Genomic DNA, 56,814 nt, shown 5'->3' with positions numbered 1-56,814 from the left:
CAGCAACACGCCGTCGTTCGCATCCGGCCACTGACGCGCGTGGTTGCGCCATGCATAAATCGCGTCTTCGAAATTACCCACGATCGCAAAGCCCAGCGACGTGAGCCGCGCCGGCACCCAGTCGATCACGAAAAAAGCGCGCTGCGCGAAACTCGAAAACGCCACGGTGCGATCGTCGACCGGCCGCGCCCATGCACGCGCCAGATACTCGGCGATCCGATACAGCACCGCGCCTGCCGGCCCGACCGGAATCAGGAACCAGAAGAACACGCCAAACACATGCCGATGCGAGGCGACCACGGCGTGAATCAGCGTATGACGCACGATCTCGCTGACGGGCATGTCGACGGTGTCGAGCCCGGTCCATTCGTGCAGGATTTCACGCGCGCGCGGCACGTCGTCGTTGTTCAATGCGAGGTGGATATCGGTGAAGTAATGGCTGAACTGCCGGAAGCCGAGCGTGAAGTACAGCACCGCGACGTTCCACAGGAACGCCAGCGCAAAGTGAATGTGATAAAGCACGTAGTAGACGAGCGCGACAGCCAGCGTCCACGGCACCACCACCACCAGCCACGCGAGCAGGCCATGCTTGGGCTTGCCGGCATCGAATCCGTGCGCCGCCGACTCCGCATGGTATTGAAGCAACGCGGACACCGGATTGTTCGGCGATAGCGCGCGCACCTGTTCAATGATCAAAGCCAGCAATACGGAGAAAAAAGTCATGCGATGCGCCGTGCTTTTCGAGTTTTTACGATTGTTTTATAACGATAGCACAGGGTCGGATGCGACTGAGCGCAGACGTTGACAAACACCCAACAACTGCACAAACGGCGCAACTCACGCCGCAAGAAAGCGATAGAAGTTGCGCAGCATCGCCGCCGTCGCGCCCCAGATGAAATAATGGTCGCCCAATTCACGCTCGCGATCTTCAGTTTCCGCCGACGCGGCCCGCGGATAGGGCATGGCGAAGAAGCGGCGCTCTCCGCCTTCGTAACGAAACACGCGCTCCTCGTGATGCGCGGGGTCCATCAGAAAAGCGAGTGGCACTTCGAACACTTCGGCTACTTCGAATTCATCCGGTTTCAACGTGAAGGGTAGATGCACGAGACCGATCACTGGCGTCACGCGAAATCCGGTGCCCGTCAGATAGTCGGGCAACGCGCCGAGAATTTCAACGCGCGACGGATCGAGACCGACTTCTTCCTGCGCCTCGCGCAATGCCGTGGCGGTCGCATCCGCATCGAAAGGTTCGTGACGGCCGCCTGGAAAGCTCACCTGGCCGGCGTGATCGTTCAGATGGTCGGCACGCTGGGTCAGCAGCACGGTGAGACCGTTGTCGCGTACAACCAGTGGCACCAGCACGGCGGCGACGCGCGGATCGACGTGCTTATCGCGCCAGGGTGCTTCGATAATCGGTTCTGGCGTCCAGTCAAGACGCTGCTTGAAACGTCCACGCAGACCATCGGGCGTCAGGCGCCCGGCAAGCACCGGTGGCAGATCGGCGCCCGTCGCTTCGACAGGCAGAGTTTCAGGCTCAAAGGCGGGGCGGATCAACGGGTCTCTCGGAATGAGCGGATAGGGGACATGCCGCTATTTTGACCTGGCAAACAAAAAAGCACCCGCGAGGGGTGCTTTTTCTTACAGCTTTTACGCTTCCGGAGCAGCGCGGTCTTTCTTCGCGACCAGCTTTTCCTTGATTCGAGCCGACTTGCCCGAACGGTCGCGCAGGTAGTACAGCTTCGCACGACGCACATCGCCACGACGCTTCACGACGATGCTTGCCAGCAGCGGCGAGTACGTCTGGAACGTACGCTCGACGCCTTCGCCCGACGAAATCTTACGGACGATGAACGACGAATTCAGACCACGGTTACGCTTGGCGATCACGACGCCTTCGTAAGCCTGAACACGCTTACGCGTACCTTCAACCACGTTCACGCTGACGATCACCGTATCGCCGGGGGCGAATTCGGGGATGGTCTTCTCGCCGAGGGCACGGCCGATTTCTTCCTGCTCGAGTATTGCAATCAGATTCATCACTGACTCCTAAGTCCATCTTGTCGGCGTTCGTACCTGCCGCGCGCTGGTTTTACCTGTTGCGCTTGGCTACGGCCCCGATAGAGGATGGGTTCACATCTGGCACCGTACACGCATGTGCGGCGCCGCCTATGTCCGCTCGAAAGACCAAGGCTTTACGCCTTCGACACTTCCTTCGCGAGACTCGTAAGCCATGCCTCGTCGGCACGGCTCAACATCTTGTTCTTTCTGGCCTTCACGATCAGATCGGGCCGCTTGTTCAACGTATTGCGCAAAGCCTCACGCCGGCGCCACGCTTCGATTTCCGCATGATGGCCGCCGAGCAGCACATCGGGTACACGCACGCCGTTGTATTCTTCCGGGCGCGTGTAATGCGGACAATCCAGCAGCACGTCGACGAAACTGTCCTGCACCGCCGATTGCGAATCGTTCAGCACGCCGGGCAACTGACGCACTACGGCATCCATCAACGCCATGGCCGGCAATTCGCCGCCGGACAGCACGAAGTCGCCGAGACTGACTTCTTCGTCTACCACACGGTCAAGCAAACGCTGATCGATCGCTTCATAGCGTCCGCACAACAGGATCAGACCGGGTTCGGCCGCGAACTGCATGACACGATCGTGATTCAGTGTGGCACCTTGCGGCGACATCATCACGACGCGCGACGCGCCGATGCCCTGCTCCGCCTGCGCCGCTTTCGCCGCGCCAATCGCGTCTTCGAGGGGCTTGGCCAGCATGACCATGCCGGGGCCGCCGCCGTAAGGGCGATCGTCGATTGTGCGGTAGTTGTCCGTGGTGAAATCGCGGGGATTCCACGTACGCAACCCGTAGCGCTCCTGCTTCGCCGCACGGCTGGTGATACCCCAGTCGGTCAGCGCACGAAACATGTCAGGAAAGAGCGTCACGACATCGAACTGCATCGCTCTCTCCAGTCAGCGAGTTATTTAGTAATCGGCTTCCCAGTCGACGATGATCTGCTTCGCCGCCTGATCCACCGTTTTGACAAAGACGCCGACGAACGGGATCAAGCGCTCGCCGGTGACCGGCTTACCGCTTTTGTCGGTATCCGGGTATTCGATGCGCAACACCGAGTGCGCACCGTTGTCGATCATGTCTGCAACCTTGCCGAGGTTGACCCCGGCAACGTTCACCACATCCAGGCCGAGCAGGTCGACCCAGTAGAATTCGTCGGCTTCGAGGGCCGGAAATTCGCTGCGGCTGATATAAACGCGCGTGCCGCGCAGCGCCAATGCCACATCGCGGTCAGTTACGCCGCCCAGATGGGCCACGACACTGTCGCTATGCGTTTTTGCCTGCAATGACGGCGCCGACTTGCGCTCATGGCCTTTCATCAGCCACCAGCGCTTTGCGCTTAGCAATGCGTCGCCGCCATGCCCGGCATCCGCATGAGCGGCTACCTTGACCCAGCCTTTGAGGCCGTAAGCGTCGACGATTGCACCGACCTCGACCGCGTCGGCCGGCCAGCTTTCCACCGTTTCAGCTCGCATTTCTGCTGCGCCGGAAGCGGCGTCTGCAACTTTGGCTTTCGCCTTGCCTTCGGCTGCCTCGACCGGTTTGCGGACGAATGCACCGAACGGCGCCTGACCAGACGTCTTCGCGCGCGTGGCTGCTACTTTTGCCTTTGCGCGACCTGAACCGCCGGAATCACGCTCAGACATAAGAACACCTCGAAGAGAACCTCGCTGCCAACTTCGACGTCTGCTTCAGCAAAACTCGCGCATCGGACTGCCCACGCAAGCTGCGCGAGCCGCCGGCCGAACCGACGACGATACGCATGCTAGCTACCATTAAGCAGCCGGCTGCGCCTTTTGCGCTTCTTTCACGAGACGCTCGACGGTCGGCGACAGTTGTGCGCCAACGCCTTGCCAGTACGTCAGGCGGTCTTGAGCGATACGCAGCGACTCACCCTTCGTAGCGACCGGGTTGTAGAAGCCAACGCGCTCGATGAAGCGGCCGTCACGACGGTTACGCGAATCGGTTGCGACGATGTTGTAGAACGGGCGCTTCTTGGAGCCGCCACGAGCCAAGCGGATGATGACCATATTAGAATCCTTGAAAACCGGGGTGCGGAACGACTGAAACACGCGATTATAGCGGGAAACCGACGCCATAACAAACACTTACCGCGATAAACTGAGCGGCGGGGTTGCGCCGGCCAGACAGGCGGGAGCCTCGGACCACACTGACATGCCCGAATTACCTGACGGAGCGCCCGTGAAACTCCTGCTGCCGCTTGCGTTTTGCTCCGCTTCACTCGCCGGTTTCTCGCTGCTTGCCGGCTTTTCGAACACCGTCCGTGTTCGGGCCCTGCGAGCCGGCGCAACGTTGTTGCTCGCCGCTACGACCCTGCCGGCGCTAGCCGCACTGCCTATCGAACGCATCAAACTGCCGCCGGGCTTCCATATCGAGGTCCTTTCGGACACGGTACCCAGCGCGCGGGGCATGGCGCTCTCGCCGAAAGGCATTCTTTATATAGGCAGCCTTGATGGCCACGTCTACGCACTCGAATTGCAGAATGGGCGCGTGACGGCCCGCCACGTAATCGCCTCCGGGTTCGAAACGCCGGCGGGCGTGGCGTGGCGGGATGGCGCGCTATATGTGTCCGCGGTGTCGAAAATTCTACGCTTCGACGCGATCGACGCCCATCTGAATGACCCGCCCAAACCGGCCGTTGTCACCGACACACTGCCGACGGAAACGCACCACGGCTGGAAATTCATCGCTTTCGGGCCGGACGGCAAGCTGTACGTGCCGCAAGGCGCGCCCTGCAACGTCTGCCTGAAAGACCGCGACCGCTTTGGGCTGATCGGCCGCATGGACCCGGACGGCAGCCATTACGAGGTCGTGGCGCGCGGCGTTCGCAACACGGTTGGCTTCGCCTGGCACCCGGTGACACATGAGTTGTGGTTCACCGACAACGGCCGCGACATGATGGGCGACGACGTGCCGGACGACAAGCTCAACCGCGCGCCGCGCGGCGGGATGGACTTCGGTTTTCCGTACTGCCATGGCGGCGACACGCCCGACCCCGAATTCGGCAAAGACCATCCGTGCAGCGCCTTCACGCCACCGGTTGTCAAACTCGGTGCCCACGTCGCCTCACTCGGCATGCGTTTTTACAGCGGCGCAATGTTTCCGGCCGCCTACCGGGACAATATTTTCATCGCCGAACACGGTTCGTGGAATCGCAGCAAAAAGGTGGGTTACCGCGTCGTGCGGGTGATTACCAACCCCGACGGCAGCAACGCGCATCAGGAAGTCTTTGCCGAAGGCTGGCTCCAACCGGGCGAAGTCGTATGGGGCCGCCCAGCCGACGTCCAGCCGATGCCTGACGGTTCTCTCCTGATCAGCGACGACTACGCCGGCGCGGTCTACCGTGTAACCTACTCAGCGCCGCAGCCGTAGCCTTAGCCTTAGCCGTAAGCGCGCCGCGGGCGTAGAATGCGCGTCGATCCGCGCCCACCGGCGCCCTGCTCCTTTCGACCGCCCGCCACTCTGCTATCGCCTACATGTCCACCCTTGCTTCGACCTCCTCGCACTTCAGATCCAAGACGATTACCGCCGCGCTGGCCTTCTTCTTCGGGAGCCTCGGCGCCCACCGCTTCTATCTGTATGGCATGCGCGACATTTACGGATGGGCTCATCTGCTCGGCACGCTGATCGGAATTCCGGGCGCCATGCTGGTGGTGGCAAGCGAGCGCGCCTCGATGCTCGGTTGGGTACTCGCTTTTTTCGGCGCCGTTTCGCTGCTCTCCGCCTTTCTGGCTGCGATCGTCTACGGCCTGCGCCCGGATGAAAAATGGGACGCGCAGTTCAACCCGCAAACCCAGCGCAAAAGCCGCTCGGGCTGGACCGTCATTTTCATCGTGATCTTTTCGCTGCTGATCGGTGCGTTCCTGCTGATGACGGGCCTTGCGATCTCGTTCCAGACTTACTTCGAAGGTCAGGTCCAGGCCGCCAAAGCGCTGTCGCAATGAGCTCCCGCGCGCCGCGCTAAAAAAGCCTCAACTGCGGATTGTCGCTTGGCGGCGGTTCAGCACGCACCGCCTCGACACGGCGAAAGTGCGACATATCGAGAATGCCGCGATCGCGCCGGTTTAACCCGAGCCGGCGCGTGGCCTTCTGGAAGCGTTGCTTCAGCAGGTCCGCCCACAATCCCTCTCCCTTCATTCGAGTCGAGAAGTTCGAGTCGTAGTCTTTCCCGCCCCGCATATCGCGCACGCGACTCATCACCCGGTCGGCACGATCGGGAAAATGCGCCGAGAGCCAATCCTTGAATAGCGGCGCGACTTCCCACGGCAGGCGCAGCACAATGTAGCTCGCATTGCATGCACCGGCCTCGGCGCACGCTTCCAGCACACGCTCCATGTCCGGCTCGGTCACAAATGGAATCACCGGCGCGATGCTCACGCCAACCGGAATACCCGCCTCGCTCAAGGTACGGATCGTGCGCAATCGACGCGACGGCGTAGCCGCGCGCGGCTCAAGCGTGCGTGCGATGTCCGCGTCCAGCGTGGTGATCGTGACGGCCGCCATGAACTGCCCGCGTGCCGCCATCGGCGCGAGCAGATCGATATCGCGCTCGATCAGCGACGATTTGGTGATCGCCGCGAATGGATGGCCCCGCTCGCTGAGCACTTCGACCACCCGCCGCGTGAGCCGCAAATCGCGCTCGACGGGCTGCCAGGCGTCGGTATTGACGCCCAGCGCGATCGGCTCGGGCACATAGGACTTCTTCGACAACTCGCGTTCGAGCAACTCCGGCGCGTTGATCTTCGCGTAGATACGGCTTTCGAAGTCGAGACCGGGCGACAGCCCTAGATAACTATGTGTAGGCCGCGCGAAGCAGTAGATACAGCCATGTTCGCAGCCCCGATACGGGTTCAGCGACACGCTGAACGGAATATCCGGCGACGCATTGCGCGTAAGAATGGTCTTGGCCCGCTCCTCGAAAACCTGCGTGCGCAAGACCTTGGGTTCGCCATCTTCCTCCTGTGACGAAAGCCAGCCGTCGTCCACCACTTCGCGGTGGTCGACTTCGTAACGGCCTTGCAAGTTCGTCACCGCGCCGCGCCCCTTGCGGGGCGCTGGCGGAGCGATCGGAAATTCGTTAGCGGAGTGGGTGTCGGAATCGGTCACGGCTGGAGCACGTAAAAACAAAGGCGGCGCAAAATACCTGTATAAATATACAGTGTTTACGCCGTTTGTCGAGTCCAGCTACGCCCCTCCAGCGTGAACTAATCGCCAACCGCGATCGTCAGCGTTTCCTTGATCTCTTCCATTACCACGTAGCTTTTCGACTGCACCGCGCCGGGCAGTTGCAAGAGGATGTCACCCAGCAGTTTGCGGTAGTCGGCCATTTCGCCGATGCGCGCCTTGATCAGATAGTCGAAGTCGCCGGAGACGAGGTGGCACTCCAGCACCTCGGGGATCTTCTGCACCTCGCGGCGGAACTGGTCGAACATGTTGCCGCTTTTGTGGTCGAGCGTGATCTCGACGAACACCAGCAGCGCCGCGCCCAGCTCAGCCGGGTTCACCCGTGCGTGATAGCCGGTGATGACGCCGTCGCGCTCCATCCGTTTGACGCGCTCGATGCAAGGCGTCACAGACAGTCCGACCTGTTCGGCAAGGTCTTTCATCGCCATCCGGCCGTCTTGCTGCAGGAGCCGCAGGATCTTGTGATCGAGTTTGTCGAGAGCCCGGACCGGTTGGCGCTGTGTACGCATAGTGTTTTTGCTGAAAATCTTGAAAATACGATAACAAAACCTGCCTGACTGTTAATAGTATAGCGGTTATCACTGGGCGAACCGCGTTACACCTCGTTAATCGAATGAATTCCAACGAATCGACGAGCGCGCCGCCCTCAGACCTTTCTCTGGAGCAGCTATGCGAGTCGTCGTTTTGGGCAGTGGCGTCGTTGGGGTGACGAGCGCTTATTATCTGGCGCGCGCCGGTCACGAAGTCACGGTGATCGATCGCGAGGCCGGCCCGGCGCTCGAAACCAGCTTTGCCAATGCCGGCCAGATCTCGCCGGGCTACGCGTCGCCGTGGGCGGCGCCGGGCGTGCCGCTGAAGGCCGTCAAGTGGATGTTCCAGAAGCATGCGCCGCTGGCGATCCGCCTCGACGGCACGCAATTCCAGTTGCAATGGATGTGGCAGATGCTGCAGAACTGCACGTCGTCGCGTTATGCGGTGAACAAGGGCCGCATGGTCCGTCTCGCCGAGTACAGCCGCGATTGTCTGCAAGCGCTGCGCGCCGAAACCGGCATCCAGTACGAAGGCCGCACCGGCGGCACGCTGCAGGTGTTCCGCACGCAACAGCAGTTCGACGGCGCCGCGAAAGACATCGCCGTGTTGCAGGAAGCGAACGTGCCGTATGAACTGCTGTCGCCGGCCGAACTCGCGCAAGCCGAACCGGCGCTCGCCGCGGTCTCGCACAAGCTGACGGGCGGTCTGCGCCTTCCGGGCGACGAAACCGGCGACTGCCAGATGTTCACCACGCGCCTCGCCGCGCTGGCCGAACAACTGGGCGTCAAATTCCGCTACAACACGCCGATCGACGCACTCGCCATGGCGGGCGACCGCATTGCCGGCGTGCAATGCGGTGCTGAAATGGTGCGCGCGGATTCGTTCGTCGTGGCACTCGGTTCGTACTCGACGAAATTCCTGTCCGGCCTCGTCAAGATTCCGGTCTACCCGCTCAAGGGTTATTCGATCACCGCGCCGATCGTCAATGAAGCGTCCGCGCCGATTTCCACCGTGCTCGATGAAACCTACAAGATCGCGATCACGCGCTTCGACGACCGGATTCGCGTCGGCGGCATGGCGGAGATCGTCGGCTTCGACAAGTCGCTGCGCCAGGCGCGCCGCGAAACGCTGGAACTGTGCGTGAACGATCTGTTCCCGGGCGGCGGCGATACGTCGAAGGCTACGTTCTGGACCGGCCTGCGTCCGATGACGCCTGACGGCACGCCGATCGTCGGCCGCACTCCCGTGCCGAACCTGTTCCTGAACACGGGGCACGGCACGCTGGGCTGGACGATGTCGTGCGGCTCAGGTCAATTGCTGGCCGACGTGATGTCGGGCAAGCAGCCGGTGATCAAGGCGGACGATCTGTCGGTGCATCGCTATCTCGGCGAGACCGGCGGTGCGCATCGCCCGGCTTATGCGTAAGGATTGACGATTTACCGCTTCGCGAGCGGTTACGCCGGTTGGTCGTGATAGACGGACCGGCGTGACAAAAACAAACGGCGCCTCACAGGGCGCCGTTTGTTTTTTCGCACGAGCTTTCGCTACATGGATCGAGAGCAGAAATGCAACATCAGAACTGATCTTCCGACAACGCCAGCACCCCCTCCCCACCCTTCGCGCTGACAATCGACGCTTCCAACGCCGACGCCAGCGGCAGAACATGCTCGGCATAGAACTGCGCGGTCGCGATCTTCGCGCCGTAGAACGACGGATCCTCGGCGCGCTTTTCAGCCGCCACGAGCAACGCACGCGCCATCTGCCAGCCGCCCAGGACAACGCCCGCCAGCTTCAGATACGGAACGCTGCCGGCGAACACCGCGTTCGGATCGCTCTTCGTGTTGGCGACAACAAAATCGACCACGGCGCTCAGCGAGCGATGACCCTGCGCCAGATACTTCTTCATCGAGTCGAACGCGGCACCTTGTTGCGCGCCGAGCGCCTCGATCGTTTCCGCCACATCGGCCAGTAGCGACTTCGCGACCTTGCCGCCGTCGCGCACAGTCTTGCGGCCGATCAGATCGTTGGCCTGAATCGCGGTTGTGCCTTCGTAGATCGGCAGAATGCGCGCGTCGCGGTAATACTGCGCAGCGCCGGTTTCCTCGATGAAACCCATGCCGCCGTGCACCTGCACGCCGAGGCTCGTCACGTCGATCGACAGTTCCGTGCTCCAGCCCTTCACGATCGGCACAAGGTATTCGTAGATCTCCTGATGTTCAGCGCGCGAGGCTGCGTCAGGATGACGATGCGCGATGTCGCTGTGCGCCGCGGCGACATACGCCAACGCGCGCGATGCTTCCGTGAGACCACGCATCGTTGCGAGCATGCGGCGCACGTCCGGGTGCTGAATGATCGCCACCGATTGTTTCGCGGAGCCATCCACCGGACGGCTTTGCACGCGATCCTTCGCATACGCGACGGCCTTCTGATACGCGCGATCGGACATGGCAACGCCCTGCATGCCCACCGCGAAACGCGCCGCGTTCATCATGATGAACATGTATTCGAGGCCGCGATTTTCTTCGCCGATCAGATGACCGATCGCGCCGCCGTGGTCGCCGAATTGCAGCACCGCGGTCGGGCTCGCCTTGATGCCGAGCTTGTGCTCGATCGAGACACAATGCACGTCGTTGCGCTCACCGAGCGAGCCGTCTTCATTGACGAGAAACTTCGGCACGATGAAGAGCGAGATGCCCTTCACGCCTTCCGGTGCATTCGGCGTGCGCGCCAGCACGAGATGGGCGATGTTCTTCGCCATGTCGTGCTCGCCCCACGTAATGAAAATCTTGGTGCCGAACAGCTTGAACGAACCGTCGCCTTGCGGTTCCGCGCGTGTGCGCACCAGCGCGAGATCGGAACCGGCTTGCGGCTCGGTCAGGTTCATCGTACCGGTCCACTCGCCGGAGATCAGCTTCGGCACGTAGGCCTGCTTCTGCGCTTCAGTGCCGGCCGTCAGGAGCGCTTCGATTGCGCCGTCCGTCAGCAGCGGGCACAGTGCGAACGACAGGTTGGACGCGTTGAGCATTTCAACGCAGGGCGTCGCGATCAGTTTGGGCAGGCCCTGGCCTTCGTAGTCGACCGGATGTTGCACGCCTTGCCAGCCGCCTTCGGAGAACTGACGGAACGCGTCCTTGAAACCGGGCGTTGCGGTCACCACGCCATCTTTCCAGCTGCTCGGATTGCGATCGCCTTCGACGTTCAGCGGCGCCAGTACTTCTCCGCACAGTTTCGCTGACTCTTCGAGCACGGCCTGCGCCGTATCGAGGTTCGCGTCTTCGAAGCCTGGCAGCGTCGCGATGTCTTCGAGACCGGCCAGCTCTTTCATCACGAACAGCATGTCCTTGATGGGCGCCGAATAGCTCATTTTAGTTCTCCTCCTGACTTTCGATAAAAAAAGGGCGCCGGACTTGATAGGTCCCGCGCCCTCTCGCGTGCTGCCAGACGCCTTTTTACGGCGTTGCGGCGCTTAGCCGAGCTCGCTGACGAGCTCCGGCACGAGCGTGAACAGATCGCCCACCAGACCGTAATCGGCGACGCTGAAAATCGGCGCTTCCGGATCCTTGTTGATCGCGACGATGACCTTCGAGTCTTTCATGCCGGCCAGATGCTGGATCGCACCCGAGATGCCGACGGCCACGTACAGTTGGGGCGCCACGATCTTGCCGGTCTGGCCGACCTGATAGTCGTTCGGCACGAAGCCCGCATCGACTGCCGCGCGCGACGCGCCCAGCGCCGCGTTCAGCTTGTCAGCCAGCGGCTCGAGCACCTTGGTGTAGTTCTCGCCGTTGCCGAGACCCCGGCCACCCGAGACGATGATCTTCGCCGAGGTCAGCTCCGGACGGTCCAGCTTCGTCACTTCGCGGCTCACGAATTGCGAAAGGCCCGTGTCGGCTGCCGCTTCGATCTTCTCGACCGTTGCGCTGCCGCCTTCGGCTGCAACCGGGTCGAAGCCCGTCGTGCGAACCGTGATGACCTTGATCGGGTCAGCCGATTGCACCGTAGCGATCGCGTTACCGGCGTAGATCGGGCGCTCGAACGTGTCGACCGAGTCCACTGCGGTGATGTCGCTGATCTGTGCGACGTCGAGCTTCGCGGCGATACGCGGCGCGATGTTTTTGCCGTAGGCAGTCGCCGGCGCCAGGATGTGCGTGTAGTCCTTCGCAATGTTCAGCACCGTCGCTTCGACGTTTTCTGCGAGACCCGCTGCGAGTTGCGGCGCGTCGGCCAGCAGCACTTTGCTAACACCTGCAATCTTCGCTGCCGCATCCGCTGCGGCTTGCGCGTTGTGACCCGCCACCAGCACGTGAACGTCGCCACCAATCTTCTGCGCGGCTGCAACCGTGTTCAGCGTCGCGGCCTTGATCGACGCACCGTCGTGTTCTGCTATTACCAGATTCGTCATTTCGTCCGTCTCCTTACAGCACCTTGGCTTCGGTCTTCAGCTTCTCGACCAGCGTCTTCACATCCGGCACCATCACACCGGCGGAGCGCTTCGGCGGCTCGACAACCTTCAGCGTCTTCAGGCGCGGCGTGACGTCGACACCCAGGTCTTCCGGCTTGACGACTTCCAGCGGCTTCTTCTTCGCCTTCATGATGTTCGGCAGCGTCACATAGCGCGGCTCGTTCAGGCGCAGGTCGGTCGTGATCACGGCCGGCAGCGTCAGCGACAGCGTTTCAGCACCGCCGTCCACTTCGCGCGATACCGTTGCCTTGCCATCAGCCACGACAACCTTCGAGGCAAACGTGGCTTGCGGCAGGTTCGCCAGCGCAGCCAGCATCTGGCCAGTCTGGTTCGAATCGTCGTCGATCGCCTGCTTGCCGAGGATCACCAGTTGCGGCTGTTCCTTGTCGACCAGCGCCTTCAGCAGCTTGGCCACCGCCAGCGGCTGCAGCTCTTCGTTCGACTCGATCAGGATGGCGCGGTCCGCGCCGATCGCCAGCGCCGTGCGCAGCGTTTCTTGCGACTGCGTCACGCCGCACGACACGGCGATCACTTCCGTCGCCACGCCCGCTTCACGCAGACGAACGGCTTCTTCAACCGCAATTTCGTCGAACGGATTCATCGACATCTTCACGTTCGCGATGTCGACGCCCGTGCCGTCCGACTTGACCCGGACTTTCACGTTGTAATCGACCACTCTCTTGACTGGCACCAGGATTTTCATGCACACGCTCCAAAGTTACGAATACGTCAACCCAACGAACATTATAGCGACTGCCCTTTCGCAGCAGCCGTGTCGCGGGTGCTCTAGCAGGAGGATATCGCTCCTCAGCGGCGTGACGGCAATATCGAACGGTCGTTCTATTTTAATCTCGAAAAAACCCGGGCGACAACCCCGGGTTAAGACGGACGACTCTAATTTTGCGCTGCCGTCGTGTCTTGCCATGCCAACAGTCGGGAAAAACGGCCAAAAACCCGGCCGTCCGATCACCAGGCGGTAATCACCGCCCCGCCGAACTTGCTCTCGACGAACTGCTTCACCTCCGGCGAATGATACGCCGCGACCAGCTTCGCAACCCAAGGCTTGTTTTTGTCAGCTTCGCGGATTGCGATGATGTTCACGTACGGCCCCTTCGGGTCTTCGATTGCAATGGCGTCCTGTCTGGGCTTCAGGCCCGCTTCCATCGCAAAGTTCGTATTGATCGCGGCGGCGTCCACATCGCCCAGCGAACGGGGGATTTGCGCGGCGTCGAGTTCGACGATCTTCAACTTCTTCGGGTTGTCGACGATGTCGAGCGGCGTTGCCTTGAGACCTGCGTCCGCGCGCAGCTTCAACAGACCCTGCTTTTGCAGCAACAGCAATGCCCGGCCGCCATTGGTCGGATCGTTCGGCACCGCGATCTTCGCGCCCGGCTGCAATTCTGCCAGCGTCTTCACTTTCTTCGAGTAGATGCCCATCGGGTACGTAACCGTATCGGCGATGCGGATCAGCTTGTAGCCGCGGTCCTTCACCTGGGCCTGCAAGTACGGGTCGTGCTGATAGCTGTTTGCGTCGAGGTCGCCGCCGGCGAGCGCCGCGTTCGGCTGCACGTAGTCGGAGAATTCGACGATCTTGATGTTCAGACCGTTCTTTGCCGCAACCGTCTTCACGACTTCCATGATCTGCGCGTGCGGGCCGCCCGTCACACCGACCTTGATGATGTCATCAGCGTGAGCCGCCGTGGCGGCGGCGAACAGCGAGGCGGCGCCGAGCGTGGCGGCCAGTTTGAGAATGAAACGACGTTGCATGTTGGACCTTTTTGCGACTTTGTTTATCGCTGTTTACTTATGGCTCAAACGACGCACGAGCCAATCCCCGAACGACTGCACCAGCTGCACGAAGACGATCAGAATCACGACGACCGTCACCATCACCTCGGGCAGGAAACGCTGATACCCGTACCGAATGCCCAGATCGCCGAGCCCGCCGCCGCCGATCGCACCGGCCATCGCCGAATAGCCGACCAGCGACACGAAGGTAATGGTCAACCCGGCGACCACGCCCGGCAGCGACTCCGGCAACAGCACCTTGAAGACGATTTGACTGGTGGTTGCGCCCATCGCTTGTGCCGCCTCGATCAGACCGCGATCGACTTCGCGCAGCGCGGTTTCGACCAGACGCGCGATAAACGGCGCCGCGGCGATCGTCAGCGGCACCACGGCCGCAGCCGTGCCGATCGACGAACCCACCACGAGGCGCGTGAACGGAATCACCGCGACCAGCAAAATGATGAATGGCGTCGAGCGCACCGCGTTGACGATCACCCCCATCACGCGATTCACGGCGATGTTCTGCAGCACGCCCTGGCGGTCCGTCAGATACAGCAGCACGCCGAGCGGCAGCCCGACTGCTGCGCCGACCAGTCCGGAGATGCCCACCATCACGAGCGTTTCCCAGAACGACTGGACGAACATATCGAACATTTCACTCAACATACGACAGCTCCTCCACCACCACACCCTGTTCGCGCAGATACGTCAGCGCCTCTGCCACCTTCGCCGGTTCGCCGCCCGCGAGCACCGCGAGCGAGCCGAATGCCTGCCCCTGAATCTCGTCGATCTGGCCGTGCAGGATGTTGAAGTCGAGTTCATAGCGGCGAATCGTTTCCGACAGGATTGGCTGATCGACACCCGAGCCGGTGAACGCGAGGCGCAGCAAATGGCCGCGGCCGGTCTTCAGGCGTTCAGCCACGCGCGCCTTCATCGCGGGCGGCAGTTCCTGCGCGATCACGTCGCCGATCAGCGCGCGCGTGACTTCATGATGCGGTTGCAGAAATACGTCGATGACCTTGCCCTCTTCGACCACACGGCCCGCGTCCAGCACCGCGACGCGGTCGCAGACCTGCTTGATCACGTCCATCTGGTGCGTGATCAGCACGATCGTCAGGTTCAGTTCGCGATTGATGCGCTTGAGCAGTTCGAGGATCGCGCGCGTGGTTTCGGGATCGAGCGCCGAGGTCGCCTCGTCGGAGAGCAGCACCTTCGGCTTGCTCGCCAACGCACGCGCGATGCCGACGCGCTGCTTCTGGCCGCCGCTGATTTGCGCCGGATAACGATCCTTCTGCGCCGACAGACCGACCAGTTCGAGCAGCGGCAGCACGTTCGCTTCAATTTCATCGCGCTTCATGCCGGCGAGTTCGAGCGGCAACGCCACGTTCTCATACACCGTGCGCGAGGACAGCAGGTTGAAGTGCTGGAAGATCATGCCGATTTCGCGACGCGCCTCGCGCAATTGCGCGGCGGGCAGCGTCGTCAGATCGCGGCCATTGACGACGATATTGCCTTCACTCGGACGCGTCAGCAGGTTGAGGGTGCGCACGAGCGTACTCTTGCCCGCGCCGCTGCGGCCGATGATGCCGAACACCTCGCCCGCAGGAATCGACAGATTGACGTTGTGCAGCGCCTCGACCCAGCCCCGGGGCCCGGCGAACCGCTGAGAGATATTGCGTATTTCGATCATGGAAAAACAAAACGGCGGAGTTTGCCAACGAGCGTCGTGCGCTCCCGACAAGCGGCCGCCGTTGCTTTTATTAGGATTTGAGCCCGCAATTCTACCGCAGCGTCGTCATTCCCTTTAATAATCAATTACGATCTTTTCATAACCACAGGGCATTAGAGGCGCGCCCGGTGCCCGATGCTCACGCATGCGCGCCCGCTGCGACTATGATCGGGCGATTCAGAATCAGGACACGTAGAGGACAAACCGCAGCTATGGAAACCACTCGACCCGGCAATGTGCGTCCCGCAGCGAACGCCTCTGTGAACGCCCCTGCAGGCGCCCCGAAAGGCGGCGCCGCGGTGCGCTCGACAGTCACGACGAGCGACGGCGTCGAACTGCCGCTGTATCGCTGGCCCACCACGACACCGTTGCGCGGCACCGTCGCACTGGTGCATGGGCTCGCGGAGCACGCGGGGCGTTATGCCGCGCTGGCGGATCGGCTGAATTCGGCCGGTCTTGAATTCGTCGCCATCGATTTGCGCGGACACGGGCATGCGCCGGGCAAACGCGTGTGGGTGGAGCGCTTCGACGACTATCTGCTCGACGCTCAGGCCCTGCTCGATGAAGCAGCCACAAGCTGCGCGCCGCTGTTCCTGATGGGCCACAGCATGGGTGGCGCGGTCGCGGCGCTGTACGCGATCGAACGGCTGGAGGCAAGCGGGCGCCGGCTGAGCGGCCTGATTCTGTCGAGTCCCGCGCTCGCGCCAGGCCGCGATGTGCCGCGCTGGATGCTCAAGGTGAGCCAGGTGATCAGCCGCATCTGGCCGACTTTCCCGGCAATGAAAATCGACGCGGCTTTGCTCTCGCGGCTTCAACCCGTGGTGAACGCCAATCGCAACGATCCGCTGGTTCATCACGGCGCGATTCCGGCGCGTACAGGCGCGGAGTTGTTACTGGCGATGGCGCGCATCGAACGCGGCCGTGCGGGGCTGCGCGTGCCGCTGCTGGTGTATCACGGCACCGCCGACAAACTCACCGAACCCGAGGGCAGCCGCGATTTCGGCGCGCACGCGGGTTCGCCGGACAAGACGCTCACAATGCACGAGGAAAGCTATCACGAGACGATGAACGATCTCGACCGGGATCGCGTGATCGGCGCGCTGATCGACTGGATCGAGAAGCGGCTGCCCAAAGCCTGAGTACCGGACGCCGGACGGCATGCAGGCAAAGCTCAGGCTTTGGCACTGCCGGGCGCTGAACCGGCCCACGCCGCGAGCAGTCGAGCCCGGCTAGCGCTTCCAGTCGGGCGGGCGTTTGTCGATAAACGCCTGCACGCCCTCGAGCGCGGAGTCGTCCATCATGTTGCAGGCCATGGTCTGGCCGGCTAGCTGATACGCCGCTTCGATGCCCATTTCGAGCTGGCGATAAAAAAGACCTTTGCCGGCGCTCACCGCTTCGACGGGTTTCGCGCAGATGCTTTTCGCGAGCCGCGCCACCTCCGCGTCGAGCGCGTCCATCGGCGCAATGCGATTCACGAGGCCCTGCTGCTTCGCCTGGATAGCGTCGATGAAATCGCCCGTGAGCAGCATTTCGAGCGCCGCCTTACGTGACAGATTGCGCGACAGCGGCACCGAAGGTGTTGCGCAGAAAAGACCCAGGTTGACACCCGAGACGGCAAAGCGCGCGGTATCGGCAGCAACTGCCAGATCGCACATCGCGACCAGTTGACAGCCAGCTGCCGTGGCGATGCCGTGCACGCGCGCAATCACAGGTTGCGGCAGACGCTGGATCGTCAACATCAGTTTCGTGCAGCGCGCGAACAAATCCTGGTAGTACGCGAGCGACGGCGCCGCGCGCATTTCCTTCAGATCGTGCCCCGCGCAGAAAGCGCGGCCGGCGCCGGCGATCACCACCACCCGCGCATTGGACTCCGCCAGCGCGGTTAGCGTCGACTGCAACGCTTCGAGCAACGCTTCGGAGAGCGCGTTGAAGGCATCGGGCCGGTTCATCGTCAATCGGACGACGCCCGGCACGCCGTAAGCGTCGTGTTCGATTTCGACCAGCGAAGCACTGCGCACCTCGGCATTCATGGCTCGCTCCTCGTTGAATTCATGCGGTTCGCGGCGTTCACGCGACGCTTGTAGCGTTTCGGCTCAGATCCCTGCCAGCGAACGCACGTGCGCGACCACGCTGCGCCCGAGCGCCGACAGGTTGTACCCGCCTTCGAGACAACTGACGATCCGCCCACGCGCATAGCGCTTCGCGACCTCGCGCACCTGGTCGGTGATCCAGGCGTAGTCGTCTTCGACGAGACCCATGTTGCCGAGATCGTCCTCGCGATGCGCGTCGAAGCCGGCCGAGATGAAGATCATCTCCGGCTTGAAATCATGCAGGCGCGGCAGCCACAGCATATCCACCGCTTCGCGCACCGCCATGCCTTTCGAGCGCGCCGGCATCGGCACGTTGCACATGTTGGGCGCCTGATTGTCGGCGCCGGTAAACGGATAGAACGGATGCTGGAAGATGCTGCACATCAGCACACGCGAATCGCCCGAAAAGGCCGCTTCAGTACCGTTACCGTGATGGACGTCGAAGTCGACGATCGCCACGCGCTGCATGCCGTGTACTTCTAGCGCATGCCGCGCGGCGATCGCAACGTTGTTGAAAAAGCAGAAGCCCATCGCGCGTGCCGGCTCCGCATGGTGGCCTGGCGGGCGCACGCTGCAAAACGCGTTGTCGTAGCGGCCTTCGATCACGGCGTCGGTCGCGGCCACCGCGGCGCCCGCCGCGCGCAACGCGGCTTGCAAGGTGTGCGGGTTCATCGACGTGTCAGGATCGATTTCGGCGAGACCCTCGGCAGGCGAACGGCTGCGGATGTAATCGACGTGGGCTTGCGTATGCACGCGCAACAGCGCGGCTTCATCGGCGAGCGGCGGCGATTCGCGCTCGATCAGCGAGTCGATGCGGCTCGCGATCAATTGATCTTCGATTGCCTGCAGGCGCGCCGGGCATTCGGGATGCCATTGCCCCATATCGTGCAGCAAACAATCGGCGTGGGAGTAAAAGCCTGTTGCCATGATTCTCGTCTGCGGCGCGACGCTTTCAAAGCGCGCGCGGCGTGTCTCCGTCCATGGGCGCGCACACCAGGCGCGCCAACATTTGCCAAGTTACCACACGATGCGACTATGACGCTCTGGGCAAGGATTTGCGGAAGCCGTCGGGTATACTGCCCCGATCCGTTTTCCCCCGTCTCTTTCGCACTGCGCCCCTAGCTCACTATGACCGTCAAGCTTGCTCTGTCTGCACGAAACCGGCTACGCACGAAGGCTGTAGCCACCGCACTGTCTGTCGCATCGTGCATGTTCATGGCAACCAGTCCGGCAACGGCGCAAAGCACCGCGACGAAGCCGCCGCTGCTGCTCGCGCAAAGCCAACCGCAACCGGCGGTGCCGCAAGGGCAAACCTTCGAAGAAGAGATCATTCCGCAGCGCTACGCGAACAATCCGAACGTGGACGCGTTCATCAACGACATGTCCGCACGCTACGATTTCGACGAAGCCGCACTGCACGCGCTCTTCGCACGTGTGAGCTATTCGGCCACGGCGGTCAAGCTCGTCACGCCGTCACCCTCGCCGACGATCAAGAACTGGCGCGTGTATCAGTCGCGCTTTCTCGACCAGGTGCGTATCAACGCCGGCGTGCGTTTCTGGCGCGCCAACCAGGCCACGCTGCAGCGCGCCTATGAAGAGTTCGGCGTGCCGCCGGAAGTGATTGTCGGCATCATTGGCGTGGAGACGATCTACGGGCGCTTCATGGGCAACTTCCGTGTGCTCGACGCGCTGACCACGCTCACCTTCGACTATCCGAATACCGCCAATCGCGCGGATCGCCAGGCGACCTTCCGCAAGAATCTTGAAGACTACCTGGTGTGGACGCGCGATTCGCAAATCGACCCGACCACCGTGCTCGGCTCCTATACCGGCGCGATCGGAATTCCGCAGTTCCTGCCGAGCAGCATCGTGCAATACGCAGTGAGCTACGACGGCAATAAGCAGATCGATCTGCGCACGAGCCAGGCGGATGCGATCGGCAGCGTGGCGAATTATCTGCGCCAGAACGGCTGGGAAAACGGCCGGCCGGTGGTGTGGAAGATCGGCACGGACGCCGGCAGCCTGGGCGTGGCGCAAGCGGCGGCCGACGGCAAGCCGGAGCCGCATTGGCCGCTGGACCAATTGCTGCGTGCCGGACTGCTGCTGAACGAACCGGGCGTCGATATCGGGTCGGAAGCCGGCACGCCGGTGACGGTAGTGGATCTGCCGTCGCCGGGGCGCGGTACCGAGTACATGCTGGGCTTGAAGAACTTCTATGTGCTGACGCGCTATAACCGCAGTTTCTTCTACGCACTCGCGGTTTATCAACTGGGCCAGCGGGTCAAGGCACAGATGGAAGCGAGCGACGCGGCAAACGCCAGTGGCAATGCCGCGGCACCTGGCGCGGCTTCGCAATAAGCCGGGCGGCGGGTGGCAGACACTCGCCGCGTCATGAACGGGTATTGAGCAACACAAAAAAAGCGCCGGTTAAACCGGCGCTTTTTTATTGCCCAACTCAGATTGAGGCCGCTTGGAGCGGCGAAGCGCAATCACGCCGGGAACACACCCGTCGACAGATACCGGTCACCCCGATCGCAGACGATAAACACGATCGTCGCATTCTCGACCTGGCGCGCGACCCGCAGCGCCACCTCACAGGCCCCGCCCGACGAGATGCCGGCGAAGATCCCTTCGACCGATGCCATGCGCCGCGCCATTGCTTCGGCGGCGGCCTGGCCCACATTCTCGACACGGTCCACGCGGCTACGATCGAATATCTTCGGCAGATAGGCTTCCGGCCACTTGCGGATGCCCGGAATGCGCGACCCTTCTTCCGGCTGCGCGCCAATAATCTCGATCGCCTGATTCTGTTCCTTCAGATAGGTGGACACGCCCATGATCGTGCCGGTCGTGCCCATCGACGAAACGAAGTGTGTGATGCGCCCTTCGGTGTCGCGCCAGATTTCCGGGCCCGTGCCTTCGATATGCGAGGCAGGATTGTCCGGGTTCGCGAACTGGTCGAGGATGATGCCCTTGCCTTCGCGCTGCATCTGTTCAGCGAGATCGCGCGCGTATTCCATGCCGCCCGTCACCGGCGTCAGCACGATCTGCGCGCCGTACGCGGCCATGCTCTGACGGCGCTCCACCGACAGATCTTCCGGCATGATCAGCACCATCTTGTAGCCGCGGATCGCCGCCGCCATCGCCAACGCAATGCCGGTGTTGCCGCTGGTCGATTCGATTAGCGTGTCGCCCGGCTTGATGCGCCCGCGCGCTTCCGCTTTCTTGATCATCGACAGCGCCGGGCGGTCCTTCACGGAACCCGCAGGATTGTTGCCTTCGAGCTTCGCAAGGATCACATTATTGCGGCTGCGGATCTCGTCGTCAGGGAGCCGGACGAGTTGCACGAGCGGCGTATTGCCAATCGTGTCTTCAATCGTTTTGTAAGCCATATCGGTTCTGGAGCAGTCGATGCGCGGAGTCTCAATCTATCGATTCTAAACCACCGTGCGCACCGCTGCCGTACGGCCCTTCTGGGCGCATGGATGCACACGCTGACTGGCATGCGAGCGCAACGCAAAAAGCCCGCGGCTGAGAACCGCGGGAGCCAGTCATCTGCATGACAGCTGAAGGAGTGTTCTTACCCACTCCGACCATGAAGGGGAACGACGCTAACAGACCCGCCGCGGGACCAGGCGCGCAGAGGTGACCCGCCTCGCGCGCACGGCCCGCGTCAGGTTATTTCTTCACCGCTACAGTGGCGTTGCTCTTTTGAGTCGTGGCCGCATTGCCTGAGTTGGCCACATTCGCGCCATTGCCCGCAGCGGCCGCGCCTTTGGTCTGTGCAGACGCCGCAGCCTGCGTGTTAGCAGCCGCGCCAGCCGGACCGACAGCGAGACCCTCCGCCTGCAGGCGCTCGACGGTATGCCCGCCCATGCCTTTGACGCGCTTGCCGAGATCGGACGGGTCCTTGAACGGACCATGCGCTGAACGCTCTTCGAGAATGGCTTTCGCTTTGGCAGGACCGATGCCCTTGATGCCGCGCAGCGCATCCTCGTTAGCCGTGTTGACGTCGACCGCGGCATACGCGTGGCCAAAAGCGGCCAGCATGGCCGCGGTAACCAGAATTTTTCGAAACATATGGAATCTCCCTCGTACAACCGGTTGGCGACCATCACCAACCGGGAGATTCCAGTTTAAAGAGGTATCCGAAAGATTTACACCTGGCCGAATAGCCAACGTACGTATCGATCGACACCTTCCTGCACGCTCATAAATGGCGCGTCATAGCCGGTCGCGCGCAGCTTCGTCAGGTCGGCTTGCGTGAAGCATTGATACTTGCCACGCAATGCATCGGGGAACGGAATGTATTCGATCAACCCGCGTTGCACCTGATCCGCGAGCGACAACGGCGGCTCGTTGTTCAACGCACGCAGCGTGTTGACCACCGTGCTCGCGATGTCGTTGAACGGCTGCGCCCGGCCACTACCCAGATTGAAGATGCCCGACTTGTCCGGATTATCGAAGAAGAACAGGTTCACTTTGACCACGTCTTCGACGGAGACGAAATCGCGCGTCTGCTCGCCGGCGGCGTACCCGTTGTACTCGCCGAACAGCTTGACCTTGCCTTCCGCGCGGAACTGGTTGAAGTTGTGAAACGCCACCGAGGCCATGCGCGCCTTGTGGGTCTCGCGCGGCCCATACACGTTGAAATAACGGAAGCCGGCGATCTGGCTCTTCGCGGCAGGCAGCACCCGGCGAATCACCTGGTCGAACAGGAACTTCGAATAGCCGTACACATTCAGCGGCTGCTCGACTTCGCGCTCTTCGACGAAGCGGCTCGAGCCACCATACGTTGCCGCCGAGGACGCATACAGAAACTGGATGTTCTGCGCCAGACAGACATCGAGCACTTCGCGGCTATAGCGGAAGTTGTTGTCCATCATGTAGCGACCGTCAGTTTCCATCGTGTCCGAGCAGGCCCCTTCGTGGAAAATCGCGCGCACCCGGCCGAAGTCGCCCCGCTTGAAGCGCTCGACGAATTCGGTCTTGTCGAGATAGTCGTCGATCTCGCAGTCGACGAGATTCTTGAACTTGTCCGCGCGCGTGAGATTATCGACCGCGATGATGCGTTGTTCACCGCGCTCATTGAGCGCCTTCACGAGATTGCTGCCGATAAAGCCGGCCGCGCCGGTGACGATGAGAGTCATGATGATTCTGCCGTAATGAGCTTTGCATGGGATTAGAGTCAGCGCTAAAGCGCTAACTCCGATCGACATGCTCAGTTGACGCCCCGCGGATTCCTGTTTTACACCGCTGAGACTGCAGCGCGTAAAGCAAGGAAGCCGGCAGGCCGCATCAATGAAAAAGTTCGTCGTAGTTGACGGTGGCGGTGCCGAGTTTGCCGACCACGATGCCAGCCGCGCGATTCGCGAGCCCAACGGCCTCGACCAGCGTCAAACCCGCGCCGAGCATGGCGGCGAGCGTGGCGATCACGGTGTCGCCCGCGCCCGACACATCATACACTTCGCGTGCAACGGCCGAGGCGTGCAGGATGCCGTCGTCGGAGAAGAGCGTCATACCCTCTTCCGAGCGCGTCAGCAGCAATGCCTTGAACTCGAGATCGGCGCGCAGTTTCGTTACGCGCGCGATCAGATCTTCTTCGGACTTCCACTGTCCGACCACCTCGCGCAACTCGGCGCGATTCGGCGTGATCAAGGTGGCACCGCGATAGCGCTCCCAGTCGTCCCCCTTCGGATCGACCAGCACCGGTTTGCCCGCCGCATGCGCCTTGGCGATCATCTGCGTGACGTGCGTGAGACCGCCCTTCGCGTAATCGGACATCAGGATCACGTCGTGCGACGGCAGCAGGTCGTCGAAGCGCGCGAGGCCCGCGAGCAGCACTTCATGCGCCGGCGAGTTTTCGAAGTCGACGCGCAGCAACTGTTGCTGACGCGACAACACGCGCAGCTTGATGGTGGTGAGCAGATCCGGATCGCGTTCCAGATGCGGCACCACACCGCTTTCGCTGAGTAATTGCACAATGCGCTCGCCGGGCTCGTCGTGGCCGACCACGCACAGCAAACCCGCTTGCGCGCCGAGCGCCACTGCATTGCGCGCGACGTTCGCCGCACCGCCGAGGCGGTCTTCCTGGCGCTGCACGTGCACGACCGGCACCGGCGCTTCCGGCGAAATACGGTTCACGTCGCCGAACCAGTAGCGATCGAGCATCACGTCGCCGACCACCAGCACGCGCGCCGCGCCGAGGCGTTCGCGCGGCACCACGGTCAGTGCCGTCGTGGGTACGGACTGAGCAGTCTCAGGCATTGCTGGAGACATCGGCCGGAAATTCAGAGGGCTGGGCATAAGGGCGTCCGATCGAGTGATAGTCGATGCCGAGTTCGGTCATCGCGTCCGGCTCGTACAGATTGCGGCCATCGAAAATCAGCGGCGACTTCAGCACTGATTTCAGATGCACGAAATCCGGACTCTTGAATTCCTTCCATTCGGTGACGACCACCAGCGCGTCAGCACCGGTGAGCGTTTCGTCCTGGGTGCTCGTGAACGTGAGACGCGCTTGCTGCTCCGGCGCATCGTGCAGATCGATCGCGAACACGCGGCGCGCTTCGGCCACCGCCACCGGATCGTATGCGCGCACGTGGGCACCACGCGCCAGCAACTCGGCGATCACGCGGCGGCTCGGCGCTTCGCGCATGTCGTCGGTATTCGGCTTGAATGCGAGGCCCCACACGGCGAACGTGCGGCCGCTCAGGTCTTCACCGAGCTTGCCCGTGATCTTCTTCACCAGCACGTCTTTCTGCTTGTAGTTCACTTCCTCGACCGCTTCGAGAATGCGCAGATTGTGGCCGCTTTCGCTGGCGGCGCGGATCAGCGCCTGCACGTCCTTCGGGAAGCACGAGCCGCCGTAGCCGGCACCGGCATACAGGAAGTGATAGCCGATGCGCGGGTCGGAACCGATGCCGCGACGCACCGCTTCGATATCCGCGCCAACCCGGTCCGCCAGATTCGACATCTCGTTCATGAACGAGATGCGCGTGGCGAGCATCGCATTGGCTGCGTATTTCGTGAATTCAGCCGAGCGCACATCCATATACAGCGTGCGTTCGTGATTGCGGTTGAACGGCGCGTACAGACGCTTCATCAGTTCGCGCGCGCGCAGGCCCGCTTCGTCTTCATCGCTGCCGAGCACAATGCGATCGGGGCGCATGAAGTCGTCGACGGCCGCGCCTTCCTTCAGAAACTCAGGGTTCGACACCACCGAGAAACGATGCTGTTCGCTATGGGCGAGCCCGCGCTTGGCCAGTTCCTCTTCGACCACCGCGCGCACGCGTTGCGCCGTGCCGACCGGCACCGTCGATTTGTCGACGATCACCTTGAAACCGTTCATCGTGCGGCCGATGTTGCGCGCCGCTTCGAGCACGTATTGCAGGTCGGCCGAGCCGTCTTCGTCGGGCGGTGTGCCGACGGCGATGAACTGCACCTCGCCGTGCGCCACGCTCGCTTCGATATCCGTCGAAAACGTGATGCGGCGCGCCGCGCGCGTGCGGGCGATGATCTCCAGCAAACCCGGCTCGTGGATTGGCACGCCGCCATTGTTGAGGATTTCGATCTTGCGCGGATCGACGTCGAGACAGAAGACGTCATGGCCGATTTCGGCGAGGCACGCGCCGGTGACGAGGCCAACATAGCCCGTGCCGATAATGGTAATTTTCATACGCTTTCCGGTAGAGGGTTCCGGTGAGGGTTTCTCGTAGTGAACAAGGCCGTCATGATCCCGCCCGGCTTAATCCGCCTGACGGGCCGCCGTCGTTGCGGCGCGGCTATACGGTTGCATTCGCGATTGCAACCGCGATTGCATCCGCGATTGCATCCGCATCAATTCGACGCCGTGATCGGTTCGACGCGACGCGGCGCATAGGTTTCCCAACCGCTGCAACCCGGGCACTGCCAGTAAAACAACCGCGCCCTGAAACCACAATTCTGGCACGTATACCGTGGCAGATTTTTGGTGCGCTGACGAATCAGCGTACGCATCAGTTCGAGCTCGCTGCGCCGCGGCTCTTCCGCGACGGCCTCCTGGGCTTCCAGAAGACGCGTCATGCCTGCGAGATTCGGCGACTTCTGCATCTGCGAGCGCGCCAGCGCATGCGCGGCGTCGGGCCCGCGTACCGCCGCAATGTGCTGGTAGGTCACGTCGAGCAGATCATTCGACGGATAGCTGTCTACCCACGTGATCAGCAGATCGGCGCCATCCTGCGGACGGCCGAGCGCCTCATAGGCCTTCATCAGCTTTTCCGCGACGAGCGGCAGATAGGCAGAGTTCTGTTCCTCGACGCGCCGCCAATGGACGATCGCTGCCTCGTGCGAACCTGCCGCCGAGTCGACGTCGCCGAACAGGATCGTGGCGCGTACATTGGTCGGGTTCGCCTTCAACGCAAAACCTAGCTGACGGCGTGCCTCATCGGCGTTTTTCTGCTGAAGCGCTTCCTGGGCAAGCTCGCAATGAAACTGCGCGATTTCCTTGTCGAGCGACTCGGCGCCCATTGTTTCCAGGTGGCGCGCGGTGTCGATCGACTTAACCCAGTCTTTCTCGATCTGGTAGATGGTCAGCAGCGCACGCTGCGCACCCAGCGCGTAATTGCCGGTTTCGAGCGAACGGAAAGTCTCCTCGGCGCGATCGAGCAAACCGGCCTTCAGAAAGTCCTGACCCAGTTCGTACAGCGCGTGATCGCGCTCGGTGACAGGCAGATCGGTGCGGCTCAGCAGGTTCTGATGCACGCGAATCGCGCGGTCTGTCTCACCGCGGCGGCGGAACAGATTGCCCAGCGCAAAGTGCAACTCAATCGTTTCCGGATCGAGCTTGACGACTTCGATAAACGCGTCGATTGCCTGGTCAGGCTGCTCATTGAGCAGGAAGTTCAGGCCACGGAAGTATGAACGCGGCAGGTTGGCGCTTTCGGACAGCAGCGCCTTGAGGTCGTAGCGTGCGGCCATCCAGCCGAACGCAAAAGCGACGGGTACGGCGAGCAGCCACCAGAAGTCTAGATCCATGCGATTAATGCAAATGTGCGGGACAGCGGAAACGGGAAGCCGCGCTTCAGAAGCGCGGCAGAAGACAACTTAGATCAGCGGCGGCATGGGCGGTTGTTCGACCACTACCGGAGCTTCGCGCGCCACACGCAACTCGCGCTTGAGCCGGCCATTCTCCATGCGCAGGCGCACCATGGCCGGCATCGACGACACCAGTCCGGCCAGCAGCCCCACCACGAAGAACGCGAGGCCGATCAGAATCAAAGGCGCCGACCACGCATAGCCAGCGAGGAAATTCAACGTAGCGGGTTGTGTGTTGGAGAGCGCGAGCACCAGCAGGAGCACGAACACCAGCACACGGATCAGCCAGACGATAAATTTCATGAATAGGTCTCTTGACGGCAGTTGCTGGGTGACGCCGGCTTGATGACGCGTCGCGCCACGGTGTAGCCCGCGCCGAAGTGACCCGTATTGTAATTGAAGCCCTCGCGGCTGGGCAGGAACTGGCTGATAGAGGACTTTCGCGCGGACTTACCTTACCGCAAGCGCGCGCCTTGACAGACGTATGCGATTTTGGGGCGCGCCGCGCTTTGGAACGCGCGGCCAGCAGCCCACAGACAAACTCATAACAAAAACGACGGGCGAAAAAAAAGCGCCCGAAGGCGCTTTTTCTGGTCTTTTGCCGTCTGGCTTTGGCCGCTGACGCTACCAATGCCATGCTGCGAACTACACAGCAAAGCATTTACAGGTCGTCGTCATCCGGCTCATCGGCCTTCAGCGGCTCGCCCGAACGTCGGTCTACCCGTTCGCGCAACTCCTTGCCCGGCTTGAAATGCGGCACATACTTCTCAGGTACCAGCACTTTTTCGCCCGACTTCGGATTACGCCCGACGCGGGAGGGACGACGATTAAGGCCGAAGCTGCCGAAGCCGCGAATTTCGATGCGATGACCGTTGGCAAGCGCCTCCGACATCGCATCAAGCATCGTCTTCACCGCGAAATCCGCATCTTTAAGTACAAGCTGCGGAAATCGCGTAGCCAGCTGGGCGACCAATTCCGATTTGGTCATACTGCAGCAGACCTCTCTAGAAAACGCCGAGCTTACTGATTCTGACCGTCGAGCTTGGCCTTCAGCAGCGCGCCGAGGTTCGTCGTGCCGGTAGCAGCCGAGCTCGAATCCGACGAAGCCAGGCCGCGGATCGCTTCCTGTTGCTCAGCCGAATCCTTGGCCTTGACCGACAGGTTGATGCCACGCGACTTGCGATCGATGTTGATGATCATCGCGTTGACCTTGTCGCCTTCCTTCAGCACGTTGCGAGCATCTTCCACGCGGTCTTGTGCGATTTCCGAAGCGCGCAGGTAGCCTTCGACTTCAGCCGACAACGTAACCACTGCACCCTTCGCATCTACCGTCTTGACCACGCCGTCGACGATCGAACCCTTGTCGTTCATTGCAACGAAGTTGCTGAACGGGTCGCCTTCGAGCTGCTTGATACCCAGCGAAATGCGTTCCTTCTCGACGTCGATGCCGAGAACGATCGCTTCCACTTCGTCGCCCTTCTTGTACTTGCGAACGGCTTCTTCGCCCGTTTCGCTCCACGACAGGTCCGACAGGTGAACCAGACCGTCGATGCCGCCCGGCAGACCGATGAAGACGCCGAAGTCGGTGATCGACTTGATTGCGCCTTGCAGCTTGTCGCCCTTCTTGAAGTTGCGGCTGAAGTCGTCCCACGGGTTCGGCTTGCATTGCTTCATGCCGAGGCTGATACGGCGGCGGTCTTCGTCGATTTCGAGAACCATGACTTCGACTTCGTCGCCCAGCTGCACAACCTTCGACGGTGCAACGTTCTTGTTCGTCCAGTCCATTTCCGACACGTGAACCAGGCCTTCGATGCCCGATTCCACTTCGACGAATGCGCCGTAGTCGGTGATGTTGGTGACCTTACCGAACAGGCGCGTGCCCGACGGGTAACGGCGCGAGATGCCTTCCCACGGATCGTCGCCCAGTTGCTTGATACCCAGCGAAACGCGGTTCTTCTCTTGATCGAACTTGAGGATCTTCGCGGTAACTTCCTGGCCAACCGACAGAACTTCGCTCGGGTGACGCACACGACGCCATGCGATGTCGGTGATGTGCAGCAGGCCGTCGATACCGCCGAGGTCCACGAACGCGCCGTAATCGGTGATGTTCTTCACCACGCCTTCCACGATCGCGCCTTCCTTCAGCGTTTCGAGCAGCTTTGCGCGCTCTTCGCCTTGGGTCGCTTCGATCACGGCACGGCGCGACAGCACGACGTTGTTACGCTTGCGGTCGAGCTTGATGACGCGGAATTCCAGCGTCTTGCCTTCGTACGGGGTCGTGTCCTTAACCGGACGCGTGTCAACCAGCGAACCCGGCAGGAATGCGCGGATGCCGTTGACCATGACGGTCATGCCGCCCTTGACCTTACCCGTGATCGTGCCGGTCACGAGTTCGTTGTTGTCGAGAGCCTTTTCCAGCGACAGCCACGAAGCCAGACGCTTCGCCTTGTCGCGCGACAGGATCGTGTCGCCATAGCCGTTTTCCAGCGCGTCGATCGCGACGGAAACGAAGTCGCCCGCCTGCACTTCTACCTCGCCCGCGTCGTTCAGGAACTCTTCGAGCGGGATGTAGGCTTCGGACTTGAGACCAGCGTTGACGACCACGAAGTTGTGGTCAACACGCACGACTTCGGCGGAGATCACCTCGCCAGCGCGCATGTCTTGCTTGGTCAGCGACTCTTCGAACAGAGCCGCAAAAGATTCGGTATTCGGGTTGGAAGTTTGCAGGTCGGACATAAAAATCAAAATTTGCATGGTTCTCGCGGTGCCCGGCTGGCCGGACGGTCAGCAACTACGGCAAGAATGCGAATGCCACGCGGGGTTAAGGGGTTTAAACACGCTCCACGACACATGCCGCGGAGCACCTACTGACAACGCTACTTCTACTGCGCCCGCTACTCAAAGCGCTGCTCAAAGACTAAGCAAACATCAAGCATGCGGGACCCATTCTTCATACCACTGCACCACCTGTTCGACCGCCTGGTCGATGGACAATGCGGAGGTATCAAGAAGCTTTGCATCCGCTGCAGGCTTGAGCGGCGCGGCCGCGCGCTGACTGTCACGCTCGTCGCGCTCACGCAGATCACGGAGCAAGTCATCTATATTAGCAGAAAATCCTTTTTGGATCAATTGCTTATGCCGGCGCGCCGCGCGAGCCTCGACACTGGCGGTCATGAACACCTTCAGCACGGCGTCCTGGAAGATCACGGTGCCCATATCGCGGCCGTCGGCAACCAGCCCCGGTTCCTTACGGAAAGCCCGCTGACGGGCCACCAGCGCGGTTCGCACCGGCGCGTGCACGGCAATCGCCGAGGCCCGGCTGCCGACTTCCTCGGCCCGAATGTCGGCCGACACATCGGCGCCGTCGAGCTGCGCCAGCCCCTCGCGAAAGGTGATGTGCAGATCGTCGATCAGTTTTACGAGCGCGTCGACGTCATCCGCCACGATGCTGTAGCGCATGCTGGCGAGCGCCGCCAGCCGGTACAGCGCACCGCTATCCAGCAAATGGAAGCCGAGATTCGCGGCAACCAGCGCGGCCACGGTGCCTTTGCCCGAGGCGCTGGGGCCGTCGATCGTAATGACGGGCGTTTGGTGAAAGGGACGGATCGGTTTCATCGAAAAAGTCGCACGTCAGTCGATTCGGGAGCGAATCAGGGTTGAGCGAGCGCGGTGAAGCGCTCGAAATAATCGGGGAATGTCTTACCGACGCACTTGGGGTCGTTGATCCGGATCGGCACGCCGGCGAGGCTCACGAGCGAGAAGCACATTGCCATGCGGTGATCGTCATAGGTGTCGATCGCGGCGTTCGGAATCAGCTTTTCAGGCGGTGTGACGACGAGGAAATCCTCGCCTTCCTGCACCTTCGCGCCGACCTTGCGCAGTTCGGTGGCCATGGCGGCGATCCGGTCGGTTTCCTTCACGCGCCAACTGGCAATATTGCGCAGCGTGGTCGTGCCGTCCGCGAACAGCGCAGCGACGGCGATCGTCATGGCGGCATCCGGAATCAGGTTGAAGTCCATGTCGATCGGATCGAGCTTGCCGTTGTCGTTGCCGACACCGCGCACTTCAATCCAGTCGTCGCCCATCTGCAGGTTCGCGCCCATCTTGATGAGCGCATCGGCAAAGCCGACGTCGCCCTGGATGCTGGCTCGGCCCACGCCTTCCACCCGCAATGGGCCGCCGCCGAGCGCGCCGGCCGCGAGGAAATACGACGCCGACGACGCATCGCCTTCCACCATGATGGTGCCCGGCGATTGATAGCGCTGCCCCGCCGGCACGACGAAACGGTGCCACTCATGGCGCTCGACCTTGATGCCGAAGCGCTCCATCAGCTTGATCGTGATCTCGATGTACGGCTTCGAAATCAGTTCGCCGTCCACCTGCACGGTCGTCACGCCACTTTCCGTGCGCAACAGCGGCAAGGTCATCAGCAGCGAAGTCAGGAACTGGCTCGACACGTCGCCACGCACGAGGATCGGTGCGTCAGCCATGATTTGCGCCGGGCGAATCCGCAGCGGCGGATAGCCTTCATTCTCTTCGTAGTCGATCTTCGCGCCAATCTGCCGCAAGCCGTCGACCAGATCGCCGATCGGCCGCTCGTGCATGCGGGGCACGCCGTGAATACGATAGTCGCCGCCATTCACCGCGAGCGCCGCCGTTAGCGGACGCACCGCCGTGCCGGCATTGCCGAGGAACAGATCGGCTGTGCGCGCGGTGAACGCACCGCGCGTACCGGTCACAACACAGGTGTCGCCCTCGCGTTTCAGACGCACGCCGAGTTTTTCGAGCGCGTCGAGCATCACGCGGGTGTCGTCGGAGTCGAGCAGATTCGTGATCGTAGTTTCGCCTTCGGCGAGCGCCGCAAGCAATAGCACACGATTCGAAATGCTCTTCGAACCGGGCAAACGAACCGTGCCGGACGCACGAGAAAAGGGTCCGAGATCGAGGAATTCCATGATTGAGTCCAGTTCCGGTTATTTCGAGGCGTCGCCGAGGGCCGCCCCTGCAGTGCGCTGTTCCTGCCATTCGCTGCGCGCGACCCGCGAGCGCGCGAACACGGCTTCGAGCGCGGCGCCGTCGCCCGCTTCGATCGCCGCGCGCAGGCGTGCAAGCACCGCCGTGTACGCATCGAGTTCGTCGAGCAACGCGGCGCGATTCGCCACGCACACGTCGCGCCACATTTCCGGACTCGACGCGGCGATGCGCGTAAAGTCGCGGAAACCGCCGGCGGCAAATGAGAATTTCAGCGCGGCGTCGGGCGAACTGAGAATCTGCTCGACTAGCGCGAAAGACAAAACGTGGGGCAAATGGCTGACCGAGGCCAGCACGCGGTCATGCTGCTCCGGCGTCATGTCCCGCACGCAAGCGCCGGTAGCGCGCCACATCGCGGCAATGCGCTCGACCGCCTCCGGTGCATTCTCCGGCAACGGGCACAGCACGACGTTGCGATTCACGTACAGATCGGGCAACGCCGCATCCGGGCCGCTGGCCTCACGGCCGGCAATCGGATGCCCCGGCACGAATTGGCCGATGCGCGCGCCGAGCGCCGCGCGTGCGGACGCCACCACGTCGGACTTGGTGCTGCCGGCATCGGTGACGATCGTGCCTGCGTCGAGAAACGGCGCAATGCGCTCGAGCAGCGGTTGGGTCTGCGCAACTGGCGCGGCAAGCAACACGATATCCGCGCCGGACAGCGCAGCACGCAACGCGGCTTCGTCGTTCAATGCGGCGGATCCGTCGATCAGGCCCAACTCCAGCGCGCGCGCTGTGGACGCGGACGAACGCCCGACACCGATCACCGCGCGCACGCCTGTCACCTCACTCCGCTCGCCACGTTCACGCAACGCGCGCGAGAGCGATCCGCCGATCAGGCCGACACCGAAAATCACCAATTTGTTAAAAGAGAACGCGGCCACGTCGGTCACAGAAAAAGCGCGCCTTCCGTCAAGTGAGGCGCGCGGGTCAAAGTCAACCGCTTACGCGGTGGCGAGCGTCTTTTCGAGCGCCGCGAGGAACGCTTCGTTTTCTTCCGGCAGGCCGATCGTGATGCGCAGCCATTGAGGCAAACCGTAGTTGCCGACCGGGCGAACGATCACGCCCTGCTTCAGCAACGCGAGGTTGACGCGGTTGCCGGCTGTGTCGTCGTTTCCGACGCGCACCAGCACGAAGTTGCCGTCCGAAGGCACATACTCGAGGCCGAGTTTATCGAACGCTTCGGTCAGACGGCGATAGCCTTGCGCGTTCAGCGCCGCGCTCTTTTCCAGAAACGCCTTGTCGTTCAGCGCGGCAATCGCCGCGGCTTGTGCGAGCGTGTTCACGTTGAACGGCTGACGCAGACGGTTCAGCAGATCGGTCAATTCAGGCTGCGCGATGGCGAAGCCGACACGCAAACCCGCGAGGCCAAACGCCTTCGAGAACGTGCGCGACACCAGCAGATTCGGATAACGGCGCACCCATGCGATCGAGTCGTAGCGCTTTTCTTCCGGCAGATATTCCGTGTACGCCTCGTCGAGCACGACGACCACGTGACGCGGCACCTTGTCGAGAAACGCTTCGAGCCTGGCGCCTTCGATGAACGTGCCGGTCGGGTTGTTCGGGTTTGCGACGAAAATCAGCCGGGTGTCGTCAGTGATCGCGGCGAGCATCGCATCGAGGTCGTGGCCGTACCTGACAGCCGGCACGACGACCGCACGCGCGCCCACGCCTTGCGTGGCGAGCGCGTAGACCGCGAACGAGTATTGGGCGTAGACGATCGACTGACCCTTCTCCACCAGCGCATGCGCGGCAATTTCGAGAATGTCGTTGCTGCCGTTGCCGAGCGTGACCCAATCGGCCGGCACGCCGTAACGCTCGCTCAGCGCCGTCTTCAGTTCGAATGCGTTCGCGTCCGGATAGCGGCCGAGTTCGCTGGCGGCTTGCGCCATGGCGCGCTGCGCCGATTCCGGCATGCCGAGCGGATTTTCATTCGACGCGAGCTTCACGATGGTCGCTTCGTCGAGGCCAAACTCGCGGGCCACTTCCGAAATCGGCTTACCGGCGATGTAAGGCGCGATCGCGCGCACATAGGAAGGACCGAAGGACGTTGTCATGAAAATCTCCGAACGACTAATTAGTAGTAGATGAATTCGCGACAGGCACGCTCGAGCTACATGAGCGTGCCTCGACAGACATTAGCGGGCGCGCGGATACGAGCCGAGTATCTTCAGGAACGCGGCCTTCTGGCCGAGTTCGGTCAGCGCGGCGGCGACCGCCGGCTCGTCGCGATGGCCTTCGACGTCGACATAGAAGTAGTACTCCCACGTGCCGACGCGCGCCGGCCGCGACTCGAAACGGGTCATGGATACGCTATGGCGCGCCAACGGCTCCAGCAACTTGAACAGCGCACCCGGCTCGTTCGCCACCGAAATGATCAACGACGTCTGGTCGTACCCGCTAACGCCGGTGCGCTCCTTGCCGATCATCACGAAACGCGTGCGGTTGTGCGGATCGTCCTGGATCAGGGCGTACGCGACTTGCAGTCCGTAGTGCGTGGCGGCGCGATCGCCGGCGATGGCTGCGACGGTTGGATCTTCCGCCGCCATGCGCGCAGCTTCTGCATTGCTCGACACCGCCTGCCGCTCGAGATGCGGCGCATTTGTCGCGAGCCAGCGCTGGCACTGGGCGAGCGCCTGCGCATGCGCGCACACCCGCGTCACGCCGGTGAGACCGCCGTTCAGCGTCAGGAGATTGTGGTGAATCGGCAACGCCAGTTCGCCACCGATCGTGAGCTGGGTTTGCAGCAGCAGATCGAGCGTGCGCGACACGGCGCCTTCGGTCGAATTCTCGACCGGCACAACGCCGAATTCGGCTGCGCCGGCTTCGACCGAGCGAAATACTTCGTCGATCGATGGGCAGGGCAGACCTTCGATCGACTGACCGAAGTACTCGTGCATGGCCTGTTCGCTATACGTGCCGACCGGGCCGAGATACGCGGCTTTGATGGTCTTTTCGAGCGCACGGCTCGCGGCCATGATCTCGCGCCAGATCGCGCTGATATGCTCACCGGCCAGCGGGCCGTCGCTCATATCCTGCAGGCGCGCGATCACCTGCTGTTCGCGCTCCGGGCGGAACACCGGCGCGTTGAAATGCTTCTTCACCTCGCCCACTTCGAGCGCCACGGCGGCGCGCTGATTGAGGAGCGCGATCAGCTGCGCGTCGATCGCGTCGATGCGTTCGCGAAGGGGCTTGAGTCGGGTATTGAGTTCGTCGTCCATGCGTGAAAACGGCCCTGCCGGTAGCTGCTACACAAATGCGTGCTGGAAAGGATGCGCGTGCCTGAATATCGAAGACGATCAGGCGCTGCGCTGCTCGAATTCCTTCATGTATTCGACAAGCGCTTTGACGCCTTCGAGCGGGACGGCGTTATAAATCGACGCCCGCATGCCGCCGACGGACTTGTGGCCCTTTAGCTGCACCATTCCCCGCGCTTTCGCGCCGGCCAGGAAATCTTCGTTGCGCGACTCGTCGGCGAGGAAAAACGGTACGTTCATCCGCGAGCGCGAGCCACGCTCGACCTTGTTCCGATAGAAGCTGCTCGAATCGATCGCGTCATACAACAGCTTCGATTTTTCGAGGTTACGCGCTTCCATCTCGACCAGGCCACCCTGCTTCTTCAACCACTTGAACACCAGCCCCGCGATGTAAATCGCATACGTGGGCGGCGTGTTGTACATCGAATTATTCTCGGCGACGGTTTTCCATTCGAACGCCGACGGGCAGATCGACTGAGCACGGCCCAGCATGTCTTCGCGCACGATCACGACCGTCACGCCCGCCATGCCGATGTTCTTCTGCGCGCCACCGAACAGCACGCCGTATTTGGCGATATCCATCGGGCGCGACAGGATGTGCGACGACGCGTCCGCCACCAACGGAATATCGCCGAGGTCGGGAATCTCGAACGTCTCGACGCCGTGAATGGTCTCATTGGTGCAAAGATGCACGTACGCCGGATCGTCCGACAGTTGCCATTCCGAGCGTGCCGGCGCGCGCGTGAAACCTTCGGCCGTCTGACCGCTCGCCGCCAGATGCACCGTGCCGTACTTTTGCGCTTCCTTGAACGACTTCTGCGACCACGAACCCGTCACAACGAAGTCCGCGCGCGCTTTCGCACCCATCAGGTTCATCGGCACAATCGCGTTTTCGCCCAGCCCGCCGCCCTGTAGAAACAGGATGCGATGGCTGGCGGGCACCTCGAGCAACTCGCGCAGATCGACGAGCGCTTCCTCGTGGATCGCCATGAATTCTTTACCGCGATGGCTCATCTCCATCACGCTCATGCCGCTGCCCTGCCAATTGAGCATCTCCTCGGCTGCCTGACGCAGCACTTCTTCGGGCATGGCAGCCGGGCCGGCGGAGAAATTAAAGACGCGCATCGTGAGATCCTGGAAGCTGGCGCGAAAAACGAGCAGATCGCGCAAAAATCGGCGAAGTTAGCAACCGCGAAGGCGGCCGCTGCTACGGCAGCCGCAGCAATAGCAGCCATTGCAAAGTTAGCGCCGCGAACTCGACAACGTGAAGTTGACGACGCACGTTTGACAACAATTTCGCGCCCAAAAAGAAAATGGCCGTCTGCGCGTGTGCGCAAACGGCCATTATCGCATTGTCATCGCCTACCCGCCAAACCCGGCATGCCGAATGGCTTGCCAAGATCCGGCTAGCGCGATGTCAGCGCAGCCTTTCGACCTCTGGACTGAACCGCTGGCTTACTTAGCCGGCTTGACCGAAGCGACTTCCTTGTCAGCCTGGTCACGCGTTGCCTTGATCGATTGCGGCATGTACTTCTGCATCAAGCCATTCACGACGTCGCGGCCAACCTGGTCTTGCACCTGGATGAACTTGCGGCCGGTCGGGCTCTTGTAGAACGCTGTCAGATCCTTGATTTCCGACGTGCTGTAGTACTTCGCGTAAGCGTCGTACTGAGCTTGCATTGCGTCTTGACGGAAGGAATCCGTTGCGAACACCTGGCCTGCGCCGTCAACCAGCTTCGGCACGGCGTTCTTTTGCAGCGCCGGGACGGAAGCCTGCTTCTGCTTGTCCGTCATCGTTTTGTTTTCGCTCAGGGCGTCCGACAGGATAGCCGGGACCAGTTGCTTGGCTTGCATTTGCGCGCTGTTGCCGATTGCGCCGACCAGCTTCTGTGCGTCGATTGCGTCCAGCAGGTCCTTGATTGCAGCCTGCTTGGCCGGATCAACCGGTGCAGCGGCAGCAGCCGGAGCCGCCGGTGCCGAGCTCTGCAGAGCTTGAGCCATAGCGAAGGTCGGCACGAGAGCAGCCAGCAACATCAGTTGTTTGAATCGTTTTTGCATCATCACTCCCTAAGAGAAATTAACTTGAACTGCAAGCTGCGCGGGATGCGTATCTGTCCGACACCGGCCCGACACGCCATTGTTCCCTGCGCAGCTTTCAACCAATAACTGAGACTGAAAACCGTCGACGCGGATCAGGCCGCACCACCCTCTTCACCGCCGTTGTCGCCTTCGGCAGGACCTTCGGTGTCGCCTTCCACATCACCCTCTGCTTCCGCCTCAGCAACCTGTTGCAGACCTGAAAGCTTGGTCCCTTCGTCAAGGCTGATGAGTGTAACACCTTGGGTTGCGCGCCCCATTTCTCGAATTTCCGATACACGCGTACGAATCAGGACGCCCGTATCGGTGATCAGCATGATCTGCGCTTCCTGATCCACCAGCGTGGCGGCGACGACCTTGCCGTTACGCTCCGACGTCTGGATCGCAATCATCCCCTTCGTACCGCGCCCGTGACGGGTGTACTCGGTGATCGGCGTGCGCTTGCCATAGCCGTTTTCGGTTGCGGTAAGCACCGACTGCTGCTCGTCGCCGGCCACCAGCAGCGCAATCACGCTCTGGCTGTCTTCGAGCTGCATGCCGCGTACACCACGCGCCTCGCGGCCCATCGGACGGACATCGTTCTCGTCGAAACGCACTGCCTTGCCTGAATCCGAGAACAGCATCACGTCATGCTGGCCGTCCGTGATGGCCGCGCCGATCAGGTAGTCGCCGTCATCCAGACCGACCGCAATAATACCCTTGCGCAATGGCCGGCTGAAGGCTTCCAGCGGCGTCTTCTTTACCGTTCCTAACGCGGTGGCCATGAACACGAATTTATCTGCCGTGAACTCCTTGACCGGCAGCACGACCGTGATCTTTTCGCCGTCCTGCAACGGGAACATATTGACGATCGGACGGCCGCGCGAGTTCCGCGACCCCTGCGGCACTTCATAAACCTTGACCCAGTAGACCCGGCCGCGATTCGAGAAGCACAGGATGTGGTCGTGCGTGTTGGCGATAAAAAGCGTGTCGATCCAGTCGTCTTCCTTCATGGAAGTCGCCTGTTTGCCGCGACCACCACGCTTCTGGGCGCGATATTCGGACAACGGCTGGGACTTCACATACCCGGCGTGCGACATGGTCACGACCATCTCTTGCGGCGTGATCAGGTCTTCGGTGTTCAGTTCGGTTGCGTTCAGCTCGATCTTCGAGCGGCGCGCGTCGCCGAATTCGGCCTTGATCGACGTCAGTTCGTCGACGATGATCGCCGTAATGCGTTCCGGGCGAGCCAGAATGTCCAGCAGGTCGGCGATTTGCGCCATCACTTCGCGGTACTCGCCGATGATCTTGTCCTGCTCCAGACCCGTCAGGCGCTGCAGACGCATCTGCAAGATTTCCTGAGCCTGGGTGTCGGACAAGCGGTAGAGGCCGTCGGTCTGCATACCGAAGGACGGGTTCAAACCGTCAGGGCGATAAGCCTCACGACCACCGGCCGACGCATTTTCCGTCTCGGCGCGCGACAACATTTCGCGCACCAGCGACGAATCCCACGGACGCGCCATCAATTCCTGCTTCGCGATCGGCGGAGTCGGTGCGGCCTTGATGAGCGCGATAAACTCGTCGATGTTGGCCAGCGCAACCGCCAGACCTTCGAGCACGTGGCCACGTTCACGGGCTTTGCGCAGTTCGTATACAGTGCGCCGCGTCAGCACTTCCCGGCGATGCGACAGGAAGCACGCCAGCATTTCCTTCAGGTTCAGCAGCTTCGGCTGGCCGTCGACCAGCGCGACCATGTTCATGCCGAAGGTGTCCTGAAGCTGGGTCGCCTTGTACAGATTGTTGAGCACGACTTCCGGCACTTCACCGCGCTTCAGCTCGATCACGACGCGCATACCGCTCTTGTCGGATTCGTCGCGGATGTCGGAGATGCCCTCGAGCTTCTTCTCGTTGACCAGTTCGGCGATGCGCTCCAGCAGTGAGCGCTTGTTCACCTGGTACGGCAATTCGTCGACGATGATCGACATGCGCTGACCGCGGTCGATTTCCTCGAAGTGCGTAAGCGCGCGCATCACCACGCGGCCGCGGCCGGTGCGATAACCGTCGCGCACGCCGGCCACGCCGTAGATGATGCCGGCGGTCGGGAAATCAGGCGCCGGAATGATCTCGATCAGTTCGTCGATCGTGGCTTCCGGGTTTTTCAGCAGGTGCTGACATGCGTCGACAACCTCATTGAGGTTGTGCGGCGGGATGTTGGTCGCCATGCCGACCGCAATACCGGACGAGCCATTGATCAGCAGATTGGGAATACGCGCCGGCAGGATGGCCGGCTCGTTTTCGCTGCCGTCGTAGTTCGGCGTGAAGTCGACCGTTTCCTTGTCGATGTCGGCCAGCAGCTCGTGGCCGATCTTCGCCATGCGGATTTCGGTGTACCGCATTGCCGCGGCGTTGTCGCCGTCGACCGAACCGAAGTTGCCCTGACCGTCCACCAGCATGTAGCGCAGCGAGAAATGCTGCGCCATCCGGACGATGGTGTCGTAAACAGCCGTGTCGCCGTGCGGGTGATATTTACCGATAACGTCGCCGACAATACGCGCCGACTTCTTGTAAGCCCGGTTCCAGTCGTTGTTCAGTTCGTGCATCGCGTACAGCACGCGCCGGTGTACCGGCTTCAGGCCATCGCGAACATCGGGAAGCGCACGCCCCACGATCACGCTCATCGCGTAATCGAGATACGAACGGCGCATTTCCTCCTCTAGGGAGATTGGCAGAGTCTCTTTGGCGAATTGATCCATTATCCGTATCTTTTACGTGCCAAGGCGACGGCGTGAAGCTCGCTTGAAGCCCAACTCGCCGCGCCTTCGCGTAAGCATTGCAGGCGCAACGCATCACGCGATTCTAACATGTCGCGCATCCGCCCCCGACTGGGGTACGTATACCTATTAGCAGGCGAACGGAAACGGCGCCTGGACGCCCCATTATCGAATCGGGGGCAGGCTCGATTCGTGCATGCGCCAATCCGCCGCTCAGCCATGACTGGCGGTGCGTACAGCGAATTGCTTCTGTTGCGCATGCACCACAATTGGAGGGCGATTTGATCGGGGGCAGATTTTTTTATCGTGGGAAGGGAACGATATGGCAAAATGCCAACGCACAAAGAGTTAGACACTGCTCGAAGTCTACACAGCACGTTTTTTGTTCTACACCGATGTTATACTTCGAGCAATGTATGACTTGTCTTCGTCAACAGGCTCGCAGTAAACCTGCGGTAATCTCAATTTCGAGAGGAGAAATATGAATAAACTTTCAAAGCTCGCGTTCATTGCAGCTACCGCAGTTATGGCTGCATCCGCCATGGCGCAATCGGTGCCGGCGTCGCGACAAGCTACGAACGACAACTGGGTGAATGGTACCGGCGAATACGTGTGGATGAACGGCACGAACGAGCTTTGCTGGCGCGATGCATTCTGGACGCCGGCAACGGCCAACGCTAAGTGCGATGGCGCCCTGGTTGCCCAGGCTCCGACCCCGCCGGCTCCGGTCGCACCTGCACCGGCTATTACGAGCCAAAAGATTACGTATCAAGCTGACGCTCTGTTCGACTTCGACAAGGCTATCCTGAAGCCGGCTGGCAAGGAAAAGCTGGACGATCTGGCATCGAAGGTCGGTTCGCTGAACCTGGAAGTCATCGTCGCAACGGGTTACACGGACCGTATCGGTTCGGACAAGTACAACGACCGTCTGTCGCTGCGCCGTGCTCAAGCTGTGAAGTCGTACCTCGTCAGCAAGGGCATCGAATCCAACCGTATCTATACGGAAGGCAAGGGCAAGCGCAACCCGGTCACGACCGGTTGCAACCAGAAGAACCACAAGCAACTCGTCGCCTGCCTCGCACCGGATCGTCGCGTGGAAGTCGAAGTTGTCGGTACTTCGAAGCAGTAAGCTACAAATTACCGCAGTATCAAAGCCCCGCTTCGGCGGGGCTTTTTTTATGCCGCTACTGCGGGCGCTGCTCGCGCTCTCCTCCGAGCACGCGCCCGATCTGCCGGAACAGGACGCGCCAGCCGCTGCGCGGCATTTTGCCGCCCCGCCGCTCGGCCTATATACTCCGGGTTTATCCTCGAGCGCCCGCTCAACGCCCTTATCGAGGCAGTTTCCGCTATGACCAACGCCGATCCCCACGAACTGCAGAAATTTAGCGACCTCGCGCACCGTTGGTGGGACCCGAACGCCGAATTCAAACCGCTGCATGAACTCAATCCGATTCGCCTGAACTGGATCGACACGCACGCGCATCTCGCCGGTAAAACCGTGCTGGATATCGGTTGCGGCGGCGGCATTCTGTCTGAGTCGATGGCTGGATTGGGGGCGCACGTGAAGGGAATCGACCTGTCGAGCCAGGCGCTCGGCGTGGCGGATCTTCACAGCCTTGAAAGCGGTGTCACCGTCAATTACGAAGAAATCGCCGCTGAAGCACTCGCGGCCCGCGAACCGGGCACTTTCGACGTCGTCACCTGCATGGAAATGCTCGAGCACGTGCCCGAACCGGCCGCCATCGTCGAGGCATGCAAGACGCTGGTGAAACCGGGCGGCTGGGTGTTTTTCTCCACACTGAACCGCAACGTGAAGTCGTATCTGTTCGCGGTAATCGGCGCCGAATATATCGCGCGGATGCTGCCTAAGGGCACGCACGATTACGCGCGCTTCATCCGTCCGTCGGAATTGGCGGGCTTCGTGCGCGCCGCCGGCCTGCGCACGGTGGACATCAAAGGTATCGTTTATAACCCGCTCAGCAAGCATTTCACGCTGTCCGCCGACACGAGCGTGAACTACATGCTCGCCTGCCGCCGCGACGTCTGATCCGCCCCGACCTGCCGGAATCAATCCAATCAATGAGCGATCCCACGCCCCTGCCCCAACGCGAAGACAACGACGACACGGTCGGTCTTTGCCAGGCTGTCCTGTTCGACCTCGACGGCACGCTGGCCGACACCGCGCCCGACCTGGCGGCTGCCGTCAACAAGATGCGCCACGATCGCGGCCTGGAGATGGTGCCGCTCGAAGACCTGCGGCCGCTCGCGTCGGCGGGCGCGCGCGGGCTGATCGGCGGGGCCTTCGGCATTGGCCCCGAGGATCATGAGTTCGCGTCGATGCGCGAGGAGTTTCTCGCCAACTACGAAGCGGACTTGTGCATCGAGACCATGCTGTTCCCCGGTATCCCCGAATTGCTCGACGATCTCGACGCACGGGGCGTGCGTTGGGGCATCGTGACGAACAAGGTGGCAAGGCTGACTGAGCCGCTGATCACGCAACTCGGCCTCGAAGAGCGCGCCGGCTGCGTGGTGAGCGGCGATACGACGCCGCATTCGAAGCCGCACCCCGCGCCACTGTTGCACGCCGCGCGCGAACTGGATGTAGTGCCGGAGCGCATCGTCTATGTCGGCGACGACCTGCGCGACGTACAAGCGGGTTTCGCAGCTGGCATGAAGACCATCGCGGCCGCCTACGGATACTGCGGCAATGACATTCCGCCGACGCAATGGCACGCGCAGCATGTCGTGCAATCGCCCGCTGAATTGCAAAAGCTGCTGTGCGACATTGGCTGAGCGCATGCAGCATGCAAAAACGGCAGACACGGCGCGCGCAACACCAAGCAGTGCCTTGCCGCCTCACCGCAACCGCGCAGCAACGCGTCGAAACGACAAGGCAATCAGCCAGGACGTGGCCGTCAAACTATTGTAAAATCTACGCTGGCCCATAAGTATTGGGCAACGAACCGTGGGGGCGACCTGGTTTCGACAGGGGTTGCGAAGCGGCTAGGGCATACCGAGGACCCGTCACCTCGTTAATCAATGGGAAAAACGTAACTGCAAACGACGAAACGTTCGCACTGGCAGCCTAAGGGCCGCCGTCCTCTGCCTAGTTCACTGACGGGCTAGAGTCGCAAGACCGGTAGCAATACCGACAGAGGTCATATACGTCAGTTAAGTCTTGGCGGCGTCACGACGCCAAGGTCGAAAATCTAGTGAATCGCCGTCACGCAGCGTGTTCGTCCGCGTCGTGGTGGTTAAATCAAATGACAGAACTAAGTATGTAGAACTAGTCGTAGAGTGCTTCTGGACGCGGGTTCGATTCCCGCCGCCTCCACCAGAACACCTTTTTCAAGTAGTTTCAAGCTGCACCGTCAAGACTCACTCAAAACCCGTAAGCGGCCTGCTGCTTGCGGGTTTTTTGTTGGCTGCCTATAAAACAGAAGGCCCGCTCATCAAGCGGGCCTCTTTGCTCGCGGGTATCGCAGCCGCGCGAAGCGAAAGGAATAAACGAACCCCTTCAATCGTTCATTCCCCACGCGCGCCCGCACGCCGCGTTCCGCGCGAGACCAACATCAAAATCAGGAGCCACCATCATGCGCAAGACTCTCCTCTGCCTCTCCACGCTGACTCTCCTCGCCTTGCAACAGACCGCTTTCGCCGAAGCCCCAAAAATTGTCGACGGCCGCTTCGTCACCGCCGACGGCATGTCGCTCTATACCTTTGACAAAGACACCACGCCAGGCGTGAGTGCCTGCACTGGTGGCTGCACGAGCTACTGGCCGGCAGCCGTAGCGGGACCGTCGGACAAGCCGTCAGGCGACTGGACGCTGATCCCTTCCGCCGACGGCAAACAGCAATGGGCATACAAGGGTCACCCGTTGTATCGCTACGCGGCGGACAAGCAGGCAGGAGAAATGAAGGGGGACGGCTTCAAGGACATGTGGCACACGGCGAAGCCATAACCAATAGTTGTTGAAAGACGGGCCAGAGCCGAATGGCTCGATATAAGGCACCGACGAAGACACCCAACGAAAAACGCCGGCAGCATGCCGGCGTCTCAAACAAACACTAAAGCGGAACCCGGCCGCGCCGGCTCGCGCGCTTATTCGTCTTTAGGACACTGCAAATTACACCCGTTCGGGTCACCATTGTCGCCGCGCTTGCGCATGGCTGACTTTTTGTTGGACTGGTATTTGTCCGACGGCGCAGACGCCGCAAACGGCATCTGCGGATGTTCGGCAAGACGGAATTGATCTTGCAGGATACCGCCCGGCACACCCGGCGAATTCTGTGCGTAGGCAACCGAAACGGTGGCGAGAAGCACGCCAGCCGTTGCTGCCGCAGCACAAGCGTGAAGAAGAGCTTTCATATCGATTCAGCGCGGCACAGCGCGCGGTTAAGGCGTAAGCGGAAGGTTAGAGATTATCCCAAACAAACGCCCCATGCAGTGGCGGCAGCACCATTTTGTTTACAGTCGCTTACACCGTAGTTGGGCCAAGCCCCGTATCGAGATCGAGCAGTTTGCCGCAGTCATGCGGATCGTAACCTTCGAGCTGATCGACGCTATGCCGAAACGCGGCGCCGCGCAGCAAACCGAGCACCGTTGCAAGCGGCGTGCGCTCAAGCCGGGCGCGGTCGCAGGCGAAGTAATAGTCTTCGTCGACGATCGGAATGAAGTCGAGCCCGAAGTGATGCGCCGCCGGCTCCACGCCGAAACCCACATCCGCCATGCCGCTTGCCACGAATGCCGCGATCGCCGAATGCGTGAGTTCCGCCGACGCATAACCGTTGACCCGGTCCGGATCGACGCCGACTTTTCGTAGCGCGAGATCCAGCAGCATGCGTGTGCCGGAACCGGGCTGACGATTGACGAAGCGAATGTCGTCGCGCGCGAGGTCGCTCAGACCGCCGATTCCCTTTGGATTGCCCTTGCCGAGAAAGAGGCCCTGCTTGCGCTTCGTCAGATGCACGAGCACGTGGCGCTGCGGATCGAGCCAGCGCCGATAAGTATCGGCGCACGCCGCGCGAAACTCGCCCAGCGGCAAGTGGAAACCGGCCAGATCGCATTCGCCACGGGCGAGCGCGCTCACCGCGTCCGCGCTGTCGCGGTATTTGATATCGACCGGCAGTTCGTTCGCGACCAGCGCCGTCACCAACGCCGCCACAGCGTAACCGTGCGACGCGTAGATCCGCACGTCGTCGGCAGGTGGCGCGAGCCAGCGGTTCAGGTCGCTGGCGACTTCGCTTGCAAGCGCCTGCATGTTGCCGTCGAGCCGCTCGCCGCACAGACGCTGCGCGCGCAACACGGCCTGCCCGAGTTCGGAGAGCACCGAGCCGCGCCCACGCTCCTTCGCGATCAGCGGACCACCCAACCGCTCCTCGATGCTGCGCAACAAACCCCACGCATGACGGTAGGACAAACCCTTAAGCGTCGCCGCCTGCGCGATGCTGCCGGATTCGTCCACCAGCGCGAGCAGCGGCACCACGTCCGACAGGCTTGCCTCGCGGCCATCCGGGCCTTTGACAACCAGCTGCGCCTGGCACTCGACTCTGATCATATATGTTCAACCGATTCCTATTGCACGAGGCGTATCACCCGCCTATTGTTCCGCTATCCCATATCGAATAAACAAAGCATAAGTGCACACATTATGAATGACAAGTGCATATATGACTTTGGAGGAGCCCCCACTTGGACGATTCCATCGCCATCGCGCCTGACCAGTTGGTGCAGCGTCACGCACAGCCGGGCATGTCGCTGCTCGCCGTACTGCACGCCATTCAGGACGCGCTCGGCTACGTGCCGCCCGACACGGTTGCGCCTCTCGCGCGCGTCATGAACCTGTCGCGCGCGGAAGTGCACGGCGTCATCACCTACTACCACCACTTCCGCACGCAGCCCGCGGCCCCTGTCACCGTGCAACTGTGCCGCGCCGAAGCATGCCGCAGCATGGGCACCGAGGCGCTCGCGCAGCATATCGAAGCACACACCGGTTGCCGTTTTGATGCAGAGCATCGGCATGGAGCGACGGTCGAGCTGGAATCGGTCTACTGCCTCGGCCAATGCGCGCTGTCGCCGGCGCTGATGCTCAACGGCACGCTGCACGCGAAAGTGACGCCGAAAAAGTTCGACGCGCTCTTTGCCGCTGCCAACACGCGTGTGGAGGAAACGGCATGACGCGCATTTACGTTCCCTGCGATTCGTCGGCGCTTGCACTCGGCGCCGACGCCCTCGCTCAGACGATCGAAGCTGAAGCCGCACGCCGCGGTGTTGAAATCGAACTGGTTCGCAACGGTTCGCGCGGTTTGCTGTGGCTCGAACCGCTCGTCGAAGTTGCGACGGCTGAAGGCCGCGTCGGCTATGCGAACGTCGAAGAGAGCGACGTTGCAGCGCTATTCGACGCCGGTTTCATCGAAGGTGGCGAGCATGCCCGCCGTGTCGGTGTGGTCGATGACATACCGTATCTGAAGAAACAGCAGCGCCTGACCTTCGCGCGCATCGGCATTACCGATCCGCTTTCCATCGACGATTACGTTGCCCATGGCGGGCTCGAAGGTCTCAAGCAAGCCTTGAAAACCGACGGCGACGCCGCCTGTGAAGCATTGATCGAATCCGGCCTGCGCGGCCGCGGCGGCGCAGCCTTCCCCGCCGGCATCAAATGGCGCACGGTGCGCGGCGCCAAAGCGGCGCAGAAATACATCGTCTGCAATGCGGACGAAGGCGACTCCGGCACCTTCTCCGACCGCCTGGTGATGGAAAGCGACCCGTACGTGCTGATCGAAGGGATGATTATCGCGGGCGTCGTGACCGGCGCGACGGTCGGCTATATCTACGTGCGCAGCGAATACCCGCACTCGATCGCGACGCTCGAAGCCGCGATCGCCCGCGCGCGCGCCGCCGGTTGGCTCGGCGATAGCGTGCTCGGCTCGGCGGCGCATCGCTTCGACCTGTTTGTCGCGAAAGGCGCGGGCGCTTACGTCTGCGGCGAGGAAACCGCCCTGCTCGAATCGCTCGAAGGCAAACGCGGCATCGTGCGGGCCAAACCGCCAGTGCCGGCGCTAGTCGGCCTGTACGGCCAGCCGACCGTAATCAACAACGTCATCACGCTCGCGACGGTGCCGATCATCTTCGCGCGCGGTGCTGCGTTCTATAAAGACTTCGGCATGGGCCGCTCGCGCGGCACGCTGCCGTTCCAGATCGCCGGCAATGTGAAGCAAGGCGGTCTGGTCGAGCTCGCGTTCGGCGTCACGTTGCGCGAACTGCTATTCGACTACGGCGGCGGTACGGCAAGCGGGCGCCCGGCGCGCGCGGTGCAAGTCGGCGGCCCGCTCGGCACCTATCTGCCGGAAAGCCAGTGGGACATCCCCATGGACTACGAAGCGTACGCAGCCGTCGGCGCGGTGGTCGGACACGGTGGCATTGTCGTGCACGACGACACGTCGAACCTCGCCGAACTCGCGCAATACGCGATGCACTTCTGCGCGCTCGAATCGTGCGGCAAATGCACGCCGTGCCGGATCGGCTCGACGCGCGGCGTCGAAGTGATCGGACGGATCCGCAATGGCGATACGTCCACGCGACAAGTGCAGTTGCTGCGCGATCTATGCGACACGATGGTGTCCGGTTCGCTCTGCGCGATGGGCGGCATGACGCCGTACCCGGTACTGTCCGCGCTCGACCATTTTCCCGAAGACTTCGGTCTCGATAACGTGCACCACCACGCGCCCAAAGCGGCTGCGGCCTGACCCAGGAGCCTCACATGTCCGATGTGCTCAACTCCCCTGCCGGCGCCCCGAAGGAAGTCTCTTTGGGGGGCGGCTGCGGCTCCGGCAACTGCGCGTGCAAATCGCAAGCAATTGCACAACAACACGCGCCCCGTTCGTTCTTTGACGACACCGACTACGGCACGCCGGCACGCCATGCCGACGTCGACGTCACACTGGAAATCGACGGCCAGGCCGTGACGGTTCCGGCCGGCACGTCCGTGATGCGCGCCGCCGTCGAAGCCGGCGTCAACGTGCCGAAGCTCTGCGCGACCGATTCGCTCGAACCGTTCGGTTCATGCCGTCTATGTCTGGTCGAGATCGAAGGCAAGCGCGGTTACCCTGCTTCGTGCACGACGCCCGTCGAAGCCGGCATGAAGGTTCGCACGCAAACTGATCGCCTGCAATCGCTGCGCCGTAACGTGATGGAGCTGTATATCTCCGATCACCCGCTCGATTGTCTGACCTGCCCCGCCAACGGCGATTGCGAATTGCAGGACATGGCCGGCGTCACCGGTTTGCGCGAAGTGCGTTACGGCTTCGACGGCGCGAATCACCTGAAGGACAAAAAGGACGAATCGAATCCGTACTTCACGTACGACCCGTCGAAATGCATCGTCTGCAATCGCTGCGTGCGCGCGTGCGAGGAAACCCAGGGGACGTTCGCGCTGACCATTGCCGGACGCGGCTTCGAATCGCGCGTCGCGGCCAGCGAAAACCAGCCGTTCATGGAATCGGAATGCGTGTCGTGCGGCGCATGCGTTGCTGCGTGCCCGACCGCGACCTTGCAGGAAAAGACCGTCATCATGCTGGGCCAGGCCGAGCATTCGGTCGTCACCACATGCGCGTATTGCGGCGTGGGTTGCTCGTTCAAGGCCGAGATGAAGGGCAACGAAGTCGTGCGGATGGTGCCGCACAAGAACGGCCAGGCCAATGAAGGGCACGCGTGCGTGAAGGGCCGCTTCGCCTGGGGCTACGCGACGCACAAGGACCGCATCACCAAGCCGATGATCCGCGCGAAGATCACCGATCCGTGGCGTGAAGTCAGTTGGGAAGAAGCGCTCAGCTACGCGGCATCGGAGTTCCGCCGGATTCAGGCGAAGCATGGCCGCGATTCGATCGGCGGTATTACGTCTTCGCGTTGCACGAACGAAGAAACCTATCTCGTCCAGAAGCTCGTGCGCGCCGCGTTCGGCAATAACAACGTCGACACCTGTGCGCGCGTCTGCCACTCGCCGACGGGCTACGGCCTGAAGACCACGCTCGGCGAATCCGCCGGCACGCAGACCTTCGCCTCGGTCGACAAAGCCGACGTGATCATGGTGATCGGCGCGAATCCGACTGACGGGCACCCGGTGTTCGGCTCGCGCATGAAGCGCCGCATCCGTGAAGGCGCGAAGCTGATCGTCGTCGATCCGCGGCGCATCGATATCGTCGATACGCCGCACGTGAAGGCGTCGCATCATTTGCAATTGCGTCCGGGCACCAACGTCGCGGTGGTCAATGCCCTCGCGCATGTGATCGTGACCGAAGGGCTGCTGAACGAAGCGTTCATCGCCGAGCGCTGCGAAACGCGCGCGTTCGAGCAATGGCGTGCCTTCGTCGCCCTGCCCGAGAACGCGCCGGAAGCAACCGAAGAGCTGACCGGCGTGCCCGCCGCATCCCTGCGCGAAGCGGCCCGCATCTACGCTACCGGCGGCAACGCCGCGATCTATTACGGTCTTGGCGTCACCGAACACGCGCAAGGCTCGACGATGGTGATGGGCATCGCGAATCTGGCGATGGTAACCGGCAATATCGGCCGCGAAGGTGTCGGCGTGAACCCGCTGCGCGGTCAGAACAACGTACAGGGTTCGTGCGACATGGGCTCATTCCCGCACGAGCTGCCGGGCTATCGCCACATTAGCGATTCGATCACGCGCGCGCTGTTCGAAGAAGCATGGAACGTCACGCTGCAGCCCGAACCAGGACTGCGCATTCCGAACATGTTCGATGCCGCCGTGCACGGCACCTTCAAGGGTCTGTACTGCCAGGGCGAAGATATCGTGCAGTCCGATCCGAACACGCATCACGTGTCGGCGGCACTGTCGTCGATGGAATGCATCGTCGTGCAGGACATTTTCCTCAACGAGACCGCGAAGTACGCGCACGTGCTGCTGCCGGGTTCGTCGTTCCTCGAAAAGGACGGCACCTTCACGAACGCGGAGCGCCGTATCTCGCGCGTGCGTAAAGTGATGCCACCGGTGCCGGGTTACGCCGACTGGGAAGTCACCGTGCTGCTCTCTCGCGCGCTCGGTTATGAAATGGACTACACGCATCCGTCGCAGATCATGGACGAGATCGCACGTCTCACGCCGACTTTCCACGGCGTGTCGTACAGGAAGCTCGACGAACTCGGCAGTATCCAGTGGCCGTGCAACGAGAGCGCGCCCGACGGTACGCCGACCATGCACATCGACACCTTCGTGCGCGGCAAGGGCAAGTTCGTGATTACGAAATTTATCGCAACGCCTGAAAAGGTCACGCGCAAGTTCCCGCTCCTGCTGACCACGGGCCGCATCCTCTCGCAGTACAACGTCGGCGCGCAAACGCGCCGTACCGAAAACTCGCGCTGGCATGACGAAGACCGGCTGGAACTGCATCCGCACGATGCGGAAGAGCGCGGCATCAAGACCGGCGACTGGGTCGGCATCGAATCGCGCGCGGGACAAACCGTGTTGCGCGCGAAAGTGACCGAGCGGATGCAGCCGGGCGTCGTCTACACGACGTTCCACTTCCCCGAATCGGGTGCGAACGTGATCACCACCGATAGCTCGGACTGGGCTACCAACTGTCCCGAGTACAAGGTGACCGCGGTGCAGGTGATGCCGGTCGAACAGCCGTCGCAATGGCAGCAGGATTATTCGCGCTTCAACACGGAGCAGCTCGATCTGCTGAAGCAGCGCGAGTTGGCCAACGCAACGTCGGGTAAGTGAGGCAAGCCATGGACAATCAGAATCTGATCGACATGGCGAACCGGATCGGCGATTTTTTCGATTCGATGCCGGATCGCGAAGAAGCGCTCGCCGGCATCGCCGATCATATCCGCCGCTTCTGGGAGCCGCGTATGCGACGCGCCTTGCTGGCGGCGCTCGATGAGCCGGATGCGAACGGCATCGAGATGTCGGCCATTGTCAGGGAAGCGCTCGTCACGCATCGTGACGGGCTGACGCCGGCCGCTCCCGCTACGGTATAGGCGAGTCGCCGCCGTTCAACCAGCGCATGGCGGCCCCCGTCACAGGGCCGCCTGCTCCGGTATCACGCCGCCCTCTGTAAACCACGCTTCGCAATGCCGCAGCAAGCCGTGCAGATCGGAACCCGTGCGCCCACGCGCGCAGATGTAGCCGTCCGGCCGCACCAGATAGAACGACGGCCGCGTGCGTCCATACGCTTCAGAGAGCGCCGGAGCGCCCTCGCCGCTCGTATCGGTCACGCGCCAGATGCGCACCCCGTCCGGCAACAATCGCTCGACTTCCGCAACCAGTCGCTCCAGTTCCGGATCCGGCGCCGGCGCATGCTTGGCGGCAGGATCGAGCGGCGTTTCGTCAGCGGGCAGCGGCTGGGCTAGCAGGAACAATGAGAAGAACGCGGGATCGTGCAGATCGAAAATGCAGCCGACACCCGGCGCGCGCCCGAGCGGCCCATCCACCACATGCACCAGCGCATCCGGCGCCCGTTCGCCGGCACGCGGACCGCCGTCGAGCACGCGCTCGAGCGTCAGCGGACTGCGCCGATACTGGATCGACAACTCGCTGATGGTCATTCGCGCCGCATCGCGCAGCGGACCGAGCGCGGCCAGCACCGGCATCACGCGATCGCGCAGTAGCTTCATCGGACCATGATCGGCTTCGGCCATCTGCGTGATGAAGCCGGTTTGCCGCAGCACGTCGCGCTCGATGGGATGCCGTTCGTGATGGTACGTATCGAGCAGGCGATCAGACGCCGCGCCTTTCAAAACGCGCGCGAGCTTCCAGCCGAGATTGAACGCTTCCTGAATGCCCGTGTTCATCCCTTGCGCGCCGGCCGGGCTGTGCACGTGAGCCGCATCGCCCGCCAGAAAAATGCGGCCGACGCGCAGTCGCTCGACCATCCTGCTGCTCAGATGAAAATGCGACGACCATGCCAGCTCCGACACGTCGACGCGTTCCCGCACACGCCGGGCGATCAGCGCCTTGCATTCGGCCAGCGACGGCGGCAAAACCTGATCGAGCGGCGGCTCACCGAGCACGGCGGGCGTCGCCGGCGCAGAGACGGTGGCCGGTTCGGCCGAATGATCCGCAATCAGACGATGGCGGCCATGGCCCATCGGAAACAGCGCAACGAGACCTTCGCCTGAAGCGAAGATATGGAATTCGTCGTCGGGCCAATCGGTCTCGGCATGCACGTCGGCAAGCAGAAACGTCTGCTCGAAGGTATTGCCCACAAAGCTCAACCCGAGCCGGTGACGGATCGTGCTATGCGCGCCATCGGCGGCGATCATGTACGACGGGCGAAGCGTCTCCGTGTGGCCGTCCGCGCGACGCAACGTCGCCTGCATGCTAGCGGAACCCTGCGAGAACATCGTCAGTTCGACGCCGCGCTCGACCGTTACGCCAAGCGTCGCGAGATGCTCCGTCAGCAAACGTTCGGTCACGGATTGATCGAGAAACAGCAGATACGGATAGCGGGTACGCAGAGGATCAAAATCGAGGCGCGCGAGACGCGTGCCATTGGAAAAAAGATTGGCGATGCGCGCGCGATGACCGAGTTCGAGAAATGGCTCGATCAGCCGGTGCTGTTCGAATAGTTCGAGTGTGCGCGCCTGAATGCCGATGGCCCGCGAGTAAGGATTCGGTTGCAGCGCCTTGTCGACCAGACGCACGGGGATGTGGGCACGCGCAAGACTCATCGCCGCGGCGAGCCCGGTCGGACCCGCCCCGACGATCAGCACCGGCGACGTATCGTGTGCGGCAGCGTCCATGCGGGCCTCCGGAGACATCGGGACGTCCTAGTGTACGCCGCCCGGAATCCGCTCAACGGTGCGCTGCATCAATCGCGCGGATGATTCATTGCACATTGATGCTCGGTGGTGCCGAGGTCGACTTGCAGCGTGGCGTGCTGCATCGAAAACCGTTCGCGCAATGTGACGACAATGCCGTCAAGCGATTCGTCGCCGGGATGGCCGGCCGGCATCACCAGATGTGCGCTGAGTGCATTGCCGGTGGTCGACAAGGCCCAAACGTGCAGATCGTGCACGTCGGTGACGCCCGGCTGCTCCGCGAGATAATCGCGGATAGGCTGCAGATCGACGCCGGGCGGCACGGCGTCTAGCGCCATGCGCACCGAATCGCGCAGCAGGCCCCACGTGCCGTAGACCACCACCACGACGACGAGCAGGCTCATCACCGGGTCGAGCCACGTCCAGTTGGTATAGAGAATCACAAGGCCGCTGATTGCGACCGCGGCGGAGATGCCGGCGTCCGCGGCCATATGCAGAAAAGCGCCGCGAATGTTCAGGTCTTCTTTCTGGCCGCGCATGAAGAGCCACGCCGAGAAGCCGTTCACCACTACGCCGACCGCCGCGACGACGAACACCACCCCTCCCGCGACCGGTCCCGGGTTCACCAGGCGCCCGATCGCCTCGGCGACGATCACGCCGCACGCGAACAGCAATAGCGCCGCGTTGGCGAGCGACGCCAGGATCGACGAACTGCCGTAGCCGAAGGTATAGCGTGCCGACGGACGGCGCGTGGCGAGCCAGGCGGCGCCCCAGGCGAGCAGCAGGCCGAGCACGTCGGAGAGGTTGTGGCCGGCGTCGGCGAGCAGCGCGGTGGAATGCGCGATCACGCCGTAGACGGCTTGAATCACCACGATCGCTACGTTCAGTGCGACAGCGAGTGCGAAGGCGCGGCCGTGGCCTGCGGCGGGTGCATGGGCGTGGTGATGGCCGGCGTGGCTGTGGCCGGCGTGGCCGTTGCCCGCGTGGCTGTGGCCCGCGTGATTATCGTGGCCGTGGTCGCTGCGGCTTTGCCCGCTTCGGCTCTGCCCGGAGTGGCCGTCGACGTTTTGGCTGTGGTCGTGGTCGTGACTGTGGCCCGGGTCGTGGCTGTGGGGATGGCCGGTCTCGGCGCCATCGTCGTGCGGACCGCGCACGCGTGCACCATGATCCTGCGCGCCGCCCTCCTGCACATCGTCGACATCTCGACGAACCGAACCGTGGCGATGCCCGTCCTGACCATGAGCCCCGTGCTCATCGCCCTCGACCTGTGCATCTTCGCCATCAATCCCGTCGGACTCCCCTTCGAGCCACACCGGCGCGTGGTCATCCTCGCGTTCTTCGGCGGCCCGGTTTGAGGGCGTAATTTTCTTCATGACGGGTCCAGAGGAAATTCGCCGGCAGGCTCCGCGACATGCTCCAGCATGCCGGCCAGCATCGCGCTGATATGACGGTCGGCAGCAAGATAGAACACCTGCTTGCCCTGCCGCTCCGCACGCACGATCCGCGCCGCGCGCAACAGCCGCAGATGGTGGCTCACCAGCGACGGCGACAAGCCCAGCCCCTCCGCAATCGCACCGACCGCGCGCCGCTCGTCGACGCACGCGAGCACGATGCGCAAGCGCGTCGGGTCGCCGAGCAGGCGAAACAGGTCGGCCAGCGGCACGATCGTCTCCACGGGTCGGTCCTCGAAACTGACAGGCGGTGTGGCGGAAGCCATGGTTGAGGCCATCATGGACATACATATGAACAGGTATTCACATGTTATAGATATTGAGACAACAGGTCAAATTGGAGGGCACCCCGGCGAGTGTGGGAAAATGCGGCGTTCGCCCTACCCGAAATCCCATCCCCCGTCATGCAACAAGTATTTGACCGCGCTTTCGCGGCGCATCGTGACGGCCGCCTCGACGACGCCGAACGCGGCTATCGCGCGACGCTCGACGGCAATCCCATGCACGTCGATGCGTTGCACCTGCTGGGCGTTCTGCGCCACCAGCAGGGCCAGCACGCCGAAGCCGCCGAGCTCGTGCGGCGCGCGGTGAACCTGCGCCCGGAAGACGCCGCGCTGCAACTGAACCTCGGCAACGCACTCAAGGCGCTGGGCCAGATCGACGACGCCATCGAACAGTTCCGCAATGCGCTGACGCTGGCGCCGTCTTTTCCTATGGCGCACTACAACCTGGGCAATGCGTACGCGTCGGTGGGCCGCCACGAAGACGCCGCCGACGCCTTCGAAAAGTCGTTGCGCCTGCAACCGAACGACGCTTCGTCGCATAACAATCTCGGCAACGCATTGCATGCGCTCGGCCGTCATACGGAAGCGATCGCGTCGTTCCAGCGCGCGCTCGAACTGCGCCCGGGGCATGCGGGCGCGCTCAACAATCTGGGCATGTCGCTGAACGCGCTCGACCGCGCGGACGAGGCGATCCCGTGCTTTCAGGCGGCGCTGGCGGCCGAACCGCGTTTCGTCGCCGCGCACTTCAATCTTGCCAATACGCTCGACGCCACCGGCCGCCACGAAAAAGCGGTCGCCTCTTTCCAGGCGGCGCTCGCCTTGCAGCCGAACCTGCCGCCCACCATCTTCGGGCTCGGCAACGCGCTCGCGGCGCTGGGACGCCATGCACAAGCGCTGCCGTATCTCGAACGCGCGGTGGGTCTCGATCCGCAATTCGCGCTCGCATGGCTGAGTCTCGGCACAGCGCATCAGGCGCTCGGCGCGCACGCCGCGGCGGTGCGGGCATTCGATCAGGCGTTGCGCTTGCGCCCCGATCTCGCGTCTGCGCACATGAACCGCGCGCTCGCCTGGCTCGCATTGCGCGATTTCGGGCGCGGACTGCCGGAATACGAATGGCGGCTGCAGACCACCTCGCAGCCGGTCATCCAGACGTTGCCGCGCTGGCACGGCGAGCCGATCGAACAACGTACGCTTTTCGTCCATGCCGAGCAGGGTTTCGGCGATACGTTGCAATTCGTGCGCTTCGTGCCACTGGCCGCGCAGCGTGCCGCGCGCGTCGTACTCGAAGTGCAGCCGCAACTGCTGCCGCTGCTCGCACCGGCCGCGCAAGCATGGCGCGTCACGCTGATCGCCCAGGGCACGCCGCGGCCCACAGCAGATCTGCACTGCCCGCTGCTGAGCCTGCCGCTCGCGCTCGGCACAACCTACGACACCATTCCGGCCCGCACGCCTTATCTGAGCACGCCGCCGGCTTACGGCCGCAAATGGCGCGGTTCGCTCGGCGGTCATGCGAAGCGCAAGATCGGCATTGCGTGGTCGGGACGCATCCAGCAGAACGAAACCCGTTCGATGCCGCTCGAGGCGCTTGCGCCGCTGTTCGCGCTCGAAGGGATCGACTGGATCGTGCTGCAACCCGAATTGAGCGCCGAAGAACGCGCGGTGCTCGACGCGCATCCGCGCGCGGCGTCGATTCATCGGTTGGATAAACGGATCGGCGATTTTGCGGATACCGCGGCGATCATTGAGCGGCTCGACGCGGTCGTCTCGATCGATACGTCGATCGCTCACCTCGCCGGCGCGCTGAGAAAACCGCTGTGGCTGATGCTGCCGTTCGCCGCGGATTGGCGCTGGTTCGTCGGCGAGACGCGCAGCCCGTGGTATCCGGGCGCAACGCTGCTGCGCCAGCCACAACCCGGCGCGTGGGGCGACGTGGTGGAGGCGGTGGCCAACGAGTTGCGCCTTGGATAGCGAGACGTGATGAAAGCCGTTGCAAACGACTTGCGCCTCGGTTAGCGAGACGTTCTCATCGAAGCTGAATGCCAGGTGTCGATGCGACACCCATGAAAAAACCCCGCGTTCTCACGAACGCGGGGTTTTTGTTTGTCCGCTTGAGCCGTGAACCTTCAGCTCGACCTTAAGCCGTTCGATACTGATCGCGCGACTCGGGCGTGCGATACAGCACCAGCGTCGCGATCAGCCCACAGATCGCCGCC

General features: G+C 62.2%; 53 protein-coding genes and 1 other RNA gene (2 of these 54 running past the window's edge). 15 read left to right on the top strand and 39 right to left on the bottom strand.

Annotated elements, in window-relative coordinates; translation table 11 throughout:
* From KHO23_RS23335 to rpsP, 6 genes are all read right to left on the bottom strand, one after another.
* Positions 1-723, bottom strand: partial view of a CobD/CbiB family protein gene (locus tag KHO23_RS23335; protein ID WP_120290324.1) — the 5' portion only. 216 nt of this gene lie to the left of the window's left edge; the window shows 723 of its 939 coding nt (coding positions 1-723); its start codon is at positions 721-723; its stop codon lies beyond the left edge, outside the window.
* 114 nt (positions 724-837) lie between these two features.
* Complete coding sequence (locus KHO23_RS23330; protein ID WP_211613585.1) at positions 838-1,554, bottom strand: CoA pyrophosphatase; 717 nt, start codon at positions 1,552-1,554, stop codon at positions 838-840.
* A 93-nt stretch (positions 1,555-1,647) separates the two neighbouring features.
* Positions 1,648-2,037 (bottom strand): 50S ribosomal protein L19, encoded by a 390-nt coding sequence (gene rplS / locus KHO23_RS23325; RefSeq protein ID WP_012433948.1) that lies wholly within the window; start codon positions 2,035-2,037, stop codon positions 1,648-1,650.
* Positions 2,038-2,192: 155 nt separating this feature from the next.
* Positions 2,193-2,960, bottom strand: coding sequence for a tRNA (guanosine(37)-N1)-methyltransferase TrmD (gene trmD, locus KHO23_RS23320; RefSeq protein WP_211613584.1), 768 nt, complete (start codon positions 2,958-2,960; stop codon positions 2,193-2,195).
* Between the two features lie 24 nt (positions 2,961-2,984).
* Complete coding sequence (gene rimM, locus KHO23_RS23315) at positions 2,985-3,719, bottom strand: ribosome maturation factor RimM (RefSeq protein WP_211613583.1); 735 nt, start codon at positions 3,717-3,719, stop codon at positions 2,985-2,987.
* 129 nt (positions 3,720-3,848) lie between these two features.
* Positions 3,849-4,103: a 30S ribosomal protein S16 gene (gene rpsP, locus KHO23_RS23310; RefSeq protein WP_006050280.1), complete on the bottom strand. Its 255-nt coding sequence runs from the start codon at positions 4,101-4,103 to the stop codon at positions 3,849-3,851.
* Positions 4,104-4,329: 226 nt separating this feature from the next.
* Here rpsP and KHO23_RS23305 point away from each other — a divergent pair, with 226 nt between their 5' ends.
* Positions 4,330-5,466: a PQQ-dependent sugar dehydrogenase gene (locus KHO23_RS23305; RefSeq protein WP_407946065.1), complete on the top strand. Its 1,137-nt coding sequence runs from the start codon at positions 4,330-4,332 to the stop codon at positions 5,464-5,466.
* 104 nt (positions 5,467-5,570) lie between these two features.
* On the top strand, positions 5,571-6,038 hold the full coding sequence (locus KHO23_RS23300) for an NINE protein (RefSeq protein WP_172166848.1): 468 nt from the start codon (positions 5,571-5,573) through the stop codon (positions 6,036-6,038).
* A 16-nt stretch (positions 6,039-6,054) separates the two neighbouring features.
* Here KHO23_RS23300 and KHO23_RS23295 read toward each other — a convergent pair whose 3' ends face one another.
* Positions 6,055-7,200, bottom strand: a complete 1,146-nt coding sequence (locus KHO23_RS23295; protein ID WP_211613581.1) for a PA0069 family radical SAM protein — start codon at positions 7,198-7,200, stop codon at positions 6,055-6,057.
* A 98-nt stretch (positions 7,201-7,298) separates the two neighbouring features.
* Positions 7,299-7,787 carry an Lrp/AsnC ligand binding domain-containing protein gene (locus KHO23_RS23290; RefSeq protein WP_007180908.1) on the bottom strand — a complete coding sequence of 163 codons (489 nt, stop codon included), beginning with the start codon at positions 7,785-7,787 and terminating at the stop codon, positions 7,299-7,301.
* A 160-nt stretch (positions 7,788-7,947) separates the two neighbouring features.
* On the opposite strand from KHO23_RS23290, the gene KHO23_RS23285 reads away from it, so the two are divergent.
* Positions 7,948-9,234: a D-amino acid dehydrogenase gene (locus tag KHO23_RS23285; protein ID WP_211613580.1), complete on the top strand. Its 1,287-nt coding sequence runs from the start codon at positions 7,948-7,950 to the stop codon at positions 9,232-9,234.
* A 148-nt stretch (positions 9,235-9,382) separates the two neighbouring features.
* On the opposite strand, the gene KHO23_RS23280 is transcribed toward KHO23_RS23285, so the two are convergent.
* The 6 genes from KHO23_RS23280 to KHO23_RS23255 form a co-directional block, all read right to left on the bottom strand.
* Positions 9,383-11,173 carry an acyl-CoA dehydrogenase gene (locus KHO23_RS23280; protein ID WP_211613579.1) on the bottom strand — a complete coding sequence of 597 codons (1,791 nt, stop codon included), beginning with the start codon at positions 11,171-11,173 and terminating at the stop codon, positions 9,383-9,385.
* A gap of 102 nt (positions 11,174-11,275) precedes the next feature.
* Complete coding sequence (locus tag KHO23_RS23275; protein WP_211613578.1) at positions 11,276-12,211, bottom strand: electron transfer flavoprotein subunit alpha/FixB family protein; 936 nt, start codon at positions 12,209-12,211, stop codon at positions 11,276-11,278.
* A gap of 13 nt (positions 12,212-12,224) precedes the next feature.
* Positions 12,225-12,974, bottom strand: a complete 750-nt coding sequence (locus KHO23_RS23270; protein ID WP_211613577.1) for an electron transfer flavoprotein subunit beta/FixA family protein — start codon at positions 12,972-12,974, stop codon at positions 12,225-12,227.
* A 263-nt stretch (positions 12,975-13,237) separates the two neighbouring features.
* Positions 13,238-14,038, bottom strand: a complete 801-nt coding sequence (locus KHO23_RS23265) for a MetQ/NlpA family ABC transporter substrate-binding protein (RefSeq protein ID WP_211613576.1) — start codon at positions 14,036-14,038, stop codon at positions 13,238-13,240.
* Positions 14,039-14,071: 33 nt separating this feature from the next.
* Positions 14,072-14,725: a methionine ABC transporter permease gene (locus KHO23_RS23260; RefSeq protein ID WP_054037200.1), complete on the bottom strand. Its 654-nt coding sequence runs from the start codon at positions 14,723-14,725 to the stop codon at positions 14,072-14,074.
* Entirely contained in the window at positions 14,715-15,749 is a 1,035-nt protein-coding gene (locus KHO23_RS23255) for a methionine ABC transporter ATP-binding protein (protein WP_211613575.1), read from the bottom strand. The genes KHO23_RS23260 and KHO23_RS23255 overlap by 11 nt, the downstream gene beginning before the upstream one ends.
* 251 nt (positions 15,750-16,000) lie before the next feature.
* On the opposite strand from KHO23_RS23255, the gene KHO23_RS23250 reads away from it, so the two are divergent.
* Complete coding sequence (locus KHO23_RS23250) at positions 16,001-16,927, top strand: alpha/beta hydrolase (protein ID WP_211613574.1); 927 nt, start codon at positions 16,001-16,003, stop codon at positions 16,925-16,927.
* Between the two features lie 90 nt (positions 16,928-17,017).
* Here KHO23_RS23250 and KHO23_RS23245 read toward each other — a convergent pair whose 3' ends face one another.
* Together KHO23_RS23245 and KHO23_RS23240 are read right to left on the bottom strand one after the other, a co-directional pair.
* On the bottom strand, positions 17,018-17,818 hold the full coding sequence (locus KHO23_RS23245) for an enoyl-CoA hydratase (protein WP_211613573.1): 801 nt from the start codon (positions 17,816-17,818) through the stop codon (positions 17,018-17,020).
* 63 nt (positions 17,819-17,881) lie between these two features.
* Positions 17,882-18,805 carry a histone deacetylase family protein gene (locus KHO23_RS23240; protein ID WP_211613572.1) on the bottom strand — a complete coding sequence of 308 codons (924 nt, stop codon included), beginning with the start codon at positions 18,803-18,805 and terminating at the stop codon, positions 17,882-17,884.
* 282 nt (positions 18,806-19,087) lie between these two features.
* Between KHO23_RS23240 and mltB the strand changes: the two genes are divergently transcribed.
* On the top strand, positions 19,088-20,236 hold the full coding sequence (gene mltB / locus KHO23_RS23235) for a lytic murein transglycosylase B (RefSeq protein ID WP_211613571.1): 1,149 nt from the start codon (positions 19,088-19,090) through the stop codon (positions 20,234-20,236).
* Between the two features lie 131 nt (positions 20,237-20,367).
* On the opposite strand, the gene cysM is transcribed toward mltB, so the two are convergent.
* The 17 genes from cysM to gyrA form a co-directional block, all read right to left on the bottom strand.
* Positions 20,368-21,270, bottom strand: coding sequence for a cysteine synthase CysM (gene cysM, locus KHO23_RS23230; RefSeq protein WP_211613570.1), 903 nt, complete (start codon positions 21,268-21,270; stop codon positions 20,368-20,370).
* A 286-nt stretch (positions 21,271-21,556) separates the two neighbouring features.
* Positions 21,557-21,958 (bottom strand): ComEA family DNA-binding protein, encoded by a 402-nt coding sequence (locus KHO23_RS23225; protein ID WP_211613569.1) that lies wholly within the window; start codon positions 21,956-21,958, stop codon positions 21,557-21,559.
* Between the two features lie 77 nt (positions 21,959-22,035).
* Positions 22,036-23,028, bottom strand: coding sequence for an ADP-glyceromanno-heptose 6-epimerase (gene rfaD, locus KHO23_RS23220; protein ID WP_211613568.1), 993 nt, complete (start codon positions 23,026-23,028; stop codon positions 22,036-22,038).
* Between the two features lie 148 nt (positions 23,029-23,176).
* Positions 23,177-24,184, bottom strand: coding sequence for a D-glycero-beta-D-manno-heptose-7-phosphate kinase (rfaE1, locus tag KHO23_RS23215; RefSeq protein ID WP_236066959.1), 1,008 nt, complete (start codon positions 24,182-24,184; stop codon positions 23,177-23,179).
* Positions 24,138-25,553, bottom strand: coding sequence for a UDP-glucose dehydrogenase family protein (locus KHO23_RS23210; RefSeq protein WP_211613567.1), 1,416 nt, complete (start codon positions 25,551-25,553; stop codon positions 24,138-24,140). The genes rfaE1 and KHO23_RS23210 overlap by 47 nt, the downstream gene beginning before the upstream one ends.
* A gap of 161 nt (positions 25,554-25,714) precedes the next feature.
* Entirely contained in the window at positions 25,715-26,890 is a 1,176-nt protein-coding gene (lapB, locus tag KHO23_RS23205) for a lipopolysaccharide assembly protein LapB (RefSeq protein WP_211613566.1), read from the bottom strand.
* 69 nt (positions 26,891-26,959) lie between these two features.
* Positions 26,960-27,253 (bottom strand): LapA family protein, encoded by a 294-nt coding sequence (locus KHO23_RS23200; protein WP_074282569.1) that lies wholly within the window; start codon positions 27,251-27,253, stop codon positions 26,960-26,962.
* 358 nt (positions 27,254-27,611) lie between these two features.
* Entirely contained in the window at positions 27,612-27,938 is a 327-nt protein-coding gene (locus tag KHO23_RS23195) for an integration host factor subunit beta (protein ID WP_028200079.1), read from the bottom strand.
* 32 nt (positions 27,939-27,970) lie between these two features.
* A complete protein-coding gene (rpsA, locus tag KHO23_RS23190; protein ID WP_063496917.1) occupies positions 27,971-29,704 on the bottom strand; it encodes a 30S ribosomal protein S1 in 1,734 nt (577 codons plus the stop codon).
* 174 nt (positions 29,705-29,878) lie between these two features.
* Positions 29,879-30,565 (bottom strand): (d)CMP kinase, encoded by a 687-nt coding sequence (gene cmk / locus KHO23_RS23185; RefSeq protein WP_211613565.1) that lies wholly within the window; start codon positions 30,563-30,565, stop codon positions 29,879-29,881.
* A 35-nt stretch (positions 30,566-30,600) separates the two neighbouring features.
* On the bottom strand, positions 30,601-31,905 hold the full coding sequence (gene aroA, locus KHO23_RS23180; RefSeq protein ID WP_211613564.1) for a 3-phosphoshikimate 1-carboxyvinyltransferase: 1,305 nt from the start codon (positions 31,903-31,905) through the stop codon (positions 30,601-30,603).
* Between the two features lie 18 nt (positions 31,906-31,923).
* Positions 31,924-32,874 carry a prephenate dehydrogenase gene (locus KHO23_RS23175; RefSeq protein WP_211613563.1) on the bottom strand — a complete coding sequence of 317 codons (951 nt, stop codon included), beginning with the start codon at positions 32,872-32,874 and terminating at the stop codon, positions 31,924-31,926.
* 51 nt (positions 32,875-32,925) lie between these two features.
* A complete protein-coding gene (gene hisC / locus KHO23_RS23170) occupies positions 32,926-34,038 on the bottom strand; it encodes a histidinol-phosphate transaminase (protein WP_211613562.1) in 1,113 nt (370 codons plus the stop codon).
* A gap of 81 nt (positions 34,039-34,119) precedes the next feature.
* Positions 34,120-35,202 (bottom strand): prephenate dehydratase, encoded by a 1,083-nt coding sequence (gene pheA, locus KHO23_RS23165; RefSeq protein ID WP_211613561.1) that lies wholly within the window; start codon positions 35,200-35,202, stop codon positions 34,120-34,122.
* Positions 35,203-35,280: 78 nt separating this feature from the next.
* Positions 35,281-36,363, bottom strand: coding sequence for a 3-phosphoserine/phosphohydroxythreonine transaminase (gene serC, locus KHO23_RS23160; RefSeq protein WP_211613560.1), 1,083 nt, complete (start codon positions 36,361-36,363; stop codon positions 35,281-35,283).
* Positions 36,364-36,693: 330 nt separating this feature from the next.
* On the bottom strand, positions 36,694-37,296 hold the full coding sequence (locus KHO23_RS23155; RefSeq protein WP_172176206.1) for a DUF2059 domain-containing protein: 603 nt from the start codon (positions 37,294-37,296) through the stop codon (positions 36,694-36,696).
* Between the two features lie 134 nt (positions 37,297-37,430).
* Positions 37,431-40,067, bottom strand: coding sequence for a DNA gyrase subunit A (gyrA, locus tag KHO23_RS23150; protein ID WP_211613559.1), 2,637 nt, complete (start codon positions 40,065-40,067; stop codon positions 37,431-37,433).
* 499 nt (positions 40,068-40,566) lie between these two features.
* Between gyrA and ompA the strand changes: the two genes are divergently transcribed.
* From ompA to KHO23_RS23125, 5 genes are all read left to right on the top strand, one after another.
* Positions 40,567-41,214 carry an outer membrane protein OmpA gene (ompA, locus tag KHO23_RS23145; protein WP_054037229.1) on the top strand — a complete coding sequence of 216 codons (648 nt, stop codon included), beginning with the start codon at positions 40,567-40,569 and terminating at the stop codon, positions 41,212-41,214.
* A gap of 219 nt (positions 41,215-41,433) precedes the next feature.
* Complete coding sequence (gene ubiG, locus KHO23_RS23140; RefSeq protein WP_211613558.1) at positions 41,434-42,132, top strand: bifunctional 2-polyprenyl-6-hydroxyphenol methylase/3-demethylubiquinol 3-O-methyltransferase UbiG; 699 nt, start codon at positions 41,434-41,436, stop codon at positions 42,130-42,132.
* A 32-nt stretch (positions 42,133-42,164) separates the two neighbouring features.
* Positions 42,165-42,878 (top strand): HAD-IA family hydrolase, encoded by a 714-nt coding sequence (locus KHO23_RS23135; RefSeq protein WP_211613557.1) that lies wholly within the window; start codon positions 42,165-42,167, stop codon positions 42,876-42,878.
* Positions 42,879-43,052: 174 nt separating this feature from the next.
* Positions 43,053-43,422, top strand: a transfer-messenger RNA (tmRNA) gene (gene ssrA / locus KHO23_RS23130).
* Between the two features lie 256 nt (positions 43,423-43,678).
* On the top strand, positions 43,679-44,047 hold the full coding sequence (locus KHO23_RS23125; protein ID WP_211613556.1) for a COG4315 family predicted lipoprotein: 369 nt from the start codon (positions 43,679-43,681) through the stop codon (positions 44,045-44,047).
* Between the two features lie 140 nt (positions 44,048-44,187).
* Here the strand turns inward: KHO23_RS23125 and KHO23_RS23120 are convergent, their stop codons facing one another.
* Together KHO23_RS23120 and KHO23_RS23115 are read right to left on the bottom strand one after the other, a co-directional pair.
* Positions 44,188-44,454, bottom strand: coding sequence for a hypothetical protein (locus KHO23_RS23120; RefSeq protein ID WP_211613555.1), 267 nt, complete (start codon positions 44,452-44,454; stop codon positions 44,188-44,190).
* Positions 44,455-44,563: 109 nt separating this feature from the next.
* Complete coding sequence (locus tag KHO23_RS23115; protein WP_211613554.1) at positions 44,564-45,643, bottom strand: substrate-binding domain-containing protein; 1,080 nt, start codon at positions 45,641-45,643, stop codon at positions 44,564-44,566.
* Between the two features lie 134 nt (positions 45,644-45,777).
* Here KHO23_RS23115 and KHO23_RS23110 point away from each other — a divergent pair, with 134 nt between their 5' ends.
* From KHO23_RS23110 to KHO23_RS23095, 4 genes are read left to right on the top strand one after another with little or no spacing between them, the layout of a single operon-like run.
* Complete coding sequence (locus tag KHO23_RS23110) at positions 45,778-46,263, top strand: NAD(P)H-dependent oxidoreductase subunit E (RefSeq protein ID WP_211613553.1); 486 nt, start codon at positions 45,778-45,780, stop codon at positions 46,261-46,263.
* On the top strand, positions 46,260-47,831 hold the full coding sequence (locus KHO23_RS23105) for a formate dehydrogenase beta subunit (RefSeq protein WP_211613552.1): 1,572 nt from the start codon (positions 46,260-46,262) through the stop codon (positions 47,829-47,831). The genes KHO23_RS23110 and KHO23_RS23105 overlap by 4 nt, the downstream gene beginning before the upstream one ends.
* Positions 47,832-47,845: 14 nt before the next feature.
* Entirely contained in the window at positions 47,846-50,824 is a 2,979-nt protein-coding gene (gene fdhF / locus KHO23_RS23100; RefSeq protein WP_211613551.1) for a formate dehydrogenase subunit alpha, read from the top strand.
* An 8-nt stretch (positions 50,825-50,832) separates the two neighbouring features.
* Positions 50,833-51,084, top strand: a complete 252-nt coding sequence (locus KHO23_RS23095; protein WP_211613550.1) for a formate dehydrogenase subunit delta — start codon at positions 50,833-50,835, stop codon at positions 51,082-51,084.
* A 39-nt stretch (positions 51,085-51,123) separates the two neighbouring features.
* Here KHO23_RS23095 and KHO23_RS23090 read toward each other — a convergent pair whose 3' ends face one another.
* The 3 genes from KHO23_RS23090 to KHO23_RS23080 form a co-directional block, all read right to left on the bottom strand.
* Positions 51,124-52,848 (bottom strand): FAD-dependent monooxygenase, encoded by a 1,725-nt coding sequence (locus KHO23_RS23090; RefSeq protein WP_211613549.1) that lies wholly within the window; start codon positions 52,846-52,848, stop codon positions 51,124-51,126.
* Positions 52,849-52,916: 68 nt separating this feature from the next.
* Positions 52,917-54,239 (bottom strand): cation diffusion facilitator family transporter, encoded by a 1,323-nt coding sequence (locus KHO23_RS23085; protein WP_211613548.1) that lies wholly within the window; start codon positions 54,237-54,239, stop codon positions 52,917-52,919.
* Positions 54,236-54,583 carry an ArsR/SmtB family transcription factor gene (locus KHO23_RS23080; protein ID WP_236066958.1) on the bottom strand — a complete coding sequence of 116 codons (348 nt, stop codon included), beginning with the start codon at positions 54,581-54,583 and terminating at the stop codon, positions 54,236-54,238. Before KHO23_RS23080 ends, KHO23_RS23085 begins: the two co-directional genes overlap by 4 nt.
* Before the next feature lie 138 nt (positions 54,584-54,721).
* Here KHO23_RS23080 and KHO23_RS23075 point away from each other — a divergent pair, with 138 nt between their 5' ends.
* On the top strand, positions 54,722-56,569 hold the full coding sequence (locus KHO23_RS23075) for a tetratricopeptide repeat protein (protein WP_211613546.1): 1,848 nt from the start codon (positions 54,722-54,724) through the stop codon (positions 56,567-56,569).
* Positions 56,570-56,735: 166 nt separating this feature from the next.
* Here KHO23_RS23075 and tcuC read toward each other — a convergent pair whose 3' ends face one another.
* Positions 56,736-56,814, bottom strand: partial view of an MFS transporter gene (gene tcuC / locus KHO23_RS23070; protein ID WP_211613545.1) — the end only. Its footprint extends 1,223 nt past the window's final position; 79 of the gene's 1,302 nt are visible here — the last part of the coding sequence; the start codon falls outside the window, past its right edge — the gene reads right to left on this strand; it ends in the stop codon at positions 56,736-56,738.

The organism is Paraburkholderia haematera, from assembly GCF_905220975.1.
In the GTDB taxonomy this organism is placed as follows: Bacteria; Pseudomonadota; Gammaproteobacteria; order Burkholderiales; family Burkholderiaceae; genus Paraburkholderia; species Paraburkholderia haematera.
Note: the sequence above shows the minus strand (reverse complement) of the source record. Positions and strands in the feature narration are given on the sequence as shown.

What these genes read in the sequence shown, in the direction of transcription:
- rplS (WP_012433948.1), bottom strand. Translation starts at nt 2,037, where the DNA reads ATGAATCTGATTGCAATACTCGAGCAGGAAGAAATCGGCCGTGCCCTC.
- trmD (WP_211613584.1), bottom strand. Translation starts at nt 2,960, where the DNA reads ATGCAGTTCGATGTCGTGACGCTCTTTCCTGACATGTTTCGTGCGCTG.
- rimM (WP_211613583.1), bottom strand. Translation starts at nt 3,719, where the DNA reads ATGTCTGAGCGTGATTCCGGCGGTTCAGGTCGCGCAAAGGCAAAAGTA.
- rpsP (WP_006050280.1), bottom strand. Translation starts at nt 4,103, where the DNA reads ATGGTCATCATCCGCTTGGCTCGTGGCGGCTCCAAGAAGCGCCCGTTC.
- KHO23_RS23300 (WP_172166848.1), top strand. Translation starts at nt 5,571, where the DNA reads ATGTCCACCCTTGCTTCGACCTCCTCGCACTTCAGATCCAAGACGATT.
- KHO23_RS23290 (WP_007180908.1), bottom strand. Translation starts at nt 7,787, where the DNA reads ATGCGTACACAGCGCCAACCGGTCCGGGCTCTCGACAAACTCGATCAC.
- KHO23_RS23285 (WP_211613580.1), top strand. Translation starts at nt 7,948, where the DNA reads ATGCGAGTCGTCGTTTTGGGCAGTGGCGTCGTTGGGGTGACGAGCGCT.
- KHO23_RS23280 (WP_211613579.1), bottom strand. Translation starts at nt 11,173, where the DNA reads ATGAGCTATTCGGCGCCCATCAAGGACATGCTGTTCGTGATGAAAGAG.
- KHO23_RS23275 (WP_211613578.1), bottom strand. Translation starts at nt 12,211, where the DNA reads ATGACGAATCTGGTAATAGCAGAACACGACGGTGCGTCGATCAAGGCC.
- KHO23_RS23270 (WP_211613577.1), bottom strand. Translation starts at nt 12,974, where the DNA reads ATGAAAATCCTGGTGCCAGTCAAGAGAGTGGTCGATTACAACGTGAAA.
- KHO23_RS23265 (WP_211613576.1), bottom strand. Translation starts at nt 14,038, where the DNA reads ATGCAACGTCGTTTCATTCTCAAACTGGCCGCCACGCTCGGCGCCGCC.
- KHO23_RS23260 (WP_054037200.1), bottom strand. Translation starts at nt 14,725, where the DNA reads ATGTTGAGTGAAATGTTCGATATGTTCGTCCAGTCGTTCTGGGAAACG.
- KHO23_RS23255 (WP_211613575.1), bottom strand. Translation starts at nt 15,749, where the DNA reads ATGATCGAAATACGCAATATCTCTCAGCGGTTCGCCGGGCCCCGGGGC.
- KHO23_RS23250 (WP_211613574.1), top strand. Translation starts at nt 16,001, where the DNA reads ATGGAAACCACTCGACCCGGCAATGTGCGTCCCGCAGCGAACGCCTCT.
- KHO23_RS23245 (WP_211613573.1), bottom strand. Translation starts at nt 17,818, where the DNA reads ATGAATGCCGAGGTGCGCAGTGCTTCGCTGGTCGAAATCGAACACGAC.
- KHO23_RS23240 (WP_211613572.1), bottom strand. Translation starts at nt 18,805, where the DNA reads ATGGCAACAGGCTTTTACTCCCACGCCGATTGTTTGCTGCACGATATG.
- mltB (WP_211613571.1), top strand. Translation starts at nt 19,088, where the DNA reads ATGTTCATGGCAACCAGTCCGGCAACGGCGCAAAGCACCGCGACGAAG.
- cysM (WP_211613570.1), bottom strand. Translation starts at nt 21,270, where the DNA reads ATGGCTTACAAAACGATTGAAGACACGATTGGCAATACGCCGCTCGTG.
- KHO23_RS23225 (WP_211613569.1), bottom strand. Translation starts at nt 21,958, where the DNA reads ATGTTTCGAAAAATTCTGGTTACCGCGGCCATGCTGGCCGCTTTTGGC.
- rfaD (WP_211613568.1), bottom strand. Translation starts at nt 23,028, where the DNA reads ATGACTCTCATCGTCACCGGCGCGGCCGGCTTTATCGGCAGCAATCTC.
- rfaE1 (WP_236066959.1), bottom strand. Translation starts at nt 24,184, where the DNA reads ATGCCCAGCCCTCTGAATTTCCGGCCGATGTCTCCAGCAATGCCTGAG.
- KHO23_RS23210 (WP_211613567.1), bottom strand. Translation starts at nt 25,553, where the DNA reads ATGAAAATTACCATTATCGGCACGGGCTATGTTGGCCTCGTCACCGGC.
- lapB (WP_211613566.1), bottom strand. Translation starts at nt 26,890, where the DNA reads ATGGATCTAGACTTCTGGTGGCTGCTCGCCGTACCCGTCGCTTTTGCG.
- KHO23_RS23200 (WP_074282569.1), bottom strand. Translation starts at nt 27,253, where the DNA reads ATGAAATTTATCGTCTGGCTGATCCGTGTGCTGGTGTTCGTGCTCCTG.
- KHO23_RS23195 (WP_028200079.1), bottom strand. Translation starts at nt 27,938, where the DNA reads ATGACCAAATCGGAATTGGTCGCCCAGCTGGCTACGCGATTTCCGCAG.
- rpsA (WP_063496917.1), bottom strand. Translation starts at nt 29,704, where the DNA reads ATGCAAATTTTGATTTTTATGTCCGACCTGCAAACTTCCAACCCGAAT.
- cmk (WP_211613565.1), bottom strand. Translation starts at nt 30,565, where the DNA reads ATGAAACCGATCCGTCCCTTTCACCAAACGCCCGTCATTACGATCGAC.
- aroA (WP_211613564.1), bottom strand. Translation starts at nt 31,905, where the DNA reads ATGGAATTCCTCGATCTCGGACCCTTTTCTCGTGCGTCCGGCACGGTT.
- hisC (WP_211613562.1), bottom strand. Translation starts at nt 34,038, where the DNA reads ATGACAACGTCCTTCGGTCCTTCCTATGTGCGCGCGATCGCGCCTTAC.
- pheA (WP_211613561.1), bottom strand. Translation starts at nt 35,202, where the DNA reads ATGGACGACGAACTCAATACCCGACTCAAGCCCCTTCGCGAACGCATC.
- serC (WP_211613560.1), bottom strand. Translation starts at nt 36,363, where the DNA reads ATGCGCGTCTTTAATTTCTCCGCCGGCCCGGCTGCCATGCCCGAAGAA.
- KHO23_RS23155 (WP_172176206.1), bottom strand. Translation starts at nt 37,296, where the DNA reads ATGCAAAAACGATTCAAACAACTGATGTTGCTGGCTGCTCTCGTGCCG.
- gyrA (WP_211613559.1), bottom strand. Translation starts at nt 40,067, where the DNA reads ATGGATCAATTCGCCAAAGAGACTCTGCCAATCTCCCTAGAGGAGGAA.
- ompA (WP_054037229.1), top strand. Translation starts at nt 40,567, where the DNA reads ATGAATAAACTTTCAAAGCTCGCGTTCATTGCAGCTACCGCAGTTATG.
- ubiG (WP_211613558.1), top strand. Translation starts at nt 41,434, where the DNA reads ATGACCAACGCCGATCCCCACGAACTGCAGAAATTTAGCGACCTCGCG.
- KHO23_RS23135 (WP_211613557.1), top strand. Translation starts at nt 42,165, where the DNA reads ATGAGCGATCCCACGCCCCTGCCCCAACGCGAAGACAACGACGACACG.
- KHO23_RS23125 (WP_211613556.1), top strand. Translation starts at nt 43,679, where the DNA reads ATGCGCAAGACTCTCCTCTGCCTCTCCACGCTGACTCTCCTCGCCTTG.
- KHO23_RS23120 (WP_211613555.1), bottom strand. Translation starts at nt 44,454, where the DNA reads ATGAAAGCTCTTCTTCACGCTTGTGCTGCGGCAGCAACGGCTGGCGTG.
- KHO23_RS23115 (WP_211613554.1), bottom strand. Translation starts at nt 45,643, where the DNA reads ATGATCAGAGTCGAGTGCCAGGCGCAGCTGGTTGTCAAAGGCCCGGAT.
- KHO23_RS23105 (WP_211613552.1), top strand. Translation starts at nt 46,260, where the DNA reads ATGACGCGCATTTACGTTCCCTGCGATTCGTCGGCGCTTGCACTCGGC.
- fdhF (WP_211613551.1), top strand. Translation starts at nt 47,846, where the DNA reads ATGTCCGATGTGCTCAACTCCCCTGCCGGCGCCCCGAAGGAAGTCTCT.
- KHO23_RS23095 (WP_211613550.1), top strand. Translation starts at nt 50,833, where the DNA reads ATGGACAATCAGAATCTGATCGACATGGCGAACCGGATCGGCGATTTT.
- KHO23_RS23090 (WP_211613549.1), bottom strand. Translation starts at nt 52,848, where the DNA reads ATGGACGCTGCCGCACACGATACGTCGCCGGTGCTGATCGTCGGGGCG.
- KHO23_RS23085 (WP_211613548.1), bottom strand. Translation starts at nt 54,239, where the DNA reads ATGAAGAAAATTACGCCCTCAAACCGGGCCGCCGAAGAACGCGAGGAT.
- KHO23_RS23080 (WP_236066958.1), bottom strand. Translation starts at nt 54,583, where the DNA reads ATGGCTTCCGCCACACCGCCTGTCAGTTTCGAGGACCGACCCGTGGAG.
- KHO23_RS23075 (WP_211613546.1), top strand. Translation starts at nt 54,722, where the DNA reads ATGCAACAAGTATTTGACCGCGCTTTCGCGGCGCATCGTGACGGCCGC.